This is a genomic window from Pseudomonas maioricensis (genome assembly GCF_022790535.1).
Classification (GTDB): Bacteria; Pseudomonadota; Gammaproteobacteria; order Pseudomonadales; family Pseudomonadaceae; genus Aquipseudomonas; species Aquipseudomonas maioricensis.
Genome location: NZ_LOHG01000005.1, coordinates 163,053 through 208,229, shown reverse-complemented (window position 1 = coordinate 208,229; position 45,177 = coordinate 163,053). Strand labels below are relative to the sequence as shown.

Annotated in this window: 37 protein-coding genes, 3 tRNA genes and 2 pseudogenes; 26 read left to right on the top strand and 16 right to left on the bottom strand. The window is 56.5% G+C overall.

Annotated elements, in window-relative coordinates:
* Positions 1-39 precede the first annotated feature (39 nt).
* Complete coding sequence (locus AUC61_RS10385) at positions 40-1,884, bottom strand: sigma-54-dependent Fis family transcriptional regulator (RefSeq protein WP_243245850.1); 1,845 nt, start codon at positions 1,882-1,884, stop codon at positions 40-42.
* A gap of 292 nt (positions 1,885-2,176) precedes the next feature.
* Between AUC61_RS10385 and AUC61_RS10380 the strand changes: the two genes are divergently transcribed.
* The 6 genes from AUC61_RS10380 (at position 2,177) to AUC61_RS10355 (ending at position 8,183) form a co-directional block, all read left to right on the top strand.
* Positions 2,177-3,271: an ABC transporter ATP-binding protein gene (locus AUC61_RS10380; protein ID WP_243245848.1), complete on the top strand. Its 1,095-nt coding sequence runs from the start codon at positions 2,177-2,179 to the stop codon at positions 3,269-3,271.
* The gene (locus AUC61_RS10375; RefSeq protein ID WP_243245846.1) at positions 3,271-4,371 is read left to right on the top strand and encodes an ABC transporter ATP-binding protein; all 1,101 of its coding nucleotides are present in this window, start codon (positions 3,271-3,273) and stop codon (positions 4,369-4,371) included. The genes AUC61_RS10380 and AUC61_RS10375 overlap by 1 nt, the downstream gene beginning before the upstream one ends.
* The gene (locus tag AUC61_RS10370; protein ID WP_243245845.1) at positions 4,364-5,233 is read left to right on the top strand and encodes a carbohydrate ABC transporter permease; all 870 of its coding nucleotides are present in this window, start codon (positions 4,364-4,366) and stop codon (positions 5,231-5,233) included. The genes AUC61_RS10375 and AUC61_RS10370 overlap by 8 nt, the downstream gene beginning before the upstream one ends.
* Before the next feature lie 10 nt (positions 5,234-5,243).
* Positions 5,244-6,044, top strand: coding sequence for a carbohydrate ABC transporter permease (locus tag AUC61_RS10365; RefSeq protein WP_243245843.1), 801 nt, complete (start codon positions 5,244-5,246; stop codon positions 6,042-6,044).
* 11 nt (positions 6,045-6,055) lie between these two features.
* The gene (locus AUC61_RS10360) at positions 6,056-6,328 is read left to right on the top strand and encodes a DUF2160 domain-containing protein (protein ID WP_243245840.1); all 273 of its coding nucleotides are present in this window, start codon (positions 6,056-6,058) and stop codon (positions 6,326-6,328) included.
* A gap of 82 nt (positions 6,329-6,410) precedes the next feature.
* A complete protein-coding gene (locus AUC61_RS10355) occupies positions 6,411-8,183 on the top strand; it encodes an ABC transporter substrate-binding protein (protein WP_243245839.1) in 1,773 nt (590 codons plus the stop codon).
* A gap of 63 nt (positions 8,184-8,246) precedes the next feature.
* Here AUC61_RS10355 and folD read toward each other — a convergent pair whose 3' ends face one another.
* On the bottom strand, positions 8,247-9,101 hold the full coding sequence (folD, locus tag AUC61_RS10350; RefSeq protein ID WP_087266292.1) for a bifunctional methylenetetrahydrofolate dehydrogenase/methenyltetrahydrofolate cyclohydrolase FolD: 855 nt from the start codon (positions 9,099-9,101) through the stop codon (positions 8,247-8,249).
* Positions 9,102-9,426: 325 nt separating this feature from the next.
* Here folD and AUC61_RS10345 point away from each other — a divergent pair.
* From AUC61_RS10345 to AUC61_RS10305, 9 genes are all read left to right on the top strand, one after another.
* Positions 9,427-9,503, top strand: a tRNA-Arg gene (locus AUC61_RS10345).
* 53 nt (positions 9,504-9,556) lie between these two features.
* Positions 9,557-9,632: transfer RNA gene (locus AUC61_RS10340), tRNA-His, on the top strand.
* Between the two features lie 55 nt (positions 9,633-9,687).
* Positions 9,688-9,772: transfer RNA gene (locus AUC61_RS10335), tRNA-Leu, on the top strand.
* Between the two features lie 375 nt (positions 9,773-10,147).
* A complete protein-coding gene (gene tig / locus AUC61_RS10330; protein ID WP_243245836.1) occupies positions 10,148-11,458 on the top strand; it encodes a trigger factor in 1,311 nt (436 codons plus the stop codon).
* Positions 11,459-11,549: 91 nt separating this feature from the next.
* Positions 11,550-12,185 (top strand): ATP-dependent Clp endopeptidase proteolytic subunit ClpP, encoded by a 636-nt coding sequence (gene clpP, locus AUC61_RS10325; RefSeq protein WP_027897813.1) that lies wholly within the window; start codon positions 11,550-11,552, stop codon positions 12,183-12,185.
* Between the two features lie 111 nt (positions 12,186-12,296).
* Positions 12,297-13,580 (top strand): ATP-dependent Clp protease ATP-binding subunit ClpX, encoded by a 1,284-nt coding sequence (gene clpX, locus AUC61_RS10320; protein ID WP_243245835.1) that lies wholly within the window; start codon positions 12,297-12,299, stop codon positions 13,578-13,580.
* Positions 13,581-13,741: 161 nt separating this feature from the next.
* Positions 13,742-16,138 carry an endopeptidase La gene (gene lon, locus AUC61_RS10315; protein ID WP_243245832.1) on the top strand — a complete coding sequence of 799 codons (2,397 nt, stop codon included), beginning with the start codon at positions 13,742-13,744 and terminating at the stop codon, positions 16,136-16,138.
* A 140-nt stretch (positions 16,139-16,278) separates the two neighbouring features.
* Entirely contained in the window at positions 16,279-16,551 is a 273-nt protein-coding gene (locus tag AUC61_RS10310; protein WP_002552737.1) for an HU family DNA-binding protein, read from the top strand.
* Positions 16,552-16,773: 222 nt separating this feature from the next.
* On the top strand, positions 16,774-18,645 hold the full coding sequence (locus AUC61_RS10305; RefSeq protein ID WP_243245830.1) for a SurA N-terminal domain-containing protein: 1,872 nt from the start codon (positions 16,774-16,776) through the stop codon (positions 18,643-18,645).
* 265 nt (positions 18,646-18,910) lie between these two features.
* On the opposite strand, the pseudogene AUC61_RS26610 reads toward AUC61_RS10305, so the two are convergent.
* Both AUC61_RS26610 and AUC61_RS26605 read right to left on the bottom strand, forming a co-directional pair.
* A pseudogene (locus AUC61_RS26610) lies at positions 18,911-19,345 on the bottom strand (methyl-accepting chemotaxis protein); the annotation flags it as partial.
* A gap of 108 nt (positions 19,346-19,453) precedes the next feature.
* Positions 19,454-20,227 (bottom strand): annotated as a pseudogene (locus AUC61_RS26605) (PAS domain-containing protein); the annotation flags it as partial.
* Positions 20,228-20,451: 224 nt separating this feature from the next.
* Between AUC61_RS26605 and AUC61_RS10295 the strand changes: the two are divergent.
* The 4 genes from AUC61_RS10295 (at position 20,452) to AUC61_RS10280 (ending at position 25,889) form a co-directional block, all read left to right on the top strand.
* A complete protein-coding gene (locus AUC61_RS10295; protein WP_243245827.1) occupies positions 20,452-21,471 on the top strand; it encodes a Gfo/Idh/MocA family protein in 1,020 nt (339 codons plus the stop codon).
* 387 nt (positions 21,472-21,858) lie between these two features.
* Positions 21,859-22,263, top strand: a complete 405-nt coding sequence (locus AUC61_RS10290) for a TraR/DksA family transcriptional regulator (protein ID WP_122666351.1) — start codon at positions 21,859-21,861, stop codon at positions 22,261-22,263.
* A gap of 290 nt (positions 22,264-22,553) precedes the next feature.
* Positions 22,554-24,170 (top strand): methyl-accepting chemotaxis protein, encoded by a 1,617-nt coding sequence (locus AUC61_RS10285; protein WP_243245825.1) that lies wholly within the window; start codon positions 22,554-22,556, stop codon positions 24,168-24,170.
* Between the two features lie 246 nt (positions 24,171-24,416).
* On the top strand, positions 24,417-25,889 hold the full coding sequence (locus AUC61_RS10280; RefSeq protein WP_243245824.1) for a T6SS phospholipase effector Tle1-like catalytic domain-containing protein: 1,473 nt from the start codon (positions 24,417-24,419) through the stop codon (positions 25,887-25,889).
* A gap of 64 nt (positions 25,890-25,953) precedes the next feature.
* Here AUC61_RS10280 and AUC61_RS10275 read toward each other — a convergent pair whose 3' ends face one another.
* Together AUC61_RS10275 and AUC61_RS10270 are read right to left on the bottom strand one after the other, a co-directional pair.
* On the bottom strand, positions 25,954-26,193 hold the full coding sequence (locus AUC61_RS10275; RefSeq protein ID WP_243245822.1) for a DUF2789 family protein: 240 nt from the start codon (positions 26,191-26,193) through the stop codon (positions 25,954-25,956).
* Between the two features lie 100 nt (positions 26,194-26,293).
* Positions 26,294-26,524, bottom strand: coding sequence for a hypothetical protein (locus AUC61_RS10270; protein ID WP_243245820.1), 231 nt, complete (start codon positions 26,522-26,524; stop codon positions 26,294-26,296).
* 488 nt (positions 26,525-27,012) lie between these two features.
* On the opposite strand from AUC61_RS10270, the gene AUC61_RS10265 reads away from it, so the two are divergent.
* Positions 27,013-27,480 carry a hypothetical protein gene (locus tag AUC61_RS10265; protein WP_243245818.1) on the top strand — a complete coding sequence of 156 codons (468 nt, stop codon included), beginning with the start codon at positions 27,013-27,015 and terminating at the stop codon, positions 27,478-27,480.
* A gap of 15 nt (positions 27,481-27,495) precedes the next feature.
* Here AUC61_RS10265 and AUC61_RS10260 read toward each other — a convergent pair whose 3' ends face one another.
* The 7 genes from AUC61_RS10260 to AUC61_RS10230 form a co-directional block, all read right to left on the bottom strand.
* On the bottom strand, positions 27,496-27,873 hold the full coding sequence (locus AUC61_RS10260) for a Na+/H+ antiporter subunit G (RefSeq protein WP_122666356.1): 378 nt from the start codon (positions 27,871-27,873) through the stop codon (positions 27,496-27,498).
* A complete protein-coding gene (locus tag AUC61_RS10255; protein WP_122666357.1) occupies positions 27,870-28,148 on the bottom strand; it encodes a K+/H+ antiporter subunit F in 279 nt (92 codons plus the stop codon). The genes AUC61_RS10260 and AUC61_RS10255 overlap by 4 nt, the downstream gene beginning before the upstream one ends.
* Positions 28,145-28,633 carry a Na+/H+ antiporter subunit E gene (locus AUC61_RS10250; RefSeq protein ID WP_243245816.1) on the bottom strand — a complete coding sequence of 163 codons (489 nt, stop codon included), beginning with the start codon at positions 28,631-28,633 and terminating at the stop codon, positions 28,145-28,147. Before AUC61_RS10250 ends, AUC61_RS10255 begins: the two co-directional genes overlap by 4 nt.
* Positions 28,630-30,315: a monovalent cation/H+ antiporter subunit D gene (locus AUC61_RS10245; RefSeq protein ID WP_122666359.1), complete on the bottom strand. Its 1,686-nt coding sequence runs from the start codon at positions 30,313-30,315 to the stop codon at positions 28,630-28,632. The genes AUC61_RS10250 and AUC61_RS10245 overlap by 4 nt, the downstream gene beginning before the upstream one ends.
* A complete protein-coding gene (locus AUC61_RS10240; RefSeq protein ID WP_032628821.1) occupies positions 30,312-30,656 on the bottom strand; it encodes a Na+/H+ antiporter subunit C in 345 nt (114 codons plus the stop codon). Before AUC61_RS10240 ends, AUC61_RS10245 begins: the two co-directional genes overlap by 4 nt.
* On the bottom strand, positions 30,656-33,598 hold the full coding sequence (locus AUC61_RS10235; RefSeq protein WP_243245815.1) for a monovalent cation/H+ antiporter subunit A: 2,943 nt from the start codon (positions 33,596-33,598) through the stop codon (positions 30,656-30,658). The genes AUC61_RS10240 and AUC61_RS10235 overlap by 1 nt, the downstream gene beginning before the upstream one ends.
* Positions 33,599-33,738: 140 nt before the next feature.
* The gene (locus tag AUC61_RS10230; RefSeq protein WP_243245813.1) at positions 33,739-34,662 is read right to left on the bottom strand and encodes a DMT family transporter; all 924 of its coding nucleotides are present in this window, start codon (positions 34,660-34,662) and stop codon (positions 33,739-33,741) included.
* 94 nt (positions 34,663-34,756) lie between these two features.
* Here AUC61_RS10230 and AUC61_RS10225 point away from each other — a divergent pair, with 94 nt between their 5' ends.
* Together AUC61_RS10225 and AUC61_RS10220 are read left to right on the top strand one after the other, a co-directional pair.
* Positions 34,757-35,320, top strand: coding sequence for a helix-turn-helix domain-containing protein (locus AUC61_RS10225; RefSeq protein ID WP_243245812.1), 564 nt, complete (start codon positions 34,757-34,759; stop codon positions 35,318-35,320).
* Positions 35,321-35,495: 175 nt separating this feature from the next.
* Complete coding sequence (locus AUC61_RS10220; RefSeq protein WP_243245810.1) at positions 35,496-36,914, top strand: FAD/NAD(P)-binding protein; 1,419 nt, start codon at positions 35,496-35,498, stop codon at positions 36,912-36,914.
* A 213-nt stretch (positions 36,915-37,127) separates the two neighbouring features.
* Here the strand turns inward: AUC61_RS10220 and soxR are convergent, their stop codons facing one another.
* Entirely contained in the window at positions 37,128-37,592 is a 465-nt protein-coding gene (gene soxR / locus AUC61_RS10215) for a redox-sensitive transcriptional activator SoxR (RefSeq protein WP_243245808.1), read from the bottom strand.
* A gap of 360 nt (positions 37,593-37,952) precedes the next feature.
* On the opposite strand from soxR, the gene AUC61_RS10210 reads away from it, so the two are divergent.
* A complete protein-coding gene (locus AUC61_RS10210; protein ID WP_243245806.1) occupies positions 37,953-38,300 on the top strand; it encodes an antibiotic biosynthesis monooxygenase in 348 nt (115 codons plus the stop codon).
* Positions 38,301-38,315: 15 nt separating this feature from the next.
* Here AUC61_RS10210 and AUC61_RS10205 read toward each other — a convergent pair whose 3' ends face one another.
* Together AUC61_RS10205 and ssuD are read right to left on the bottom strand one after the other, a co-directional pair.
* A complete protein-coding gene (locus tag AUC61_RS10205) occupies positions 38,316-39,416 on the bottom strand; it encodes a sigma-54 interaction domain-containing protein (protein WP_243245804.1) in 1,101 nt (366 codons plus the stop codon).
* A 126-nt stretch (positions 39,417-39,542) separates the two neighbouring features.
* On the bottom strand, positions 39,543-40,679 hold the full coding sequence (gene ssuD, locus AUC61_RS10200; RefSeq protein ID WP_243245802.1) for an FMNH2-dependent alkanesulfonate monooxygenase: 1,137 nt from the start codon (positions 40,677-40,679) through the stop codon (positions 39,543-39,545).
* A gap of 391 nt (positions 40,680-41,070) precedes the next feature.
* On the opposite strand from ssuD, the gene AUC61_RS10195 reads away from it, so the two are divergent.
* The 3 genes from AUC61_RS10195 (at position 41,071) to ligD (ending at position 45,145) form a co-directional block, all read left to right on the top strand.
* Positions 41,071-41,529 (top strand): REP-associated tyrosine transposase, encoded by a 459-nt coding sequence (locus AUC61_RS10195; RefSeq protein ID WP_243245800.1) that lies wholly within the window; start codon positions 41,071-41,073, stop codon positions 41,527-41,529.
* Positions 41,530-41,618: 89 nt separating this feature from the next.
* Positions 41,619-42,521 (top strand): non-homologous end joining protein Ku, encoded by a 903-nt coding sequence (gene ku / locus AUC61_RS10190; protein WP_243245798.1) that lies wholly within the window; start codon positions 41,619-41,621, stop codon positions 42,519-42,521.
* Positions 42,522-42,553: 32 nt separating this feature from the next.
* Positions 42,554-45,145, top strand: a complete 2,592-nt coding sequence (ligD, locus tag AUC61_RS10185; protein WP_243245797.1) for a DNA ligase D — start codon at positions 42,554-42,556, stop codon at positions 45,143-45,145.
* The last annotated feature ends 32 nt before the right edge of the window (positions 45,146-45,177 follow it).

Here is a 45,177-nt window from a genome sequence, read left to right as displayed (position 1 = left end):
GAATTTGGATAATTGCGGCAATTATCAATCGGTGCAGGCTCAACCCTGCCTTTCCCGCAACCGCTTATAAAGCGTATTCCGGCTCACACCCAGGCGCTTGGCCAACTGGGAAATATTCCCGCCAGATGCGCGGAGTAACGCGTTTAAATCCTCTGCTTCATGCAGCGGATCCTTGTCGCTGAACACTGGCGGCAGATCCTGCAAACGCATCTCCATATCCGCAAAAAAATCATCCGGCAGATGTTCTGTGCTGATCAGTTCATTTTCGGCCAGCGCCAACGCCACCTGAATCACATTGCTGAGCTGGCGCAAGTTGCCCGGCCACGGATGGCGATCAAACAACTCCAGCACTTTCGGTTCGAAGCCTCGAGTCTGCTGCGTTTCGCGATGCTGCTCCCAGAGCCGCTGAACCAGTGCGGCCTTGTCGGTACGTTCACGCAGCGGCGGCAGTTCGAGATTTAGCCCGCTGATCCGGTAGTACAAGTCCTGGCGGAAGCGCCCGGCCAATACTTCGTCGCGCAAATTGCGGTTCGTCGCGGAAATCAGTCGCACATCCACCGGATGCAATTCGCTGCTGCCCAGCGGCTGCACGCAACGTTCTTGTAAAACCCGTAACAGACGAGCCTGAACCGGCAGCGGCATGTCGCCAATCTCGTCGAGGAACAGCGTGCCCTTGTCCGCTTTGCGAATCAGGCCGATGCTGCCTTTATGGTGCGCGCCGGTGAATGCGCCTTTCTCATAGCCAAACAACTCCGACTCCACCAACTCGGCCGGGATGGCTGCACAGTTGACTGCGATCAGTGGCTTGGCGGATCGGGAACTGGCGTTGTGCAAGGCTTTGACGAACACCTCTTTACCCACACCGGTTTCGCCATGGATCAGCAGGGCAATGTTCTTCTCAAGCAGCCGCTCAGCCTGGCGCACGGCTTTGTCGACCCTGGCATCACCCAGACTGACGGCCGACAGGGGCACACTATCGGGCGATACCGGTTTCGGCGCGGGCTGGAGAGCATGCAGGTGCAACGGTTTGCGTTTGGGGTGCCTCAATACGCCGTGAAAGCGATTGTTGCCAGAAGCAAGAAGCGAAAAGGGCAGGCCTTCAGGTTGATTGAGCAGAAAAGCCATCGGGTTATTGAACAGCGCCTCGATGCTCGTCCGCATCAGGCTGACCCCCAACAGGTTATCCGCGCGACGGTTGGCGCTGAGGATCCGCCCGCTTTCGTCGAAAATCAGCAAACCCGCCCACTGGCTGTCGAGGTTGTTCAGCCCAGTGTTGAAAGTCAGTTGGAAATGGCTGTCCTGAAACTGATCGAGGATCAGCCGGTTTTCCACCGACTGGCTCATCATCTTGACCATGCCCAACGTATGGGAGGGCGGCAGGAAGCTGTCGCTGGAGACATCGAGTACCGCAATCATGCGGCGTGCGGCATCGTAGATCGGTGCTGCCGAGCCGGTCATGAAGCGATTGGCTTTGAGAAAGTGTTCGTTGTGTTCGATGTGCACTGCCTGCTCACAGACCAGTGCGGTGCCGATAGCGTTGGTCCCCGTGGCGCTTTCAATCCAGCTGGCGCCTGCCATGAAGCCATGTGCGTGTGAGGGCTCGACAAAACGCTGGGTGCCCCATGACTTCAGCAACTGACCGCGATCATCGGCCAGCATGATCAGGCAGTTGGAGTTACTGAGGATGTTTTCGTAAAACGGCAGGACTTCCTGGTGGGTGGTGTGCACCAGCGCCTGATGGCGCTCCAGTAACTGCGATACCTGATCCGTCGGCAATTGGCCGAAAGAGGGTCTGGACTGATGACTCAGACCAAAGTCCCTACAGCGGGACCATGAGTCTCGGATGATGGCGTCATGAGCAACGGATGCACGGTGTATGGCCATGGTGGATCCTGCATGTATTTTTATTTTTCTTATTGATCTGGCACGGGCGTCCAATCCCGTGCGTGCGTCCAGTGTCGCTCAGGATTGTTCAAAGTCAATGTTCAGTTTGTTCAAGTGTTCAGTTTTTACTGTTCACTTTTGTTCAGCACTGAACGCTCAGCAGGCGGGTGATATCGGGCCGAGGCTCTATCTCGGGTCTGTGTGCAGTAATGCCCGGTTTGGCACGATTGTCGCTATCTCCTGACAAGAATTCGCGCACCCCTGAATAAGAACTGACAAAAAAGGGCAAGCCATGTCTCTAACGCTGGAGCACGTCAGCCGTGTGGTCGACGGCCAAACCTGGATCGACGACGCTTCGTTGAGCTTTGAACCGGGTTCTTTCAATGTCTTGCTGGGCCGTACACTGTCCGGCAAGACCAGTCTGATGCGACTGATGGCCGGGCTGGACAAGCCTGATCGGGGTCGCATCCTGATGAACGGTAAGGACGTCACCCAGACGGCCGTTCGCCATCGCAACGTGTCGATGGTTTATCAGCAGTTCATCAATTACCCGAGCATGACCGTTTTCGACAACATTGCCTCGCCATTGCGTCAGGCCGGTGTCGCCGCTGACGTGATCCAGAGCAAGGTGCTGGAAACCGCAAAGATGCTGCGCATCGAGAAGTTTCTGACCCGCTATCCACTGGAGTTGTCTGGTGGTCAGCAGCAGCGCACGGCCATGGCCCGGGCGCTGGTCAAGGATGCTGATCTGATTCTGTTTGATGAGCCGCTGGTTAACCTCGACTACAAGCTGCGCGAAGAGCTGCGTCAGGAAATGCGCGAGCTGTTCGAAGCCCGCCACACCATCGCCATCTACGCTACCACTGAGCCCAACGAGGCGCTGGCGCTGGGTGGGACCACGACGGTTCTGCATGAGGGCCGCATCATCCAGAGCGGCCGGACCCCAGAGGTTTATCACCAGCCTCAAACCGTACTGGCGGCAGAGTTGTTCTCCGAGCCGCCGATCAATCTGATGCCTGGTCGTATTCAAGGCAGCGAAGTGAGCTTCGCCAATTTCGTACATTTCCCGCTCAACGTTGATTTGCGCAAGATCGGTGACGGTAACTATCGCTTTGGCGTGCGCCCCAGCCACTTGAGTCTGGTGCCATCAAACGATGATGACCTTGAGCTGGCCGTGACCGTTGAACTGGCGGAAATCAGCGGCTCGGAAACCTTCCTGCACGTGCGTAACGAGCATTTCCCGCTGGTGCTGCACTTGCCGGGGGTGCATGCCTACGACGTAGATGCGTCCATTCGGGTGTACATCCCGACCCATAAATTATTTGTGTTTGATGAGCAAGGCCGCCTGATTCAGGCGCCCGGCTTGCGCATGGCGAGGGTTGCCTGATGGCCGAGATCCGATTGCAAAACCTTGCGCACAGCTATAGCAAGCGTCCGGCCGGTCCGGAGGACTACGCCATTCGCGAGATGAGTCATATCTGGGAGCAGGGCGGGGCGTATGCGCTGCTAGGGCCTTCGGGGTGTGGCAAGTCGACATTGCTGAACGTCATTTCCGGACTCCTGAGTCCCTCGGAGGGTCAGGTGATGTTTGACTCGAAAGTGGTCAACAACCTGTCTCCGGAGCAGCGCAATATCGCTCAGGTTTTCCAGTTTCCGGTGGTCTACGACACCATGACGGTGTACGACAACCTCGCCTTCCCCCTGCGTAATCAGGGCATGGACGAGAAAAGGATTCAAACCAAGGTTCATGAAATCGCCGACGTGCTGGATCTGCAGCCCTTACTGAAGAAAAAGGCCCGCAACCTCACTGCTGACGAGAAACAGAAAGTTTCCATGGGCCGTGGTCTGGTGCGTGATGACGTGTCGGCGATTCTGTTCGACGAACCGCTGACCGTGATTGACCCGCATTTGAAGTGGAAGCTGCGGCGCAAACTCAAGCAGATTCACGAGCAGTTCAACATCACCATGGTTTACGTCACCCACGATCAGCTCGAAGCTTCGACCTTCGCTGACAAGATCGCAGTCATGTATGGCGGTGCGATTGTCCAGTTCGGTACGCCTCGCGAGTTGTTCGAAAAGCCTCGCCACACCTTTGTCGGCTATTTCATTGGCAGTCCGGGAATGAACCTGATCGAAGTCGCCCCGCAGGCGGGTGGTGTGGGCTTTGGTGATGCTCATCTGCCGCTGTCCGAATCTATGCAACAACTCATCGCCGAGAAAAAATGGATCAGCCTGAAAGTCGGCATCCGGCCCGAGTTTGTGCATGTCTGGGATGGCCCGGTGGACGATGCGCTCTGCGCTGAAGTCAGTCACGTTGAAGACCTCGGCACCTACAAGATTCTGACCCTGCGTCTGGCCGGGCAAGCCTTGAAAGTGCGGTTGCAGGAAGACAAGCCAGTGCCCGTGGGCCAGGCCTGGATCAGCTTTCCGAGCCAGTGGCTGATGGTCTATGCGGACGATTACTTGCTGGAGTCAGGCCATGAATAATAAGGTTCAGAACAACAAGGCGTGGTGGTTGGTATTACCGGTTTTCCTGTTGGTGGCGTTCAGCGCCATCATTCCGATGATGACCGTGGTCAACTATTCGGTGCAGGACATCTTCGACCAGTCCAGCCGCTACTTTGTCGGCACCGACTGGTTCAGGCAGGTTTTGCAGGACCCGCGCCTGCACGACTCGTTACTGCGTCAGTTCATCTATTCCGCCTGTGTATTGCTGATTGAAATCCCGCTGGGGATCGCCATCGCGCTGTGCATGCCTACCAAGGGGCGCTGGTCCACGGTCTGTCTGATCGTAATGACCATTCCACTGCTGATCCCGTTTAACGTCGTCGGCACCATCTGGCAGATCTTTGGCCGCGGAGACATCGGGCTTCTGGGCTATACGCTGAACAACATCCTGCACGTCAACTACAACTATGCGGCCAATGCGTCGGATGCATGGGTTACGGTGCTGATCATTGATGTCTGGCACTGGACGTCGCTGGTAGCACTGCTTTCTTATTCAGGCTTGCGAGCTATTCCGGACGTTTACTACCAGGCCGCGCGCATTGACCGGGCATCCAGCTGGGCGGTGTTCCGGCATATCCAGTTGCCGAAGATGAAGAGCGTGTTGTTGATTGCGGTGATGTTGCGCTTTATGGACAGCTTCATGATCTACACCGAGCCGTTCGTACTCACCGGCGGCGGCCCTGGCAACTCAACGACCTTCCTCAGTCAGACCCTGACGACCATGGCGCTCGGCCAATTTGACCTGGGGCCGGCGGCGGCATTCTCGTTGGTGTATTTCCTGATCATCCTGCTGGTGTCGTGGGTGTTCTACACCGCCATGACCCATAGCGAAAAGAACTGAGGAGGCGGACATGAACCTGCGCAAAGTCATCCCGCTGTGGATTTACCTGCTGTTTCTGCTGGTGCCGATCTATTGGTTGGTGAACATGTCGTTCAAGACCAATACCGAGATTCTCGGCGGCCTGACCCTGTGGCCGCAGGATTTCACCCTGGCCAACTACAAGGTGATTTTCACCGACGAGAGCTGGTACAGCGGCTACATTAATTCTCTGTACTACGTTTGCCTCAATACTGTGATCTCGCTGAGCGTGGCGTTGCCAGCGGCTTATGCGTTTTCCCGTTATCGTTTTCTGGGCGACAAACACCTGTTCTTCTGGCTGCTGACCAATCGCATGGCACCGCCTGCGGTTTTCCTGCTGCCATTCTTTCAGCTGTATTCGTCCATCGGCCTGTTCGATACGCATATCGCGGTGGCGTTGGCCCACTGTCTGTTCAACGTACCGCTGGCGGTGTGGATTCTGGAGGGCTTCATGTCCGGCGTACCCAAGGAGATAGACGAAACTGCTTATATCGACGGTTACAGCTTTCCCAAATTTTTCGCGAAGATATTCATCCCGCTGATCGGCTCCGGAATCGGCGTGACGGCGTTTTTCTGTTTCATGTTTTCCTGGGTCGAGCTACTGCTGGCGCGGACCTTGACGTCGGTCAACGCCAAGCCGATTGCGGCGGTGATGACCCGCACGGTGTCGGCCTCCGGTATTGATTGGGGCGTGCTGGCGGCGGCGGGGGTTTTGACCATCCTTCCGGGCATGCTGGTGATCTGGTTTGTTCGTAACCATGTGGTCAAGGGCTTTGCTCTTGGTCGGGTCTGAGGAGTCGAAAAATGGAGTGGATGTCCTGGACGCTGCCCACCGCGATCTTCTTCGGCAGCATTGCTTTGCTGTTGGCGGGGATGACGGTGTGGGAATTGCGCTCGGCCAGTATTGAGCGTCGTGGTTTTCTGCCGATTGCCACCACTCGTGGCGACCGACTGTTCATTGGATTGCTGGGTAGTGCCTATCTGCACCTGCTGGTGATTGGTGCGACCAGCTGGAATATCTGGGTCGCTTCAGGGGTTTCTCTGGTGTGGCTGCTGGTAGTGATGCGGTGGGGTTGAAGGCGGATACGCCCGGTTATGGGCTGATCCGGTAGGCGGTATTCGAAGCGGGACTACATAAGAAACAACACTGGAGGTGTCTATGTTCAATAAGAAAAACAAGCTGCGACATAGCGTGACGTTGGCAACAATGGTGATGCTCAGTGGATTGAGCGTGTCGGCATGGGCGGATCAATACGAAGATGCGGCCAAAAAGTGGGCAGCCAGCGAGTTCAAGCCGAGCACGCTGTCCGATGCCGAACAATTGAAAGAGCTGGAGTGGTTCATCAAGGCTGCCGAGCCGTTTCGCGGCATGGACATCAAGGTGGTTTCCGAAACCTTGACCACTCACGAGTACGAATCCAAGACGCTGGCCAAAGCCTTCACCGAAATCACCGGCATCAAGGTCACTCATGACTTGCTGCAGGAAGGCGACGTGATTGAAAAGCTGCAGACCGCCATGCAGTCGGACAAAAGCATTTATGACGGCTGGGTGAATGACTCCGACCTGATCGGTACCCATTTCCGTTACGGTAAGGCGATGTCCCTGACCGATCTGATGGCCAGTCCCGAAGGCAGCAAGGTGACGTCTCCGACGCTAGATCTGAAAGACTTCATCGGCACCTCGTTCACCACCGCCCCGGACGGCAAGCTGTATCAACTGCCCGATCAGCAGTTCGCCAACCTGTACTGGTTTCGCGCGGACTGGTTTGATCGCGCAGACCTGAAAGAGAAGTTCAAGGCCAAGTACGGCTACGACCTGGGCGTGCCGGTCAACTGGTCGGCGTATGAAGATATTGCCAAGTTCTTTAGCGAAGACGTCAAGGAAATCGACGGCAAGAAAGTCTACGGCCACATGGACTACGGCAAGAAAGACCCATCGCTGGGCTGGCGCTTCACCGATGCCTGGTTCTCCATGGCGGGCAGCGGCGACAAAGGTCTGCCTAATGGTCTGCCGGTAGATGAGTGGGGTATTCGCGTAGAAGACTGCCATCCGGTGGGTTCGAGCATTACTCGCGGCGGCGATACCAACGGGCCGGCAGCCGTATTTGCAACCCAGAAATACATCGACTGGCTGAAAGCCTATGCGCCACCGGAAGCTGCGGGCATGACGTTCTCAGAGTCCGGGCCTGTGCCTTCGCAGGGTAACGTGGCTCAGCAGATTTTCTGGTACACCGCTTTTACGGCTGACATGACCAAGGCGGGTCTGCCAGTCATGAACGCCGATGGCACGCCGAAGTGGCGTATGGCGCCTTCGCCAAAAGGCCCGTACTGGAAGGAAGGCATGAAGCTCGGCTATCAGGACGTGGGTTCCTGGACCTTCCTCAAGTCTTCCGACGAGAAAAAACGTCTGGCTGCCTGGCTCTACGCGCAGTTTGTAACGTCGAAAAGCGTCTCTCTGAAGAAAACCATTGTGGGTCTGACGCCGATTCGCGAGTCTGATATCAATTCCAAGGAAATGACTGCACTGGCGCCCAAGCTCGGTGGTCTCGTAGAGTTCTACCGCAGCCCGGCCCGCGTTCAGTGGTCTCCTACCGGGACCAACGTGCCGGATTATCCGAAGCTTGCGCAGCTGTGGTGGAGTCACGTTGCCGAGGCTGTAACCGGTGAGAAAACTGCACAGCAGGCATTGGACGGTCTTGCCAAGGATCAGGACGCGATCATGACGCGCATCGAGCGCTCCAAGGTTCAGGAGGCCAGCAAGTGTGCGCCTAAGATGAATCCGGAAACTTCGGCGGAAGAGTGGTACACCAAAGCCGAGCAGAGTGGCGGCAAGTTCCTGGCCCCGCAACGCAAGCTGGCCAACGAGAAGCCGAAGGGCGAGACCATCGCCTACTCTGACCTGCTGAAGAGCTGGGAGGCGGCCAAGAAGTAAGGCTGTAGAGGAATAAAAAAACGGCACCCTTGGGTGCCGTTTTTTATTGCATGACGCGGCGCATCAACCGTGCAGGGTTTCTGCTGCGTACAGGGTGTTTTCAAGCAGGCAGGCGCGAGTCATCGGGCCTACGCCACCCGGTACAGGCGTGATCCAGCCAGCGCGGGGCAGGGCGGTTTCGTACACCACATCGCCGACCAGCTTGCCGTCGTCCTGACGGTTGATGCCAACGTCGATGACGATCGCGCCTTCCTTGATCCACTCGCCCTTGACCAGGCCCGGTTTGCCCGCAGCGACTACCACCAGATCGGCACGGCCGACGTGACCGGCCAGATCCTTGGTGAAGCGGTGGGTGACAGTCACGGTGCAACCTGCCAGCAGCAGTTCCATGGCCATAGGCCGGCCAACGATGTTGGAGGCACCCACAACCACGGCGTCCAGCCCATAAAGATCGACGCCAGTGCTTTCCAGCAGGGTCATGATGCCTTTAGGGGTGCAGGGACGCAGCAAGGGAATCCGCTGGGCCAGGCGGCCGACGTTATAAGGATGGAAACCATCCACGTCTTTATCAGGGCGGATGCGCTCCAGCAGCAGCGAGGCATCGAGGTGTTCAGGCAGTGGCAATTGCAGTAGCACGCCGTCGATGTTCGCATCGTCATTCAGACGATCGATCAGTTCGGTGAGCTCTGCCTGGGACGTCTGCGCAGGCAGGTCATAAGCCTGGGAGATGAAGCCGACTTCTTCACAGTCTTTACGCTTGTGCGAGACATAGACCTGAGAGGCGGGATCGCTGCCCACCAGAATCACTGCGAGGCCGGGTGTACGCAGGCCTTGCTCGCGACGTTCGGCGACCCGTTTGGCGATCTGCTGGCGCAGGCTGGCTGCGATCGCTTTGCCGTCGATTAGTTTTGCAGTCATTACGCGTGATTAACCATCGAGAGGGATCGGAAAAGAGCGCGCATTCTCGCATGTCGTGGCGCGTGGGCAAAGGCGCTTGGTCTGCATATTCTCCTAACTCCTTTATCTAACTGAATTTTTTTCTAAAAAAGAGTTGACGACCTTTAGGCTCGTCTATAAGATTCGTCGCACTTGCCGGGTACAACCCAGCACTGGTTAAGCTAGCGCTGATAACCAAGTCGATGTTAGATGAGGTTCGGTGTTAAATCAGGCAGAGCTGTTACTTGGCTCGGTGTGATTAAAAAGCCTTTTAATTTGTAATCGTTAAAGAGTACAGATTATATAAGTGCCCGTAGCTCAGCTGGATAGAGCATCCGCCTTCTAAGCGGATGGTCGCAGGTTCGAGTCCTGCCGGGTGCGCCATTAAGGCTGCTTTGGCAAGTGCAAGTAAGATGTCACGGTTACAACGCAATATGGTGGGCGTAGCTCAGTTGGTAGAGCACGGGATTGTGACTCCCGTTGTCGAGGGTTCGATCCCCTTCGTCCACCCCATATTCAGGAAGGCGCCAGACTTATAATCTGGCGCCTTTGCTTTAAAAGCTTGTACGCGGATGTGGTGGAATTGGTAGACACACTGGATTTAGGTTCCAGCGCCGCAAGGTGTGAGAGTTCGAGTCTCTCCGTCCGCACCAAGATTAAAACGCGTCATAGCTGCTATGCGGTCATGACGTTATAGAAAAGCCGCCTAGTGCGGCTTTTTTTGTTTCAGGATTATTGTTTTTCGTCTCGCTGATCGGCCAGCCTGGCTGCCGTCGGTCGTGCGGGGTGTGCTTCGCGGAATGGAGTCGACGCTGAGGCCGGGTGCGTGATGCCTTGTACAAGGCCGTGCCAGACGCGTTTCGGTCAGTTGAGAGTAGCTGCGGTTGCCAGTCGCTGATCGTCCGATTCCTTCCTTTATATGCGCCCTGTTTCAGTAGGGTGACTTCTTGAGTTTGACCCACTAGAATGCATGCCCTTGATTCTGGGGTCGGAAACGCCGGCTAACGTCTGTGCAACGAGGAATATCCATGCAAGTTTCTGTTGAAAATACTTCCGCTCTTGAGCGCCGCATGACCATTGGCGTGCCTGCCGAACGCATCGAGACTGAAGTCAACAAGCGTCTGCAGCAGACCGCACGTAAAGCCAAGATCCCTGGCTTCCGTCCAGGCAAAGTGCCTATGAGCGTGATCCGTCAGCGTTATGAAGACGGCGCGCGTCAGGAAGCGCTGGGTGATTTGATCCAGGCTACTTTCTACGAAGCTGTGGTTGAGCAAAAGCTGAACCCGGCTGGCGCACCTGCTGTAGAGCCAAAGACCTTTGAAAAAGGCAAGGATCTGGAATACATCGCTACTTTCGAAGTGTTCCCTGAGTTTACCGTTGCCGGTTTCGAGTCCATCGCCGTTGAGCGTCTGTCTGCAGACGTGGCTGATGCCGATCTGGACAACATGCTGGAAATCCTGCGCAAGCAGAACGTTCGTTTCGAAGTGGCTGAGCGTGCCGCCCAGAACGAAGACCAACTGAACATCGATTTCGTTGGCAAGGTTGACGGCGAAGCATTCGCTGGCGGTTCCGCCACTGGCACTCAGTTGGTGCTGGGTTCCGGTCGTATGATCCCTGGCTTCGAAGACGGTCTGGTTGGCGCCAAAGCTGGCGAAGAGCGCGTTCTGAACCTGACTTTCCCGGAAGACTATCAGAACCTTGAGCTGGCTGGTAAAGCTGCCGAGTTCACCGTAACCGTCAACACTGTTTCCGAGCCTAAGCTGCCTGAGCTGAACGAAGAGTTCTTCAAGCAGTTCGGTATCAAGGAAACCGGTATCGAAGGTTTCCGCACCGAAGTTCGCAAGAACATGGAGCGCGAGCTGCGTCAGGCCATCAAGTCCAAGGTCAAGAATCAGGTAATGGACGGCTTGCTGGCCGCCAACCCGATCGAAGTGCCTAAAGCGCTGCTGGAAAACGAAGTGAACCGTCTGCGCGTTCAGGCTGTTCAGCAGTTCGGTGGCAACATCAAGCCTGATCAACTGCCAGCCGAGCTGTTCGAAGAGCAAGCCAAGCGTCGCGTTGAGCTGGGTCTGATCGTTGCTGAAGTGGTCAAGCAATTCGACCTCAAGCCTGATGACACCCGCGTTCGCGAGCTGATTCAGGAAATGGCTTCTGCTTATCAAGAGCCAGAGCAGGTCGTGGCCTGGTACTACAAGAACGACCAGCAAATGAACGAAGTTCGTTCGGTTGTGCTTGAAGAGCAAGTTGTGGATACTGTTTTGCAGAAAGCTAGCGTGACCGAGAAGTCGGTCTCCTACGAAGAAGCTGTCAAGCCGGTGGAAGCTCCACAAGCCGACTGATTTGTTTTCTCGTTCGAAAACACCTACAAGCCAGCCTTCGCGCTGGCTTGTGCGTATTCAAGAAATGACTATTTGGGAGTGAATGCGAGACATGTCCCGCAATTCTTATATTCAGCAGCACTCTGACATCCAGGCCGCAGGCGGTCTGGTCCCGATGGTTATCGAGCAGTCCGCCCGTGGCGAACGCGCCTATGACATCTATTCGCGCCTTCTCAAGGAGCGAGTGATCTTTCTGGTTGGTCCGGTAGAAGACTACATGGCCAACCTGATTTGCGCGCAACTGCTGTTCCTTGAAGCGGAAAACCCGGACAAGGATATCCATCTTTACATCAACTCACCGGGCGGTTCGGTGACGGCTGGTATGTCGATCTACGACACCATGCAGTTCATCAAGCCTAATGTGTCGACTACCTGTATCGGTCAGGCGTGCAGCATGGGCGCATTCCTGTTGACCGCGGGTGCTCCTGGCAAGCGTTTCTGCCTGCCGAACTCCCGCGTGATGATTCACCAGCCATTGGGTGGTTTCCAGGGTCAGGCTTCGGATATCGAAATCCACGCCAAGGAAATCCTCTTTATTCGTGAGCGTCTCAACACGCTGATGGCCAAGCACAGCGGGCACACTCTGGAAGAGATCGAGCGTGATACCAATCGCGATAACTTCATGAGTGCAGAAGCTGCTCGTGAGTACGGCTTGATCGACGAAGTCATCAGTCAGCGTCCCGCTTAAATAAGCAGCTCAAAATAGGGTTGGTTGGTTGCTCTAATCAGCTGCGGGCTTGAAAAAGCCCGCAATAGCCTTCATCTTGTGTTGCAAGCCTATCGGATTTGGATCGAACGAATGACTGACACCCGCAACGGCGAGGACAACGGCAAGCTGCTCTATTGCTCCTTCTGTGGCAAAAGCCAGCATGAAGTACGCAAATTGATTGCCGGTCCCTCGGTCTTTATCTGCGACGAGTGCGTCGACCTGTGCAATGACATCATCCGTGAGGAGGTGCAAGAAGCTCAGGCCGAAAGCAGCGCGCATAAATTGCCTTCGCCTAAAGAAATCAGCGGCATCCTTGACCAGTACGTTATTGGTCAGGAGCGTGCCAAAAAGGTTTTGGCCGTAGCGGTGTACAACCACTACAAGCGCCTAAACCAGCGTGACAAAAAGAATGACGACGTCGAGCTCGGCAAGAGCAACATCTTGCTGATCGGTCCGACAGGCTCAGGTAAAACCCTGCTTGCCGAGACACTGGCTCGCTTGCTGAACGTTCCGTTCACCATTGCTGACGCAACCACCCTCACAGAGGCGGGTTATGTGGGTGAGGATGTCGAGAACATCATTCAGAAATTGCTGCAGAAGTGCGATTACGATGTAGAAAAAGCCCAGATGGGCATCGTCTACATCGATGAGATCGACAAGATCTCGCGCAAGTCTGATAACCCTTCTATCACCCGGGACGTTTCCGGTGAGGGCGTACAGCAGGCTCTGCTCAAGTTGATCGAAGGCACGGTCGCTTCCGTTCCGCCTCAAGGTGGTCGCAAGCATCCGCAGCAGGAATTCCTTCAGGTTGACACGCGCAACATCCTGTTCATCTGCGGCGGTGCGTTCTCTGGCCTGGAAAAGGTTATTCAAAACCGCTCCACCAAAGGCGGCATCGGTTTCAACGCAGAAGTACGCAGCAAGGAAGAAGGCAAGAAGGTTGGCGAATCCCTGCGTGAAGTCGAGCCTGACGATCTGGTCAAGTTCGGTTTGATCCCGGAATTCGTAGGCCGTCTGCCGGTTCTGGCAACGCTGGACGAGCTGGATGAGGCTGCATTGATGCAGATTCTCACCGAGCCGAAGAATGCGCTGACTAAGCAGTATGCCAAGCTGTTCGAAATGGAAGGTGTGGACCTCGAGTTCCGCACTGACGCACTGAAGTCCGTCGCTCGTCGCGCGCTGGAGCGCAAGACTGGTGCTCGTGGGTTGCGTTCCATTCTCGAGGGCGTCCTGCTCGACACCATGTACGAAATCCCCTCGCAGACCGAGGTGAGCAAGGTGGTGATCGACGAAAGCGTAATCGAAGGCACGTCCAAGCCGCTGTTGATTTACGAAAACAGCGAGCCGCCTGCCAAGGCAGCACCTGACGCGTGAGTAATACTGCTGCATGAATAAAATGCTGCACAAATAGAGAGGGGCCTTCGGGCCCCTTTTGCATTTCCTGCTTCAAGGCTTGTTTTTTCAGGTGTCTACCCCCATCTTGGACTCAAGCTCATTCCAGTCCACGGCCACATGGCCGCCGTAGAGGCGAAATCATGAAAACGACCATTGAATTGCCTCTCTTGCCATTGCGTGATGTTGTGGTTTATCCGCACATGGTTATCCCGCTGTTCGTGGGGCGCGAGAAGTCTATCGAAGCCCTTGAGGCGGCGATGACAGGTGACAAGCAAATCCTGCTGCTCGCGCAAAGAAATCCTGCCGATGATGATCCGGGTGAAGACGCCCTTTATAACGTCGGCACCATTGCAACCGTATTGCAATTGCTCAAGCTGCCCGACGGCACTGTAAAAGTGCTGGTAGAGGGTGAGCAGCGCGGGTCTGTTGACCGCTTTATCGAAGTTGATGGTCATTGCCGCGCCGAAGTTACCTTGATTGATGAGGTCGATGCGCCTGATCGTGAGTCTGAAGTGTTCGTGCGCAGCCTGTTGGCTCAGTTCGAGCAATATGTTCAGTTGGGTAAAAAAGTTCCTGCCGAAGTGCTGTCGTCTCTCAACAGCATTGATGAGCCTGGTCGTCTGGTCGACACCATGGCGGCGCACATGGCGCTGAAAATCGAGCAGAAGCAGGAAATCCTCGAAATTATTGATCTGCCAGCCCGTGTCGAGCATGTGCTGGCTTTGCTGGATGCAGAAATCGACCTGCTGCAGGTCGAGAAGCGTATTCGTGGCCGCGTCAAAAAACAGATGGAGCGCAGTCAGCGCGAGTACTACCTGAATGAGCAGATGAAGGCTATTCAGAAGGAGCTCGGCGACAGCGAGGAAGGCCACAACGAAATCGAAGAGCTGAAAAAACGCATCGATGCTGCCGGTCTGCCCAAGGATGCTCTGGCCAAGGCCACTGCCGAGCTGTACAAGCTGAAGCAAATGTCGCCGATGTCGGCAGAGGCAACGGTGGTTCGCTCCTATATCGACTGGCTGGTTCAAGTGCCGTGGAAAGCGCAGAGCAAGGTTCGTCTGGATCTGGCTCGTGCCGAAGATATTCTCGACGCGGACCATTACGGTCTTGAAGAAGTCAAAGAACGCATCCTCGAATACCTCGCCGTGCAAAAACGCGTGAAGAAAATTCGCGGCCCGGTTCTTTGCCTTGTAGGGCCACCAGGTGTAGGTAAAACCTCCCTTGCCGAGTCGATCGCGAACGCGACCAACCGTAAATTTGTCCGTATGGCCCTTGGTGGTGTGCGCGATGAAGCTGAAATTCGGGGTCACCGCCGGACTTATATCGGTTCGATGCCGGGAAGATTGATACAAAAGATGACAAAGGTGGGTGTACGCAACCCGTTGTTCCTGCTCGATGAAATCGACAAGATGGGCAGCGACATGCGTGGCGATCCGGCTTCTGCACTGTTGGAAGTGCTCGACCCGGAACAGAACCACAACTTCAACGACCATTACCTGGAAGTCGATTACGACCTTTCCGACGTGATGTTCCTGTGCACCGCCAACTCGATGAACATCCCGGCGGCGCTGCTGGACCGGATGGAAGTCATTCGTCTGCCTGGCTACACCGAAGACGAAAAGATCAATATTGCCGTCAAATACCTCTCGCCAAAACAGCTGCAGGCCAATGGCTTGAAGAAGGGCGAGATCGAGTTTGACGAGGAAGCTATTCGCGACATCGTTCGTTATTACACCCGTGAGGCGGGTGTGCGTAGCCTTGAGCGGCAGATCGCCAAGGTGTGCCGCAAGGCGGTCAAAGAGCATGCACAGGAAAAACGTTTTTCGATCCGCGTTACCGCAGAAATGCTTGAGCATTTCCTCGGCGTTCGCAAGTACCGCTACGGTCTGGCCGAGCAACAGGATCAGATTGGTCAGGTGACCGGTCTGGCGTGGACGCAGGTGGGCGGCGAATTGCTGACTATTGAAGCCGCAGTAGTGCCGGGTAAAGGGCAGCTCATCAAAACCGGTTCGCTGGGCGATGTGATGGTCGAATCGATTACCGCTGCGCTGACGGTTGTTCGCAGTCGTGCTAAAAGCCTGGGAATCCCTCTGGACTTCCATGAGAAGCGTGACACGCACATCCACATGCCTGAAGGGGCTACCCCTAAAGACGGCCCTAGCGCGGGCGTAGGCATGTGTACGGCCCTTGTTTCAGCGTTGACACAGATTCCGGTGCGCGCTGATGTTGCAATGACCGGCGAAATCACCCTTCGTGGGCAGGTTCTGGCCATTGGTGGTCTCAAGGAAAAACTGCTGGCTGCGCACCGTGGCGGGATCAAAACGGTGATCATTCCAGAGGAAAATGTGCGTGATCTGAAAGAGATTCCGGACAACATCAAGCAGGACCTGCAAATCAAGCCGGTTAAATGGATTGACGAAGTCCTGCAAATTGCGCTGCAATACGCGCCGGAGCCCTTGCCGGATGTGGCTCCGGAGATGGTCGCGAAGGATGAAAAGCGCGAGTCTGACTCTAAGGAAAGAATTAGCACGCATTAGTCTGGGCGGCCTTTCTTGACAGCTTTTTAGAGCCCTTGTTATAAAGCGGCTCTTCTAAGCGTCTGTAGGCCATTCAGCGCTCGTTTTTGCTACACCAAAAAAACTTAGAAACATACTCAATAGAGATAAGGGGACTTAGAGTGAACAAGTCGGAACTGATTGATGCTATCGCCGCATCCGCTGATATCCCGAAAGCTGCTGCTGGCCGTGCGCTGGACGCAGTAATCGAATCCGTCACTGGCGCTCTGAAGGCTGGCGACTCCGTTGTACTGGTTGGTTTCGGCACTTTCTCCGTTACTGATCGTCCAGCACGTATCGGTCGTAACCCTCAGACGGGTAAGACGCTTGAAATCGCTGCTGCTAAAAAACCAGGTTTCAAAGCCGGTAAAGCACTGAAAGAAGCTGTCAACTAAGTTCTCAAAGCCTTTGCCCAACCGATCAGGATTCACTCTGTATCGGCAGCGAAGCGGTAGTGCGGCTGGTCTGAATCCGGCCTGACACACCCGGGTCGTGGGTTTCAGCCCCGTCCGCTTCGCCAGTTACGAGAAGGCGCATCCTCGGATGCGCCTTTCTTCTATCCGCTTTCTACCCACGCTCCGCGGTTGGTTAGTCAGTACAACCGTTTTGGGGGACGCATGCTGCAGAACATCAGGGACAATTCACAAGGCTGGATTGCCAAGACCATCATCGGAATCATCATCGCATTGATGGCGTTGACCGGATTCGATGCGATTTTTACCGCAACCAGCACTGCTCAGGACGCTGCAAAGGTCAATGGTGACGAGATCACCAAGACTGAGTTGAGTCAGGCGATCGATATGCAACGTCGCCAGTTGATACAGCAATTGGGCAAGGATTTCGATCCTGCCCTGCTGGACGAGAAAATGCTTCATGACTCGGCATTGAAAGGTCTGGTTGATCGCAAGCTGTTGCTCCAAGGTGCCGACAAGGCGAAGTTCTCCTTTTCGGAAGCTGCGCTGGATCAACAGATTTTGCAGACGCCTGAATTTCAGGTCGACGGCAAGTTCAATGCTGACCGTTTTGACCAGGTCATTCGTCAGCTGGGCTTCACCCGGTTGCAGTTCCGCCAGATGCTGGCCCAGGAAATGCTGATTGGTCAGGTGCGTGCCGGTGTTGCCGGTAGTGCATTTGTGACCGATGCTCAGGTTGACGCATTCGCCCGTCTTGAAAAACAGACCCGTGATTTTGCTTCGATCACGCTGACTGCTGATACCTCGGCTGTCAAAGTGACTGACGACGAAGTCAAGGCGCACTACGACGAGCACGCCAAAGAGTTCATGAGCCCAGAGCAAGTGGTACTTGATTACATCGAGCTGAAGAAGTCTGACTTCTTCGACAAGGTGCAGGTCAAGGACGAAGATTTGCAGGCGGCTTATCAGAAAGAAATTGCCAATCTCGCCGAGCAGCGTCGTGGCGCGCACATCCTTATTGATGTGAACGACAAGATGACCGACGAGCAGGCCAAGGCGAAGATTGAAGAAATTCAACAACGTCTGGCCAAAGGCGAAGACTTCGCCGCGCTGGCCAAGGAGTTCTCGCAGGACCCGGGTTCGGCATCCAAAGGTGGTGATCTGGGTTATGCCGGCAAGGGTGTCTACGACCCGGCTTTTGAAGACGCGCTGTATGCGTTGAACAAAGACCAGGTGTCGGCACCGGTTCGCAGTGATTTCGGTTGGCATTTGATCAAGCTGCTGGGCGTTGAAGCACCTTCGGTGCCGAGCTTCGCCAGTCTCAAGGGCAAGCTGACCAACGACCTGAAATCTCAGCAGGTCGAGCAGCGTTTCGTCGAGGCTACCAAGCAGCTCGAGGATTCGGCGTTTGAAGCCTCCGATCTGGCTCAGCCAGCGCAGGATCTGGGTCTGAAAGTGCAGACGACTGCGCCATTTGGTCGTGAAGGCGGCGAAGGTCTGACTGCCAACCGTGCAGTGATTCAGGCGGCTTTCAGTCCTGAGGTGCTTGAAGAGGGCTCTAACAGCAACGCGCTGGAGCTGGATCCTGAAACCGTGCTGGTGGTTCGCTCCAAAGAGCATCGCATGCCAGAGCAACTGCCTCTTGAAGCTGTTGCAACTGCGATCCGCGCCAAGCTGGTCCGGGATCATGCTGCTGAAGCAGTCAAGGCCAAAGGCGAGGCGCTTCTGGCTGGCCTGCGCGACGGCAAGACTCCTGTGGCTGCCAAGCAGGATGGTCACAGCTGGAAAGTGATGGAAGCAGTCACTCGTGGTCAGGAAGGGGTTGATCCTACCGTGCTGCAAGCGTTGTTCCGCATGCCCAAGCCTGAAGGCAAGGACAAGCCGGAGTTCACCAGCCTTTCGCTGGCAGATGGCAGTTTCGTGATTGTGCGCCTCAACGGCGTCAACGAGGCCACTCCGGCGACGGATGCGGAGAAATCCCAGTACCGTCGCTTCCTGGCCTCTCGTGCCGGTCAGCAGGACTTTGCTGCGTACCGTGCACAGCTGGAGAGCAAGGCCAAGATCGAACGCTTCTGATGGTTTGATCGTGTGCTAATAAAAGGCCGCTCATTGAGCGGCCTTTTTTATCTGGAGGATTTTCTGGAAGGGCTGCCCATGTACCTATGGCGCCGATCTGTCTTGCGGCAGGCATCTGACGTGTAGGAGCTGCCGAAGGCTGCGATGGCGGCAAGTCAGAATAAATGCTTCGCAGCCTTCGGCAGCTCCTACAGAAAGCGCATTTAATATCAGTAACCATTATTTTGTTTGATAGAAACCGCTACCCACCGCGAATAGTGGGATGTCAGCGCTTGGCATCCTGCGCAAAAGCCCTCACCGCATCCACCGCATTGCTGGTGCCTTCACTGATCTTAACGATGACCGTGCCGGCCTGATTCGCCAGATCGACACCTTTGATCGCGTTGTTGCGGGTGTGGTCCATGCTGGTAATAGCCTGCCGGGTTTCGCTTTGAATCATGCCGATCATTTCTGAAATCTCAGTGGTGGAGCGGCTGGTGCGTCCTGCAAGTTGCCGGACCTCATCTGCCACCACGGCGAAGCCGCGACCCTGATCGCCGGCACGAGCGGCCTCAATGGCTGCGTTGAGCGCCAATAGATTGGTTTGCTCGGCAATGCTGCGAATCGTGTTAACGATGGTCGTGATCTGCTCGGAGCGCTCTCCCAGTTGGGAAATGATGTGCGAGGAGGCTTCTATGCTCGATGATATCTGGCGCATTTCGCTGGCAGCCTGATGAATGACTTGAGTGCCTTGTTCAGCGGCTGTCTGTGTCTCCACCGAGATGTGGTACGCCTGCGCCGCGCTGCTGGCGTCACGCTCATGCTGTTCAACGCGTGAGGTAATGTCTGAAGCAAACTTGACCACTTTGAAGAGCTTGCCATTGGCGTCATAGACCGGGTTATAGCTGGCCTCCAGCCAAATGACATTGCCCTGGCGGCCCATCCGTTTGAATTGTCCGTTGAAAAACTCCCCCCGGTTCAATTGCTGCCAGAAATCGCGGTATTCACTGCTATTGATCAGCTCAGGCGGGCACAGAATGCGGTGGTTTTTACCGATGAGATCGGGCGCTGCGTAACCCAGCAGTCGCGTCAGGTTGTCGTTGGCACACAGGATCTGACCGTTGAGGTCGAATTCGATCACTGCCATGGCTCGGTCCAGAGCCGCAAGTTTGCTTCTTGCTTCACTGTCCGCCTCGACTTTGGCAGTGACATCCATTGCGTATTTAACGACTTTGATCACGTTGCCCGCTTCGTCCTTGATCGGGTTGTAGCTGGCCTCCAGCCAGACCGGCTGGTCGTCACCGTTCATGCGCAGGAACGTGCCCGAGACGAACTCACCGGCGCGCAGGCGCGACCATAACTGATGGTATTCAGCGCTGCGGGCGTAGGCGGGAGTACAGAACCGTTTGTGTTCTTTACCGATGGCATCTTCGGCTCTGCAGCGCATGGTCTTCAGAAAGTTGCGGTTGGCGCTCAGCACCACGCCATGGGTATCAAATTCAATCACTGCCATTGAGCGATCGATTGCCTTGAGCAGGCTTGCCTGGCGGTCAACGATTTGCTGAAGGGCTAACAAATCTTTCTTGGCAGCATTGAATAGCATGGAAGCGGTCTCGGTCAGGACAATCTATAGGTGATCCTTATCCGTGGTCAGGAGAGGGCGGTGCCATCGTGCTTATCCATTTGCGCCGTCATCATCATAAATGGGATTCAGTATATTTGTACAAAATATTGTACGAAAAATAATTCTTGTATAGGTATTTGCCCGGGTTGACCATGGGGTTCATTCCTTTAAGGTGGTCACACTGGAATTGGAAGGAGAGTCTTATGCGTATCGGTTTGGTGGGTTATGGCAAGGGTGGCCGTTACTTTCATGCACCGTTTATCGCCAGTCTGCCGGATGCAACCTTCGTGGGTGTCGTCACTCGTTCCCCTGAGCGTCGACAAGAGCTCGCTCAGGATCACCCCGACGCGCAGGCCTTTGACACGTTGGCCGATATGGTTGCCGCGGGTGTCGACGCGGTGGCGATTTCTACCCCTATGGCTTCCAGGCCTGCGCTGATTCGGGAGGCTATCGAATTGGGCGTGGCGGTGGTCAGCGACAAGCCCTTCGCCGCCGATGCTGCACAGGCTTGTGCTCTGGTCGAGGCTGCGGAGCGCAAGGGGGCCATGCTCAGTGTTTATCAGAACCGGCGTTGGGATTCGGATTTTCTGACGGTGCGAAAGTTAATCGGCGACGAGGCGTTGGGCGAGGTTTCCCGTTTTGAGTCCCGCGTTGAACGCTATTCGCCTAAATCTGTGGGCAAGGCTGCGGGTGGAGGCATGTTGCGTGATCTGGGCAGTCATCTGGTAGATCAGGCTCTGGTGCTGTTCGGGCCGGTGGCAAGGGTCTATGCCGAATTGAATTTCTCAGCCCCGGATCAGCCTTTCGATCATCAGTTTTTTGTTTCTTTGACGCATGAAAATGGCGTCGTTTCGCATCTGTGGGGCAGTTGTCTGCAGAACGCTGCGGGGCCTCGGTTCCGGGTCAGTGGCTCCAAGGGTTGTTATACGGTTGAAGGGCTGGACTGTCAGGAGGACGCCGCGCTTGCGGGGTTGACGCCGAGGTCGGAAGGCGAGCAGTGGGGCGTGGAGGAAAAGCACCGCTGGGGTTGGTTGGTACAGGGGGAGCAGCGTCAGCAGGTGCCCACTGAGCGTGGGTGCTGGCCGGAGTTTTACCGCCAGTTGCAGGCCGCCTTGGCGGGTGACGGCGATAATCCGGTCAACCCGCATGATGCGATTGACTCGGCGAGGGTACTTGATGCTGCACGCCTAAGTGCCCTTGAGGGGCGGGTCGTGGTGCTGTAGCTCTCAGCTTGATGCCTACTTACTGGCGAATGGCTTTACCTTTGGGGGCGTTGACGCTTATATTCGGAAATCATCTGGGCAGTGGCCTCCATTCCGGTGGCCGCCGTTCGCACGAGCTGGGTACGACGCTGTCGAATCGCTGCCAAAGGGCCAATCCGGGCCCTTTTTGCTGTGCCGGATTAATGATGGGCGGTGACCGCTGACGTTTATTTGTCGGCTAATTGGCGCTTGTTTAGCAAATGAGTTGCCGACTGCCCAAGGCGGCCTTAGACTGCCGCCCCTCGTAAATTGAGTGCCAGGTGGCGCTTGGAGACTATGGCGCTTTTACGGCAACGCAGAGCCGCTCCTTAATTCGCCTTAATGCACGTTTTTTTTATAGAGAAATCAATGACAAAGGAAAAGTTGCTGGCCATGCCGGCCGATGACTACATGAATGCCGAACAGCATGCTTTCTTCGTCGAGCTGTTGCAGGGTATGAAGGTTGAAATCCACGAGCGTATCGAGCAGAGCCGCATTGCTATCGAGAGCCTGGATACGCCTGCCGATCCTGCCGATGCCGCTTCAGTTGAAGAAGAGCGTCACTGGCTGGTGAATGTGATCGATCGTGATCAACGTATGCTCCCTCAGTTGGAAATGGCGTTGACGCGCATTGCCGACGACAGCTTTGGCTGGTGTGACGACAGCGGTGAGCCTATCGGTCTCAAGCGTCTGTTGATCAGCCCGACCACCAAGTATTGCATCGAAGCGCAAGAGCGCCACGAGCAGATCGACAAGCATCAGCGTCAAGCCTGATCAAGCAGGGCAGGCGGGGCCATAGAAGATAGGGTCCCGCCGCCTGTTTCTCCTCCTCTGATTCACGGCCTCCCTGGCCAGCCCTGGAATCACAGAATCCATTACGTTAAACCCTGTCTCGCCAGTTCACGTCTGTTCGCAGCCGTTTGATGCTCCGTGTTGATTGCTCCGGCCGCGAGTTATAGCCATCTGCTTTCCTGTTGCATTACAACTAACGATTCATGGCGAAAAGCCTTTATCTGGCGTCTAATGCAAACAAAATAATGATAAGCATGACGGGGGTATCGCACATGGTCGCAAATGGAGCTGTGGTCACTACAACGCGTGAGATCCCGCCCGGGAAAGCGAAGGCCGTCTCACGACCTGCATGGTGGGTGCCTGTCTTGCAGAGTGTTGCGTTGGCATGCCTGTTGATTGCCATGGGTTTTGTAGAGATTTCCGTATACCTGGCGGTCCCTCTCGCCCTGGTGTTTATTTGGCTACCGCGCTTTTTCTCCGGCGTCTCTGTGGCTGATGTCGAGCAAGACCCGCGTGCTGAAATCAACCGTCTGACTCGTGACTTGTCGCGCTCGACCAGTCATAACGCGCTGTCGGCCGCTGGCGTTGCGTTCTCTGTCAAGCAACTGGCCAGCAAGCTGCAGTCACAGTTGGGCGCTGCGGAAAAGATTGTTTCCAGCGCTGATGTCATGATTGCGACCGAACAGCAGACAGCTCAACTCAGCCAGTTGGCGCTTGCTGCGTCCATTGAGACCCGGCAGAGCAGCGACGCTGGCCGAAGCGTGCTGGGCGATTCCATTACGCGTATGCACTCGCTCAGCAAGCGAGCGGTGGGCAGCCGCCAGTTGATCGAGGAACTCAGCCAGCGCAGTGAGGACATTCAGCGCGTTACGCTGGTTATTCAGTCAATCGCCAGCCAGACCAATTTGCTCGCGCTTAACGCCGCTATTGAGGCGGCCCGGGCTGGCGAGCATGGCCGCGGGTTCGCCGTAGTTGCTGATGAAGTACGTGGGCTGGCCGGACGAACCGCGAGCGCGACCGAGGAGGTCGGGCAAATGGTGGCCGATATTCAGCAGCGTACAGATCAGGTCGTTGAGCAGATTCGCCAGTTGTCATCTGACCTGGACAGCGGAGTCGATCAGGTCGAGCTCACCGGGCAGCATCTGGAGAACATCGCCCGGTTGGCCGCCGGAGTCGAATCTCAGGTGGGCGAGATCGCTCAGGGCGCAGAAACCAACCAGCAGCAATTGTCCGCCCTGTTCGTTGCGGTGCAGCAGATGCGTAGCGATCTGGCGGTGAGTGACGAGCAGACGCGCAAACTGGCTGATGCAGCGGTGCAGATGGAAGGGCAGGCCGAGGCTATCAGTGAGCGGCTGGCTGAGGTCGGTCTGGATGATTATCACCAGCGTGTCTATGACCTGGCCCGCGAGGGGGCGAGTCAGATCGCGGCCAGGTTCGAGGCTGATATCGACGAAAACCGGATCACGCTGGAAGATTTGTTCGACCGCACTTATCAACCGGTTCCCAATACTCGGCCTGCCAAATTTCAAACACGTTTCGACCGGTACACTGATCAGGTTCTGCCTGGTATCCAGGAGCCCATCCTGGCCCGCCATGATGGCCTGGTATTTGTCATCGCCTGTACGCCTCAGGGCTACGTGCCTACTCATAACAAGGCCTTCAGTCAGCCCATGACCGGTGATGTATTGGTGGACACGGTGCACAGCCGCAGCAAGCGCAAATTCGATGATCGCACAGGCATCCGCTGTGGCAGCCACCAGCAGGCGGTGTTGTTGCAGACCTACACCCGTGACACTGGCGAGCTGATGCATGATCTGTCGGTACCGGTCATGGTCAAGGGCCGTCACTGGGGTGGACTGCGTTTGGGATACAAACCGCAAGGTGTGTGATCCACGCATGCCTGATAAAGAAGAGCCAAGTCCTCGGGCCGATAAGAACAAGAAGTCTCTATCGGCTGCGGATTCAGGAATTATTGTAAGAGTTTATTGTTTTTTGCCTTAAATGATGTAGGGCTTTTCTGAAAGTTATGTAACCGAGTTGACTAAACTCTATCTGCGCGCAAGCTGTTTATATCAAGTAGCTCAATTGATTTAAACGCAGCTTGAGTATTGGCTGCGCCAACAGGTGGATAGGGAATGAAAAATACAAGGAATGTATTAACTGCGCAGGATGCGTCCAGTGTCTCGACATTAGGCGTGACGGTGCGTGTCGGGCTGTTCTTTGACGGCACGGGCAATAATCGAAGCAATAGCCAGATCGGCGCCGATTGTCGATCAATGGCTGAAGTCACAGGGGGCAAACATATTGCCGAATGCGGCGGTCGGCACAGTGATCCGGCCAGTAGCTACAGTAATGATTTAAGTAACATTGCCAAGTTGGCTGACCTTTATAGCAGTCGTCCTGTCGCGAGCAATCTCGGGGACGGCTTGAAAGTGTATTGGCCGATTTATATAAGTGGTATAGGCACCCTGTCAGGCGGGCGTGATTCGGTTTGGCCAGGTCAGAGTTTTGGGCGCGGCAGGACCGGCGTTATTGCCAAAGTAGAGCGAGGTGTGGAGAAGCTGGGTGCGCTTCTGGCGTCATTCTCGCAGCATAATCCCGGCTGCTCCATCAGCGGGCTTGAACTGGATGTCTTTGGTTTCAGTCGGGGGGCTGCCGCAGCCCGGCATTTTGCCAACGAAGTGCTCAAGCAGGAAAAAGGTACGCTGGAGCCGATGCTCAACCGTCGTAGCGTGCCGTTGGGGTCTGGCTTTTCCTGGCAAAACGGTAGCATCAAAATAAAGATGATTGGGCTGTTTGACACGGTTGCCGCCGTCGGCGGCATTCGGGATATGGGGAATCTGGCGGATGCAAGTAACGACAAAGTGAACCTCTATCTACCGCCTGGCTGTGCCGAGCAGGTACTGCATCTGGTGGCTCGCGACGAAGAAAGGCGTAACTTTGCGCTTAACAGCGTCATGCCACATTGGCCGATGGAAATTGTGCTGCCGGGTGCCCATTCGGATGTTGGCGGGGGGTATCATCCGCAAATGCTTGAGCGGGTGCTGCTGACACGTCCACTCTGGAGTTTCGTTGGTAGCGACATTCCAAAGGAGTCGACTCAGGCCTGGCAGCAGGCGCACGCACACATGAAAGGTATGGATCAAACGGTATTGGTCGACCCCCGCGACCCTGAGGCAGGGCTGTCGATAACCTGCAAGGAGCGGCCGACCAAGGCCGGATACAACAAAGGTGGAGGTAAAGCGGTAATGGCCGCGGTGTGCTTGCAGCGTCAGGTTTTCGGACATCTTGCCAGGGTTCATCTGCGTGTCATGCATGCTCTGGCCTGCGATCACGGTGTTCCCTTCAATCCGGTTCCGGCTTCCCTGGATTTCATGATCCTTCCCGAGCTGCAAGGCATTGCACACAAGCTGATCGCTTACGCGCGCGGGGCTGCTTATTCGCTTGATGCCAGTGAGGAGCAAATGTTGCGCCATCGCTACATACATCGTTCTGCGCATTGGGATGCGTTGATTGATAGCCGTCACAAGTTCAACGATGCACTTTTCGTGCATGCGCCGCAGAGTGGTGGTCGAGTACGTTATCCAAATCAGGAGGGACGAGGCTAGTCACATGAATTAAAGCGTCGCTTGTGCAGCGGCTCCGGGTGCCCGGAGCTGCTGTTTATGGACGCTATTTTGCGGTGTGAAGCAGGGCGTTCAGTTCATCGACGATTGGAGCCCAATTGTCATCCTGCAATAATAACTCCTTGAGGAACTTGCCTTTTTGAGGGGGCCAGAACTCTGCTTCAGAAACTTTCACGTCATCAGGCAGTGGGCCATGCTCATCAACAAAGGCGTCGATGCTTTCCTGGTCCGAATCCAGTCCCAGTTGTTCAAACAGGGTGGCTAGCGTAGGTGTATCCAGTTCCATGTCATCTCCTCGGCGGGCTTGACCCGATCTACGGTTGCACGCTTGATGCTGCGTAAAGCATCTGAGCGCTTCCATGACCCAAGAGTTCGAAGTAATAGCGCTAGGCGTTCAATGCGCCTGCATCGACTGCGTTTTTCAGCTCTTGGGCTGATTCCTGAGCCGCCGTCGCCGCGAGGTCTGCAGTTTTGAACCAGCGGTCTTTTTCCACCTGGTGGTAAGAGATAACGTTCGAAGCCTGCTTGGCACGCATGACAATCACAGCTTGAAACTCACCTTCTACTTCTCTGGATTCGCCCCAGATGAAAAACTCGCCAATATCAAATTCAGTCACTTATTACCTTCCCGTGGATGACGACTCGCTTCTGACTGGACACATAGATGTCGGGCCAGATGTCTTGATGTGGCCGAGTATGGCATTTGTTGACGCTCACGGGCGGCATTTAGTCGCGGGGAGTGGGAGACCAGGGTCAGCTGGCGAGAAGACGAGAGTAGGAAATGGTGTTGTCCGTGCGGTATATCGTGCGACTCATGTTGTCTGAATTGACTACATATGCCGATATGTACAAAACGGATATAGGCGGCAGGCGTCAGCACCCGGTAGAATCACTCGATTGCCGGCGCTGATTGCGCTTTCGGTATCGTCGACGTTCTCTGCACAAGCACCCCGCGCCTCGGGTTGGCGGTGTAATGTGGCTGCCATTGCCACATGAGAACGCAAGGGAACTGCCCGTCTGATGCGCTGTAAACAGCTAGCGGTAGCTTTTTCTGACCGTCCGGGCATGTCCGGGCGGAATCATTTCCACGTTGGGGGTTTTAACTTTGGCAGTAAGCAATCTGGAGACACACGCGCTGTTCGTGCTTGGTGATCTGCGGGCGAAGTTGGTAAAACAGTTCCAGTCCCGTTTCGTGTATGTCTGTGAGCAGTCGGCTGAAGGCATCTACATTGCTGAAATCGATACTGAGACGGCATTGGTGGTTGACGACAAACCTCGTCTGGAACTCAAAGTCGGCGATCATTTTCGCGCAGCGGTATTGCCCAGCCGCGAAGGCGGCAAGTTGGAAATCAAGTTCCGCGAAATCAAAATGACGGTCTACGGTCTGGGCGAGTATGCCTATGTCGATATCCCTGAAGGACACGGGATCGTGTTCAAGGAAGGTCAGGGCGTCATGATGGTTTTTGCAGCCCATGAGCAGTTGCAGGGTGGCCTGACCAAAACGTTGAAGACCGCAACCACCAAAGCCGCTAAATGGCGTAAAGGCGAGCTGACGTTCAAAGCGAGCGAGTAAAGCCCCGGCAGCTGTTCAGCTGCCGCTGGAGTCACCCTGTCGACCACCGCTGCTGACTTCCGGAGGCACGTCGTCCCCTGCCATTCGCTTGCGAAAAAGGCCGGTGCGGGCGAGCAGCAGGGTGGTGACCGGAACGGTAATTGCCAGCAGCACGGGGATCAGCCAGGCGTGGATGACCGGCTCTGATTTGAGTGCCGAGAAGTACACGATCGAGGCCAGTGCTACGCACCAGGCGCCCAGTGTTGAAGCCAGCGCAGGGGGATGCATGCGCTGGAAGAAGTCCTTCATGCGAAGCAACCCCATTGCCCCGGTCAGCGCGAACAGGCTGCTGGCAATCAGTAGCAGAGCGGTGAGAATCTCGACCCAGAAGGGCAATACCACTGTCGAGTTCATTCGATGACTTCTCCACGCAGCAGGAATTTGGCCAGGGCAAACGAACCAACAAAGCCAAACAGCGCGATCAGCAGTGCAGCCTCGAAGTAAGTGTCACTGGCATAACGAATGCCCAGCACCAGCATCATCAACATGGCAATGATGTACAGATAATCCAGCGCCAGAACCCGGTCCTGGGCAGAAGGGCCCTTGAACAGGCGCAGGAGCGTCAGGACCATGGCCAGGGCAAAGATGAACAAACTCACCAGAATGGCGTTGCCGAGCAGGGCACTCATTGGAAAATCTCCATCAACGGGCGCTCGTAAGTGGTTTTGAAGTGTTCGATAAACTGCGCTTCATCCTCCAGATCGAACACATGCATGAGCAGTACACTGCGATCCAGAGCGAGTTCAGACCAGACTGTCCCTGGGACCACAGTGGTGATCATTGCCAGTGCGGCCAGCCCGTTGGCGTCATGCAGGTCCAGTGGGACTTTTACGAAGGCTGAGCGTGGCGGGTTTCGACGGGCGTTCCAGACGGTCCAGCCGACCGCGAGGTTGGAGACAATTACATCGCGTCCCACCAGAAAAAACAGCTTCAAGATAGTGCCCGGTCGCTTGATGCTCACCGGCAGCGGGCGAAGCGGGGACATCAGCAAGGGCGCGAGGAAACCCAGCACCACTGCGAGAATGAGATTGCCGGGGCTGATCGACAGGTTCATTACAAGCCAAAGGATAGCGAGCGCCAGGGAGAACCACGGGGCAGGGAAGTAGCGCTTCATGGCTGCACCGCCGATATTCCGGTATCGCTGACGGGTCCTGGCAACGGCCGCGTGGCCATTACCGATTGAATGTACTGCTTGGGCTCGTGCAGCGCCGCTGCTGTGTCCTGTGTGTAGCGCAGCAGCGGTTCGGCCTGGAAGGTCAGCGTGATGCACAAGCCCAGCAAGATCACGATAGGCAGGCACTCATAACGGCGCAGCAGTGGCGACGGGCGCTCCTGAGGTGTCCAGAAGCGCTGAATGCCAACCCGGGAAAAGGCCAACAGCGAAGCAAGGCCAGAGAAAATCAGCAAGCTGACCAGCAGCCAGCCTTGATTCGAGATTGTCTCGTCCTGTGCGACATCCAGCCCCAGAGGGTTGAGCAGCGCGCTGAGCAGGGTGAGTTTACCGATGAACCCCGAAAGCGGTGGCATGCCGATGATTAGCAGGGCGCACGCAATGAAACTCAAACCGATAAAGGCTACGGTCATTGGAATAACCTGACCGACCACGGCTTTTTGCTGGTCATCAAGGTTGGTGCCTGGCGGTGGGTTCAATGACTCCACGGTGCGCGGCAGCTGATCGGCATCGTCTTCCAGCGGCAGCTCATTGGCTGAGCGCGAGCGTTCGATGAGTTCAGCGAGCAGGAACATCGCGCTCAGTGCCAGGGTCGAGCTGACCATATAGAACAGCGCACCCGCGGTCAGGCTGGGTTGAGCGAAGCCAATGGCTGACAGCAGAATTCCAGCCGACACGAGAATGCTCAGTGCGGCCATGCGCTCAAGACGTTGTGCGGCAATAATCGCAACGGCTGCAGTAAGGATCGTCGCCATGCCGCCATAAATCAGCCAGTCGCCGCCAAAGAATGCAGAAGGCCCCGCCTGCACCGAAAACAGCAAGGTCCAGAGCCGCAACAGCGTGTAAATGCCCACCTTGGTCATGATCGCAAAGATCGCCGCCACGGGAGCGCTGGCGGAGGAGTAGGCAGGCACCAGCCAGAAGTTCAGCGGCCACATGCCTGCCTTGGTCAGGAACGCCACCGCGAGAATGGCCGCACCCGCGTGCAGCAGCCCCAGATCGGCTTCTGGCACTTGAGGGATCTTGATGGCCAGGTCGGCCATGTTCAGCGTGCCGGTGACGCCATAGATCAATGCAGCGCCAATCAGGAACAGCGAAGAGGCGAGCAGATTGATCGCGATGTAGTGCAGGCCTGCTGAGACACGGGCGCGGCCCGAGCCGTGCAGCATCAAGCCGTAGGAGGCCGCCAGCATGACCTCAAAGAACACGAAGAGATTGAACAGGTCGGCGGTGAGGAACGCGCCGTACAGGCCCATCAATTGAATCTGGAACAGGGCGTGGAAGCTGGCACCTGCGCGATCCCAGCGCGCAAGGGCGAAGAGCAGGGCGCAAACCCCGACAATCCCGGTCAGTACCAGCATCATTGCGGACAGGTGATCGACTACCAGCACAATGCCGAACGGCACTTCCCAGTTACCGGGCAGATAGACGCCGATGGAGCCTGTGGTGCCGGTTTTCTGTACCCACATGAACAAGGTTACAGAAATGGCCAGGCCCAACATGCTCGAAAACAGATTGATACGCGCCTTGAGCGGGCGGTGCTTCTCGCCAAGCCAGAGCATGATCGCGGCAGTCAGCAAGGGCAGCAGAATCGGTGCAACGATCAGTTGATTCATCAACGTCATTCTTTGGGCTCCCGGCCGTCTACATGGTCGGTGCCGGTCAAACCTCTGGACGCCAGCAACAGCACCAGGAACAGAGCCGTCATTGCGAAGCTGATCACGATGGCAGTGAGCACCAGTGCCTGTGGCAGCGGGTCGGTGTAATGCAGCAGGTCCTGAGGCACCCCATCCTTGATGATGGGTTCACGCCCGATGAACAGGCTACCCATGCTGAAGATGAACAGGTTGACGCCATAGGACAGCAGGCAAAGGCCCATGACGACCTGAAAAGTCCGCGGGCGCAGGATCAGCCAGACGCCCGAGGCGGCCAGCACACCGATGGCAATTGCGATGACTTCTTCCATCAGGACGCTCCTTGTGTAGCCACGATATCGGCGATGGGGGTTGGCACAGGTTTCGGCAATGAGGTCGGACGATGACTACGCACCGATTGGTGCGCCAGTGCAGTGAGAATCAGCAGGGTCGAACCGACGACGACCGCATAGACCCCGACATCGAAAAACAGCGCGCTGGCGACGTGGATGTCGCCCAGCAACGGCAGGTCCAGATGCGCGGTGTGAGTGGTCATGAACGGGTAGCCGAAGAACATCGACCCCAGCCCGGTGCAGATCGCGAACAACAGCCCGGTGCCCATCCAGCGTAACGGACGCAGGCTCATCTGCGCCTCGACCCACTGTGTACCGGCGACCATGTATTGCAGGATGAACGCCACGGACATCACCAGCCCTGCGACAAAACCACCGCCCGGCTGATTGTGTCCTCTCATGAACAGGTACATCGACACCAGCACCGCAATCGGCAGCAGCAAGCGTACCAGTACCGCTGGCACCATCATGAAGCCCAGCGCGGTATCACTGGCACTGCGCGGGTTGACCAGATCAGTCGCCACGTCCGGTGCCAGCAGACGTTGCTGAGCAGGTAGCGGAATACTTTCCTTGGGGGGGCGGAAGCGACGCAGTAAAGCAAATACGGTCAGTGCGACTGCCGCCAGAACGGTAATTTCGCCGAAGGTATCGAAGCCGCGGAAGTCCACCAGCATGACGTTGACGACGTTACTGCCTCCGCCCTCGGGAATGGCGCGGCTCAGGTAAAACGAGGAAATGGTGTTGGGCGTTGCACGGGTCAACATGGCGTAAGACAACAAGGCCATGCCGCCGCCGACCAGTACCGACAAAATCAGGTCGCGAACCCGACGTGTCCGTGCGCGGACCCGGCTGCTGACCGACGGTGCAACGTTTTCATTGCGTCGTGGCAGCCAGCGCAGGCCCAGCAGGATCAGCACAGACGTGACCACTTCAACTACCAATTGGGTCAGGGCCAGATCGGGAGCCGAGAACCAGACGAAGGTGACACAGGTCATCAGCCCGCAGACGCTGACCATGATGACCGCTGCAAGACGGTGATATTTACCTTGCCAGGCTGCGCCCAGTGCACAGGCAATCGCGATAAGCCAGAGCGTGACAAAGACACCTGAGCCGGGAATTTTCGGTCGGTCACCCCAGGTCAAACCGCTGAAATACATCGGGATAAAGCCGCCGATCAACGCCGCAAGTACCACCAGAAACAGCTGAGGCTGCAGGCGGCGTGTGCTGATACGGCTTTCGAACCGCCGAGCCCAGCGGGTCATGATCACCAGCGAACGCTCGAAGAAGCGCTTGCCGTTCATGCGTTGCACGAGCGGCGGCCCGGTGAATCGGTTCTGTTTGAACGGCTTGCGCAGCAGCAGGTACAGGAGCACGCCGCCAGCCATGGCGATCAGACTCATGATCATCGGCGCGTTCCAGCCGTGCCAGATGGCCAGGCTGTACTCAGGCAGCGTACCGCCCACCACCGGTTGTGCGGCGGCAGCCAGTAATGGCGCTACGGATTGAGCGGGGAAGATCCCGACGATCACGCAGGCGATTACCAGAAACTCCACAGGCGCACGCATCCAGCGGGGTGGCTCATGGGGGGTGTGAGGCAGGTCGGTGGCTTTGGGGCCGAAGAACACATCCACGGTGAAGCGCAGTGAATAGGCGACGCTGAAGGCCCCGGCGATGGTTGCAATCACCGGCAAGGCCATCTCCACCCAGGCGGAGGAACTGACGAATACCGTTTCAGCGAAAAACATTTCCTTGGACAGGAAGCCGTTCAGCAGCGGTACGCCTGCCATGGAGGCACTGGCTACCATCGCCAGCGTGGCGGTGTACGGAATCAGGGTTATCAGGCCACTCAGCTTGCGAATGTCCCGCGTCCCGCTTTCGTGGTCGATGATTCCCGCGGCCATGAACAGCGAGGCTTTGAACGTGGCGTGGTTGAGGATGTGGAAGACCGCTGCAACTGCCGCCAGAGGACTGTTAAGGCCCAGCAACAGAGTGATCAGCCCTAGATGGCTGATAGTGGAGTACGCCAGCAGGCCTTTGAGGTCATTCTGGAAAATTGCCGAGTAGGCGCCAATGATCAAGGTGCACGCGCCAGCACCGCTGACTATCCAGAACCACTGCTCGCTCCCTGAAAGGGCGGGCCAGAAACGTGCCAGCAAAAATACTCCGGCTTTGACCATGGTTGCCGAGTGCAGGTAAGCGGAGACCGGCGTCGGCGCGGCCATTGCGTGGGGCAGCCAGAAATGGAACGGGAACTGCGCACTTTTGCTCAGCGCGCCAATCAGGATCAGCGTGAGCAGCACCGGGTACAGCGCGTGGGCACGAATGGCGTCGCCGGAGGCCAGCACGCGGTCCAGATCATAACTGCCGACCACGTGGCCGAGCAGCATGACGCCTACCAGCAAAGCCAGTCCGCCTGCGCCAGTAACCATCAATGCCATATAGGCGCCGCGTCGCGCGTCTGCCCGGTGGTGCCAGTAGCCAATCAACAGGAATGAGAAGAGGCTGGTCAGTTCCCAGAAAAATACGATCTGAATCAGATTGCCGGAAATCACCAGGCCGAGCATCGCGCCCATGAAGGCCAGGAAGAAGGCGAAAAAGCGCGGTACCGGATCATCCGGTGACATGTAGTAACGTGCGTACAGGGAAACTAGGGTGCCGATGCCAAGGACCAGCATCGAGAACATCCAGGCGAAGCCGTCCATACGCAGGACAAAATTCAATCCCAGGCTGGGTAACCAGAAATATTCTTCGCGTATCACCCCGCCGTCGACGATCTGCGGGTACCACAAGGCAACCTGAATCGCACCGGTAATGGCCACAAGGCCCGCGAGAATGGATTCAGCGTTACGCGCGTTATGCGGCAAAAGCGCCGCCAGACAGCTGCCGATGAAAGGCAGAAGCAGTAGAACTATCAGGGACATAGGCTTCTAATCTGCAGGGAAATGTCAAGGATCATACGTGCTGGACTGTGTAACACCAAACGCCAAGGTGTCGCAGAATCCTACAGACCTTGTAGGCAGAAGCTGAGTTCGCTTTATTTATAGACGGGTTTGCCGGGTGTTCAATCTGTTTCTTTAAACACCTGCGCGGTCTCTTGTTGCTCTTCCTCAGGTTTATTTCGGCGTTTCATTTCGCTGACGATCACGGCCGCAACGATCAGGGCTGCGCCAAGCAGGGCGACACCCGGCAGGCGCTCACCGGCCAGACGGCCGAAAATCCCGGCCCACACTGGCTCACCGGCGTAGATCACAGTGGCACGGGTGGGGGAAACAGTTTTCTGTGCCCAATTCATCGCCACCTGAATGACCGCGCTCATCGCCCCCAGGCCCACAGCGCTGATGATCAGCATCCAGGAGAAGTCAGGCAAGGCTTCGCCAGTAGGCACGATCATCAGGAACGACAGCAGTGAGGCCGTTGCCAACTGCACGACCGTGACCCGGCGTACATCAACCTTGCCACCGTAAGCGCTGATCATGATGATTTCAGCGGCTACGGCGATAGCGCAGATAATCGTCGCAATTTCCCCCGGGCTGAATTGCAGGGTTGCGCCAGAGGGCCCGGACAGAAGCACCAGGCCAGTAAATGCCAGAACAATGCCCAGGCTGGGCATCAATCCCGGCCGACGCCCCAGAACCAACCATTGCAACAGCGGTACGAAAGGTACATAAAGCGCGGTAATAAAGGCTGACTGGCTGCTGGGAATGGTTTGCAGACCGATAGTCTGCAAGCCATAGCCGAGCATGATCGCTGCGCCGATAGCGACCCCTGCTTTTACTTCAAGCAGGGTCAGGCCGCGCAATACGTTTAATGAAAATAACGCCACGATGATCGCGGCAGCTGCAAAGCGCAGCCCTACAAAAAACATCGGGCCACTGACGGTCATGGCGTGCTGTACGATCAGAAACGTGCCGCCCCATAGCAGGGTGATCAGGATCAGCACGATTTCTGCTTTGCTGATGCGCGGCGTGATAGAGGTAGACTTCATGCTTCTCACTGGCGTTGACAGGCTTGCTTGATACATCGACCTGAGCTTTAAAGTTGGGCAGTATACTGCGCAATGGTTTCGAGAGAATAAAATATTGAGCAACGATAATTCGCAACGTGCACCGGTCTTGCAGCACGTCAGCCAGAACGTTCGACGGCTGCGTAACGGGCAGGATATGAGTCAGAACGCGCTGGCCGAGAAGTCCGGGGTCAGCCGCCGCATGCTGGTGGCCATTGAAGCGGGCGAGAAAAACGTCAGCCTTGCGACGCTGGATCGCGTCGCGGAGGCGTTGGATGTGGCGTTCAGCGATTTGATTCAGGCCCCTGAGCACCGTGATCCCAGCCGTATCAACGAAGTGGCCTGGGCGGGTTCGGTACCCGGTAGCCGGGCCATCCTGTTGGCCAAGGCCACCGCCAGACGCGAAGTGGAGCTCTGGGAGTTTTGCCTGGAACCGGGGGAGGCTTATCAGTCTGAAGCCGATCCCGATGGCTGGAGCGAACAGGTTTATGTTGTTGAGGGCCAGCTAACGGTCAGCCTGCTTGAACACAATCAAGCGGTAGGGCCGGGCGAGTTTTTCATGTTTGCCAGCAACCAGGCCCACAGTTATCGAAATGACGGTCAGGTCAGGGTGCGCTTTGTGCGCAACGTGGTGTTATGAGCTGTTGCCTGAGAAACAGTCAATCAACAGCTGTGTTGCCTGTTGCGATTTCCCAGCGTCGGCCGCGAGGCTGATCTTCCGTAAATACGGGGAGCTGGCGGCGGGCACGGGCTGTGCATTGTCTGTCTGTTGATATTGACCCAAGTGCGGCATTTTCGAAGGGCGACCCGGATCCATGAGCTTCGCTGACAAACAACCTGTTGAGATTCTGATCATTGGCGGTGGCTTGAGCGGCAGCATGCTTGCCGTCCAGTTACTCCGCCTGCCGGGCAGTCGCCGTATTTCGATTATCGAAACGCGTCACGAACTGGGCCGGGGCGAGGCTTACAGCGCCACAGAGTTGGGGCATACCCTTAACGGTAACGCGGCACGCATGAGCGTTGACCCTGACAACGTCGATGATCTGACTCAGTGGCTGACGCAATTCATCGCTGACGGTGGCTGGCCTGAGTCCCGTGAGCAGGATGTGCCGGTGGCTGAGCTGTTTCCGCCGCGGGGGCTCTTTGGTCTGTATGTGCAGCAGCGTCTGGCTGAGGCCCGGGTGGTGGGCGCACGTCACGGTTCAAGTGTCGAGCATGTGCGCGGTGAAGTGGTCGATCTGGAAGTGAATGAGCGGGATGTCAGCTTGAGCCTTGCCGACGGGCATTCCTTGCGCGGGCATGTCGCGGTGTTGGCTACGGGTATGTACGCCGCCGCCCGCACCCCGCAACGAGAGTCCAGCGGGCTGAATGCTGCGGCTGTCGATCCGTGGGATGTCAGGACCATGCGGCAACTCGATCCGCAGGCCAGGGTGCTGATTATTGGCTCCGGCCTGACCATGGTGGATGCCGTGGTCTCGCTGCAACAATCGGGGCATCGCGGGCCTGTCGAGATCTTTTCCCGGCATGGATTACTGCCCCATGTGCGGCGACAGCCTCCCGCCTGGGCGGATTTTCTCGCAGCCGATCAGGCCATCCGCAGCCCCCGGCAACTGCTGCGCAAAGTGCGTGAACAATGCGCGCTGGCGTTGCAAAGCGGGATCGATTGGCAAGCGCCACTGGATACCGTGCGGGCGAACATAGGCCGGTTATGGAACCAGGCCACGGATGTTCAGCGTCGTCAGTTTGTCCGTCATGTAAGGCCGTGGTGGGAAAGCCATCACCACCGATCGCCGCCGCTGAGCGCTGCGTTGCTGGCGCAATTGATCGATGAAGGGCGGGTGAAGATTCAGGCTGCTTCGCTGCAAGGGTTTGAGGTCTTGCCGACAGGTCAGTTGCAGATTCGTATCCGGCGCCGTGGTCAGGCTAATTCTTCAACGGTCGTGGGGGATGCGCTGATCAATTCCACGGGCATCGAATACGACTGGCGACGTGTAGACCGGCCGCTGCCACGGCAACTGCTGGCACGCGGGTTGATTCAGCCCGGTCCGCTAGCACTGGGGATTGCGGCTGACCGTGGCGGCGCGGTGCTGGACGCGCAGGGGCGGGTTGCAGAACGGCTGTTCGCCATGGGGCCGCCGTTGCGGGGGCTATGGTGGGAGAGTACGGCTGTGACCGACGTCGCGCTGCAGGCCAAGGCGTTGGCGGTGCGATTGGCTGGAATCGGCTCGGCTTAAAATCTGGTCGCCTAAATCGTCCGGGCGCGGCCCAGACCAAGCCCGGCTCCCACATGAGACTTCATGACCCTGTTGGAGCGAGGCTTGCCCGCGAAGAACGATGACGCTGGTTTCTGAAATACCGTGCTGACTGATTCGCGGGCAGGCCTCGCTCCAACAGAGGAAGTCTGTTGCAGCGGTGTCAGGTCGGCGCGGTACAAGCGCTGAAGCTCTTCAATCCTGGTCCAGTAAAACCGGTCCATTGCCTTGCTCGCTCAACTTGTCCCCCCAGTTGCGCAACGGGCAGGCTTGCATCGAGAGGCACCCGCAGCCAATGCAACCGGTGAGCTGGTCGCGCAGGTCGGTCAGGCGGGCGATGCGTTCGTCGAGTTCGGTTTTCCATTGGGCTGACAGCTTGTTCCAGTCAGCTGCGGTGGGGGTGCGTTTTTCGGGGAGTGTTTGCAGGGCGGCGTGGATGTTGGCCAGCGGGATGCCTAACCGCTGGGCGACTTTGATCAGCGCCACCCGACGGAGCATTTCCCTGGGATAACGACGTTGATTGCCCGCATTGCGCTGGCTGCTGATCAAACCTTTGGTTTCATAAAAATGCAGAGCCGTGACGGCGACACCGCTACGTGCCGCTAACTGGCCGACGGTTAGTTGTTTACTGGCAGAGCCGGATTTTTTGCTGGTTGTCATAAGCGACTTGACCTCTAGTTAGGTAGAGGTTTTACCCTTTGAGGCCTTGGTTGGCAACACCCCGTAGTCCCACAGCAAACACAATCCCCTGCAGGAGCCAACTTGTTGGCGAGACGATCTGCCTGATGAACCATGTCATGCGTCTCGCGAACAAGTTCATCCTGCTGGACTGGGCATCGTATCTGACACGGTGCTGTTGCACAGCCAATACGGGGTTCTGTAGGAGTGAGCTTGCTCGCGATAGCGGTAGATCGGTTGAGAAATTATCGCCTGCCCCGACGCTATCGCGAGCAAGCTCACTCCTAAAGTAAAAAGCACTTAAAAATCAGGTAGTTATATTTTGTTTGACAGGAGGCAGTCATGGCGTCAGCAGAAGAGAATCTTCGCTTTAACCAGCTTATTGAGTTCACCGTAAATCCCTCTCGACAGTCCGCTCTGGTAGAAGCCCTGACCGAGCAAGCCGAGCGTTATACCTGCACTTACCCAGGTTTTATCAGTGCCACTGTTCAGGCCAGCACTGACGGCTGCCGCGTGTTTGGCCAGACGCTTTGGCAATCACGGCAAGCCAGCGAAGAGGCTTTACTCAATGCAGAACTCAATGCAGAAACCAGGCCGCAAGACTTTATGGCAATGCTGCGCAGGCACCAGGTCAGTGCTGTGATCTTCAACACTTCTCTGGTGACGCGGACGATCAGTCCAAGGTGCTGAGGGGATGATTACGCATCAAACCGAATCCTGCATGACCCGGTCACCTTGCAGGTTTTCTCCTGCTCGGCGCTTGTTCACCGCCAGCTCACCGATTTTGATCAGCCGTGTGCGGGTAACGTTGCGGGTCAGGCCCAGCAGGGCCGCGGTGTGAACCTGGTTGCAGTGACTGAAACGGTAAGCCGCCCGCAGCAACGCGTCTTCGACTTTTTCATGCAGCGCGCCAGCCTGCTCCTCGAACAGTTTATGGAAGGCACGCTCCAGTAACGCGTCGACAGATTCGTCATTTGCAGGTTGATCGTCCTGGCGCTCGATACGCAGATTCGACAGGCGCAGGTCATCGCGTTGAATCAGCCCGTCACGGCAGATCAGCAGCGTGTGATGAATGACATTTTCCAGCTCGCGAATATTCCCCGGCCAGCTGTAGCTCTGCAATTTTCGCTCGGCGTCGGCGGTAATGCGGATCGGTCCATAGCCCAGGCGCAGGCTGTAGGCGTCGATGAAGTGTCTGACTAGCGGCAGGATATCACCGGGGCGTTCGCGCAACGGCTGCAGTTCGATGTTGACCACATCCAGTCTGTAATATAGGTCCTCGCGGAAATGTCCGGCATTGATCGCCTTTTCAAGTTGCACGTTGGTCGCTGCGAGCACCCTGACGTTGATGGGGATGCTTTTGCGTGAACCCAGCCTGACGACTTCTCGCTCTTGCAGCACGCGCAGCAGTTTGACCTGGATGGGCATCGGCAAATCGCCGATTTCATCAAGGAACAGAGTGCCGCCATTAGCCTCTTCGAACCATCCTGCCTTGGCATTCAGGGCACCGGTAAACGCTCCTTTTTCGTGGCCGAACAACTCGGCTTCTACCAGCGATTCAGCGAATGCGCCGCAATTGACGGCAACGAATGGCTGATTACGCCGTTCGCTCAGGCTATGGATATGCCTCGCAACCAACTCCTTGCCGGTGCCGGTTTCGCCAATGATCAGCACGCTGGCATCGCTGGGTGCCACCTGCTTGAGGTGAGCCAGCAACGCTTTTGATTTCGGGTCTTCGAACACCTGGGCTGTGGCGCGGATTGAAGTCGCCAGTGCGGGGTTTGGCGGTAAGGTCAGTAGCTGCATAGTGATCACTTCTTTTTTTTGGAATCGACATTGACCTGTAGGAGCCAACTTGTTGGCGAGGCACTGGAGCTGATTGCTCAGAAGCTCCGTCTCTCTGGTAAGTTGGCGCCTACCGAAACTCGACTCCTATTTCTGCGGCGGCAAATCGTTGGCAATCATTTCCCCGAATGGTCCGGTCAGGTTAGTGATACCGCGTCCGGCCAGGCTGCGATACGGCTCCGGCAGCAACGGGAAAACCAGCTCGGCGAAACGGTAGGCTTCTTCCAGATGCGGGTAGCCGGAGAAAATAAAACTCTCGATACCCAGGTCGGCGTATTCCTTGATCCGTGCCGCAACTTCCTGCGGACTACCCACCAATGCGGTTCCGGCGCCACCGCGAACCAGGCCCACGCCCGCCCACAGGTTTGGCGCGATTTCCAGGTTGTCCCGGCGGCCATCGTGCAAGGCCGCCATCCGACGCTGGCCTTCGGAGTCAAAGCGCGAGAAGGATTTCTGTGCCGCAGCGATTGTCTCGTCACTGATGTGCTCAATGAGCGTACTGGCAGCTTTCCATGCCTCTTCGCTGGTCTCGCGGACAATCACGTGCAAACGAATGCCGAACTTCACCGTGCGGCCTTTGCGGGCTGCGCGCTCGCGGACATCGGCGAGTTTCTCCGCAACCGCCGCTGGCGGCTCGCCCCAGGTCAGGTAAACGTCCACCTGATCGGCAGCCAGTTCATGGGCGGCTTCCGATGATCCACCAAAGTAAAGCGACGGATAGGGCTTCTGAATCGGCGGATAAAGTGCCTTGGCATTCTGCACGCGCAGGTGCTTGCCTTCGAAATCCACGGCTTCGCCTTGCAGTACACGACGCCAGATCTGCAGGAATTCATCGCTGACTTCGTAGCGTTCGCTGTGATCGAGGAAGCTGCCATCACCGCGGTTTTCATCCGGGTCGCCGCCGGTCACCACGTTGATCAACAGACGTCCGCCAGACAAGCGGTCCAGGGTCGCCGCCATACGCGCCGAGACGGTGGGCGAAATGATGCCGGGACGGATCGCCACCAGATACTTCAATTTCTCGGTCAGGGGGACCAGTGCAGAGGCAATCACCCAGGAGTCTTCGCAGGAGCGGCCAGTGGGGATCAATACGCCGTGGTAGCCCAGATCGTCTGCTGCCTGAGCGACCTGCTTGAGGTAGTTCAGGGTTACCGGGCGCGCACCTTTGGTCGTGCCCAGAAAATGACCGTCGCCGTGAGTTGGAAGAAACCAGAAAACATCCATGACAAAGCCCTTGAGCCGCAAGCGGCGCTGATGTGTTGATTGACTGTTGCTCAGCCAGCAATAGGTCCCTGTTATAAAGCTTTGGGTTTATTCCTCAAAAGAACGGATATCCATATTTTTATATCTTTATTGAATATGCCTGGCTAAAGAACCTTTCGCAGCCTTCGGCAGCTCCTACAAGACTTGGATACGACGCAATATCTGTAGGAGCTGCCGAAGGCTGCGAGGCGATGTTGCATACCCCAGCAAATCAGCTATCCAAAAATCATTTGTAGGAGCTGCCGAAGGCTGCGAAGCCGAGTTAATGACACACCCCGAAAATCAATTGGCATTGATTTCTGGAAGCGCCCTCTAAGCTTCGATCATCGCTCAAAAAACAGGAAGTCATCGAATGACGACAGGAATTCGAGGCCACCATCTACGGAAGGGCCGCGTGTCACAAATTGGCTACTTTTATATTTTGACTGCGGTAGTAGCGAACCGTCGGCCTGCATTTCAGGATTGGCGTGCAGGGCGCCTCGTTGTGGAGCAATTCCGCTCTGCAGAGGAGTCCGGTCTGGTGCGCTCAATGGCTTGGGTTGTCATGCCGGATCACTTTCACTGGCTCGTAGAGCTGCGCCATAAAACCTTGTCAGAGCTGATGTGCCGGGTTAAATCCAGAAGCAGCCGATCACTGAACCGCTCTCAGCAATGGGGCGGTCCACTTTGGCAGCGGGGCTACTACGATCGAGCGCTGCGCCAGGATGACGACTTGCAAAAGGCTGCTCGTTACATTGTCGCGAATCCATTGCGGGCAGGACTGGTAAAGAGGGTGGGTGATTACCCTCTTTGGGATGCTGTCTGGATTTGAACGACTGCACCAACACTCCGTCACTCCCTTCGAAACTTTTGCCGTATCGCCCCGGTCACTTTTAAACACCTCATAAAGGGAATCGGGCGATGGCTAGGGCAATCTGGAAGGGCGCGATCAGTTTCGGGCTGGTGCATATCCCTGTCGCGCTGGTTTCAGCGACCTCTTCACAAGGGGTGGATTTTGACTGGCTGGACAAGCGCAGCATGGATCCCGTGGGTTACAAACGCATCAACAAGGTCACCGGCAAAGAGATGACCAAGGAAAATATCGTCAAAGGGGTGCAGTACGAAAAGGGCCGCTATGTGGTCCTTAGCGAAGAAGAGATCCGCGCTGCACACCCAAAGTCGACCCAGACAATCGAGATTTTCGGTTTCGTTGCCGGTGATCAGATTCCCCTGCAGAACATCGAGACGCCTTATTACCTGGCACCCGACAAGCGCGGTGAGAAGGTCTATGCCTTGCTGCGCGAAACCCTCGTGCAAACCAAAAAAGTCGCGCTCGCCAATGTGGTCCTGCACACCCGTCAGCATCTGGCGGCCGTCATGCCGCTGGAATCGGCGATGGTGCTGGTCCTGTTGCGCTGGCCTTCGGAGGTTCGGGGTCTGGACACGCTGGAACTGACGGATGCAGTGACTGATGTGAAACTCAACAAAAGCGAGCTGACCATGGCCAAGCGCCTGGTTGAAGACATGAGCGCCGACTGGACGCCGGAAGATTACCGCGACACCTTCCAGGATCAAATCATGGAACTGGTAGAAACCAAGGCCCGTGAAGGCAAGCTTGAGAATGTCGAGACGGAGACTGAAGACACCGAGCGTAAAAGTGCCGATGTCATTGACCTTACCGAGTTGCTTAAACGTAGCCTCGCGGGCAAAGGGTCAGTCAGCAAAAAACCGGCGAAACCTGCTGCCAGCAAAGCCGAGCCTGCAGAAAAAGCCCCGGCCAAACGTCGTGCACCTGCGCGAAAGAAAACCACGAAGGCATCCTGAGGAGTATTGCCTGACGCCGTAGAGGATCAATCATGGCCAAGCCGCTTAGTGAATATGCTCGCAAACGTAATTTCGATATCACCAGCGAACCGGCAGAAGCGCCGAAAAAGGTCAAGGGTAAGGCGAACGCTTTGAGTTTCGTGATTCACAAGCACGACGCGCGAAACCTGCATTACGACTTTCGCCTTGAGCTGGACGGAACGCTCAAGAGCTGGGCGGTACCCAAAGGGCCCAGTCTGGATCCGTCTCATAAACGTCTTGCGGTCCATGTCGAAGATCATCCACTGGACTACGCCGGCTTTGAAGGCAGCATTCCGGAAGGCCAGTACGGCGCGGGGGATGTGATTGTCTGGGATCGCGGTATCTGGCAGCCTCATGGTGATCCGCAGAAAACATACAAGGACGGCAAACTCAAGTTCACCCTCGTCGGGGAAAAACTCACCGGTGAATGGGCGCTGGTCCGTACGCGACTGAAAGGCAGTGGCGACAAGGAACAGTGGTTGCTGATCAAGGAAAAAGATGAGATTGCCAGACCCGGCGCTGATTACGACATCGTCGTCGATCAACCGCAGAGTGTGATCAGCGGCAAGCTGGTGGGCAAACCCGCGACGGATAACAAACGAGCCCCGGCTAAGGCGACGGCGCCTAAAGCCAAATCTGCGAAGACCAAACCTGCAAAGACCAGCCAAGCCGCAAGCGTCGTGCCTGAAACTCTCGCCCCGCAACTGGCCACGCTGGTTGACGCGCCCCCCAGTGGCGACTGGCTTTACGAAATCAAATTCGACGGCTACCGGATCATGACCCGTATTCTCGACGGCGAGGTGCGGCTATTCAGCCGCAACGGCCATGACTGGACCGACCGTCTCCCGCTACAGGCCAAAGCGCTGCAGGCAATGGGCCTCAAGGACAGCTGGCTGGATGGCGAGATGGTCATGCTCAATGAGGACGGTTTGCCGGACTTTCAGGCTTTACAGAACGCGTTTGAAATCGGCCGCAGCAAAGAGGTGGTTTATTTTCTGTTCGATGCGCCTTTCATTGAGGGGCGAGATCTACGTGAAACTCCACTGGAAGAGCGCCGCGCCGCGCTGAAAAAACTGCTCGGCAAGAGCCGCAGCAAGTTGCTGCGTTTCTCGGATGCGTTCATGTCCCGGCATCAGGACATTGTTGAAAGTGCCAGCGCCATGGGCCTCGAAGGGGTTATTGGCAAGCGGGCCGGAAGCCTCTATATCAGCAAGCGCAATCCGGACTGGATAAAACTCAAGTGTCGTTTACGACAGGAGTTCGTTATCGTCGGCTATACCCAGCCACAAGGCTCGCGCAGCGGCTTTGGGGCTTTGCTGCTGGCGGTTAACGGCGATGAGGAGGACTCGGGGCTGGTGTACGCGGGGCGAGTGGGCACCGGTTTCTCCGAGCGGACACTCAAACAGATAAGCGAACGCGTGAAAAAAATGCAGCGCGATTCATCGCCGCTGTCCAAAAAACTCACCAGCGCTCAAGGGCGTGGCGTTCACTGGATTGAGCCTGAGCTGGTCTGCGAAGCGGAATTTGCGGAATGGACCCGTGAAGGCATTATTCGGCAGGCGGCCTTTATCGCACTGCGCAGTGACAAGCCCGCAAGCCAGGTGGTTCATGAATACCCGCAGGCGGCAAAAAACCTTAAAAAAACATCTCGATCCAGCCCGGTAAATACGGAAAAGACCGGCAAAGCCGCCGTTCCCAACAAGGGCCGAATGATCATTGCCGACGTCAGTATCAGCCATCCAGACCGCGTGATCGACACTGACAGTGGTACGCAGAAAGCCGACCTTGCGCATTATTACGAAGAGATTGCCGACTGGATCCTGCCGTATCTGAAAAATCGCCCGGTGTCCTTGCTGCGTTGCCCGGAGGGCGTCGCCGGTGAGCAGTTCTTTCAGAAGCATTCTGAAAAGCTGGCCATTCCCAATATCAAGCAGCTTGAGCCCGAGCTTGACCCTGGGCATGCGCGCCTGATGGAGATCGATACCGTGCAAGCGCTGGTGGGGGCCGCGCAAATGGGCACTATCGAACTGCACACCTGGGGCGCGACCAGTGACCGTATCGAGACGCCTGACCATTTCGTACTTGATCTTGACCCGGATGACGCGTTGCCTTGGCGCAGCATGATCGAGGCGACGCAAATGACTCTGGCAGTGCTGGATGAGTTGGGCCTGGACGCCTTTATCAAGACGAGCGGCGGGAAGGGCATGCACATCATTGTGCCATTACAGCGTCAGGCGGATTGGGAATCGGTGAAAGCCTTCGCCAAGGCCATCGCCGAATTTGTCGCGCGACAACTGCCCGAGCGGTTTACCGCGACGATGGGGCCGAAAAACCGGGTCGGGAAAATCTTTATTGATTACCTGCGCAACAGCCGCGGAGCCAGCACCGTGACGGCTTATTCGGTGCGCGCCAGACCGGGTTTGCCGGTGTCGGTGCCCGTGGCCCGCGAGGAGCTGGAAAGCCTGAAGTCAGCGCAGCAATGGAACGTCGGTAATCTGCAACAGCGTCTGCGCAAGCTCAAGGCTGATCCGTGGAAGGGCTACGCCAACCGCCAGCGGATAACCAAAAAAATGTGGAAGCAGTTGGGTGTTGAGGGGCGATAAATACTTGATTGAAATACATTCCCGCTGCTAGA

Bases quoted from the DNA above. Each gene is read 5' to 3' on its own strand.
- AUC61_RS10385 (WP_243245850.1), bottom strand. From the start codon at position 1,884: ATGGCCATACACCGTGCATCCGTTGCTCATGACGCCATCATCCGAGAC.
- AUC61_RS10380 (WP_243245848.1), top strand. From the start codon at position 2,177: ATGTCTCTAACGCTGGAGCACGTCAGCCGTGTGGTCGACGGCCAAACC.
- AUC61_RS10375 (WP_243245846.1), top strand. From the start codon at position 3,271: ATGGCCGAGATCCGATTGCAAAACCTTGCGCACAGCTATAGCAAGCGT.
- AUC61_RS10370 (WP_243245845.1), top strand. From the start codon at position 4,364: ATGAATAATAAGGTTCAGAACAACAAGGCGTGGTGGTTGGTATTACCG.
- AUC61_RS10365 (WP_243245843.1), top strand. From the start codon at position 5,244: ATGAACCTGCGCAAAGTCATCCCGCTGTGGATTTACCTGCTGTTTCTG.
- AUC61_RS10360 (WP_243245840.1), top strand. From the start codon at position 6,056: ATGGAGTGGATGTCCTGGACGCTGCCCACCGCGATCTTCTTCGGCAGC.
- AUC61_RS10355 (WP_243245839.1), top strand. From the start codon at position 6,411: ATGTTCAATAAGAAAAACAAGCTGCGACATAGCGTGACGTTGGCAACA.
- folD (WP_087266292.1), bottom strand. From the start codon at position 9,101: ATGACTGCAAAACTAATCGACGGCAAAGCGATCGCAGCCAGCCTGCGC.
- tig (WP_243245836.1), top strand. From the start codon at position 10,148: ATGCAAGTTTCTGTTGAAAATACTTCCGCTCTTGAGCGCCGCATGACC.
- clpP (WP_027897813.1), top strand. From the start codon at position 11,550: ATGTCCCGCAATTCTTATATTCAGCAGCACTCTGACATCCAGGCCGCA.
- clpX (WP_243245835.1), top strand. From the start codon at position 12,297: ATGACTGACACCCGCAACGGCGAGGACAACGGCAAGCTGCTCTATTGC.
- lon (WP_243245832.1), top strand. From the start codon at position 13,742: ATGAAAACGACCATTGAATTGCCTCTCTTGCCATTGCGTGATGTTGTG.
- AUC61_RS10305 (WP_243245830.1), top strand. From the start codon at position 16,774: ATGCTGCAGAACATCAGGGACAATTCACAAGGCTGGATTGCCAAGACC.
- AUC61_RS10295 (WP_243245827.1), top strand. From the start codon at position 20,452: ATGCGTATCGGTTTGGTGGGTTATGGCAAGGGTGGCCGTTACTTTCAT.
- AUC61_RS10290 (WP_122666351.1), top strand. From the start codon at position 21,859: ATGACAAAGGAAAAGTTGCTGGCCATGCCGGCCGATGACTACATGAAT.
- AUC61_RS10285 (WP_243245825.1), top strand. From the start codon at position 22,554: ATGGTCGCAAATGGAGCTGTGGTCACTACAACGCGTGAGATCCCGCCC.
- AUC61_RS10280 (WP_243245824.1), top strand. From the start codon at position 24,417: ATGAAAAATACAAGGAATGTATTAACTGCGCAGGATGCGTCCAGTGTC.
- AUC61_RS10275 (WP_243245822.1), bottom strand. From the start codon at position 26,193: ATGGAACTGGATACACCTACGCTAGCCACCCTGTTTGAACAACTGGGA.
- AUC61_RS10260 (WP_122666356.1), bottom strand. From the start codon at position 27,873: ATGAACTCGACAGTGGTATTGCCCTTCTGGGTCGAGATTCTCACCGCT.
- AUC61_RS10255 (WP_122666357.1), bottom strand. From the start codon at position 28,148: ATGAGTGCCCTGCTCGGCAACGCCATTCTGGTGAGTTTGTTCATCTTT.
- AUC61_RS10250 (WP_243245816.1), bottom strand. From the start codon at position 28,633: ATGAAGCGCTACTTCCCTGCCCCGTGGTTCTCCCTGGCGCTCGCTATC.
- AUC61_RS10245 (WP_122666359.1), bottom strand. From the start codon at position 30,315: ATGACGTTGATGAATCAACTGATCGTTGCACCGATTCTGCTGCCCTTG.
- AUC61_RS10240 (WP_032628821.1), bottom strand. From the start codon at position 30,656: ATGGAAGAAGTCATCGCAATTGCCATCGGTGTGCTGGCCGCCTCGGGC.
- AUC61_RS10235 (WP_243245815.1), bottom strand. From the start codon at position 33,598: ATGTCCCTGATAGTTCTACTGCTTCTGCCTTTCATCGGCAGCTGTCTG.
- AUC61_RS10230 (WP_243245813.1), bottom strand. From the start codon at position 34,662: ATGAAGTCTACCTCTATCACGCCGCGCATCAGCAAAGCAGAAATCGTG.
- AUC61_RS10220 (WP_243245810.1), top strand. From the start codon at position 35,496: ATGAGCTTCGCTGACAAACAACCTGTTGAGATTCTGATCATTGGCGGT.
- soxR (WP_243245808.1), bottom strand. From the start codon at position 37,592: ATGACAACCAGCAAAAAATCCGGCTCTGCCAGTAAACAACTAACCGTC.
- AUC61_RS10210 (WP_243245806.1), top strand. From the start codon at position 37,953: ATGGCGTCAGCAGAAGAGAATCTTCGCTTTAACCAGCTTATTGAGTTC.
- AUC61_RS10205 (WP_243245804.1), bottom strand. From the start codon at position 39,416: ATGCAGCTACTGACCTTACCGCCAAACCCCGCACTGGCGACTTCAATC.
- ssuD (WP_243245802.1), bottom strand. From the start codon at position 40,679: ATGGATGTTTTCTGGTTTCTTCCAACTCACGGCGACGGTCATTTTCTG.
- AUC61_RS10195 (WP_243245800.1), top strand. From the start codon at position 41,071: ATGACGACAGGAATTCGAGGCCACCATCTACGGAAGGGCCGCGTGTCA.
- ku (WP_243245798.1), top strand. From the start codon at position 41,619: ATGGCTAGGGCAATCTGGAAGGGCGCGATCAGTTTCGGGCTGGTGCAT.
- ligD (WP_243245797.1), top strand. From the start codon at position 42,554: ATGGCCAAGCCGCTTAGTGAATATGCTCGCAAACGTAATTTCGATATC.